50 protein-coding genes and 3 tRNA genes (1 of these 53 running past the window's edge) are annotated in these 57,671 nt (G+C 43.9%); 32 read left to right on the forward strand and 21 right to left on the reverse strand.

The window, feature by feature from the left end; genetic code table 11:
* Positions 1–124: 124 nt before the first annotated feature.
* Both ACP69U_RS10180 and ACP69U_RS10185 read right to left on the reverse strand, forming a co-directional pair.
* Entirely contained in the window at positions 125–1,087 is a 963-nt protein-coding gene (locus ACP69U_RS10180) for a hypothetical protein (RefSeq protein WP_201612381.1), read from the reverse strand.
* Between the two features lie 77 nt (positions 1,088–1,164).
* Positions 1,165–1,818, reverse strand: a complete 654-nt coding sequence (locus tag ACP69U_RS10185; protein WP_426138479.1) for a LysE family translocator — start codon at positions 1,816–1,818, stop codon at positions 1,165–1,167.
* Positions 1,819–2,103: 285 nt separating this feature from the next.
* Here ACP69U_RS10185 and ACP69U_RS10190 point away from each other — a divergent pair, with 285 nt between their 5' ends.
* The gene (locus ACP69U_RS10190) at positions 2,104–2,403 is read left to right on the forward strand and encodes a hypothetical protein (RefSeq protein ID WP_201605842.1); all 300 of its coding nucleotides are present in this window, start codon (positions 2,104–2,106) and stop codon (positions 2,401–2,403) included.
* Between the two features lie 160 nt (positions 2,404–2,563).
* On the opposite strand, the gene ACP69U_RS10195 is transcribed toward ACP69U_RS10190, so the two are convergent.
* The 4 genes from ACP69U_RS10195 to gltX form a co-directional block, all read right to left on the reverse strand.
* Positions 2,564–2,639, reverse strand: a tRNA-Glu gene (locus ACP69U_RS10195).
* A 147-nt stretch (positions 2,640–2,786) separates the two neighbouring features.
* Positions 2,787–2,862 (reverse strand) — tRNA-Ala (locus ACP69U_RS10200).
* Between the two features lie 122 nt (positions 2,863–2,984).
* Positions 2,985–3,362, reverse strand: a complete 378-nt coding sequence (locus ACP69U_RS10205) for a hypothetical protein (protein ID WP_426138480.1) — start codon at positions 3,360–3,362, stop codon at positions 2,985–2,987.
* Between the two features lie 144 nt (positions 3,363–3,506).
* Positions 3,507–5,036 carry a glutamate--tRNA ligase gene (gene gltX / locus ACP69U_RS10210; RefSeq protein WP_426138481.1) on the reverse strand — a complete coding sequence of 510 codons (1,530 nt, stop codon included), beginning with the start codon at positions 5,034–5,036 and terminating at the stop codon, positions 3,507–3,509.
* Positions 5,037–5,551: 515 nt separating this feature from the next.
* Here gltX and rsmH point away from each other — a divergent pair.
* From rsmH to ACP69U_RS10245, 7 genes are all read left to right on the forward strand, one after another.
* Positions 5,552–6,556 (forward strand): 16S rRNA (cytosine(1402)-N(4))-methyltransferase RsmH, encoded by a 1,005-nt coding sequence (gene rsmH, locus ACP69U_RS10215; protein ID WP_201605894.1) that lies wholly within the window; start codon positions 5,552–5,554, stop codon positions 6,554–6,556.
* A 245-nt stretch (positions 6,557–6,801) separates the two neighbouring features.
* Positions 6,802–7,299, forward strand: coding sequence for a cell division protein FtsL (gene ftsL, locus ACP69U_RS10220; RefSeq protein ID WP_201502867.1), 498 nt, complete (start codon positions 6,802–6,804; stop codon positions 7,297–7,299).
* Positions 7,296–9,404 (forward strand): peptidoglycan D,D-transpeptidase FtsI family protein, encoded by a 2,109-nt coding sequence (locus ACP69U_RS10225; protein ID WP_426138482.1) that lies wholly within the window; start codon positions 7,296–7,298, stop codon positions 9,402–9,404. Before ftsL ends, ACP69U_RS10225 begins: the two co-directional genes overlap by 4 nt.
* A 71-nt stretch (positions 9,405–9,475) precedes the next feature.
* On the forward strand, positions 9,476–11,185 hold the full coding sequence (locus ACP69U_RS10230; RefSeq protein WP_426138483.1) for a UDP-N-acetylmuramoyl-L-alanyl-D-glutamate--2,6-diaminopimelate ligase: 1,710 nt from the start codon (positions 9,476–9,478) through the stop codon (positions 11,183–11,185).
* A 283-nt stretch (positions 11,186–11,468) separates the two neighbouring features.
* Entirely contained in the window at positions 11,469–12,929 is a 1,461-nt protein-coding gene (locus tag ACP69U_RS10235; RefSeq protein ID WP_426138484.1) for a UDP-N-acetylmuramoyl-tripeptide--D-alanyl-D-alanine ligase, read from the forward strand.
* Positions 12,930–12,932: 3 nt separating this feature from the next.
* On the forward strand, positions 12,933–14,051 hold the full coding sequence (mraY, locus tag ACP69U_RS10240) for a phospho-N-acetylmuramoyl-pentapeptide-transferase (RefSeq protein ID WP_055125376.1): 1,119 nt from the start codon (positions 12,933–12,935) through the stop codon (positions 14,049–14,051).
* Between the two features lie 214 nt (positions 14,052–14,265).
* Positions 14,266–15,249 (forward strand): putative RNA methyltransferase, encoded by a 984-nt coding sequence (locus tag ACP69U_RS10245; RefSeq protein ID WP_426138485.1) that lies wholly within the window; start codon positions 14,266–14,268, stop codon positions 15,247–15,249.
* A gap of 67 nt (positions 15,250–15,316) precedes the next feature.
* Here the strand turns inward: ACP69U_RS10245 and ACP69U_RS10250 are convergent, their stop codons facing one another.
* From ACP69U_RS10250 to ACP69U_RS10260, 3 genes are all read right to left on the reverse strand, one after another.
* Positions 15,317–16,840, reverse strand: a complete 1,524-nt coding sequence (locus tag ACP69U_RS10250; protein ID WP_426138486.1) for a phospholipase D-like domain-containing protein — start codon at positions 16,838–16,840, stop codon at positions 15,317–15,319.
* 172 nt (positions 16,841–17,012) lie between these two features.
* Positions 17,013–17,807 (reverse strand): YdcF family protein, encoded by a 795-nt coding sequence (locus ACP69U_RS10255; protein WP_426138487.1) that lies wholly within the window; start codon positions 17,805–17,807, stop codon positions 17,013–17,015.
* Positions 17,808–17,916: 109 nt separating this feature from the next.
* On the reverse strand, positions 17,917–18,822 hold the full coding sequence (locus ACP69U_RS10260; RefSeq protein WP_201605851.1) for a LysR family transcriptional regulator: 906 nt from the start codon (positions 18,820–18,822) through the stop codon (positions 17,917–17,919).
* Between the two features lie 157 nt (positions 18,823–18,979).
* Here ACP69U_RS10260 and ACP69U_RS10265 point away from each other — a divergent pair, with 157 nt between their 5' ends.
* From ACP69U_RS10265 to ACP69U_RS10290, 6 genes are all read left to right on the forward strand, one after another.
* A complete protein-coding gene (locus tag ACP69U_RS10265) occupies positions 18,980–19,369 on the forward strand; it encodes a RidA family protein (RefSeq protein ID WP_045452370.1) in 390 nt (129 codons plus the stop codon).
* A 48-nt stretch (positions 19,370–19,417) separates the two neighbouring features.
* Positions 19,418–20,893 carry an aldehyde dehydrogenase family protein gene (locus ACP69U_RS10270; RefSeq protein WP_426138488.1) on the forward strand — a complete coding sequence of 492 codons (1,476 nt, stop codon included), beginning with the start codon at positions 19,418–19,420 and terminating at the stop codon, positions 20,891–20,893.
* A gap of 106 nt (positions 20,894–20,999) precedes the next feature.
* On the forward strand, positions 21,000–21,989 hold the full coding sequence (locus tag ACP69U_RS10275; protein ID WP_372815438.1) for a membrane dipeptidase: 990 nt from the start codon (positions 21,000–21,002) through the stop codon (positions 21,987–21,989).
* A 210-nt stretch (positions 21,990–22,199) separates the two neighbouring features.
* Complete coding sequence (locus tag ACP69U_RS10280) at positions 22,200–23,885, forward strand: BCCT family transporter (protein WP_426138489.1); 1,686 nt, start codon at positions 22,200–22,202, stop codon at positions 23,883–23,885.
* Positions 23,886–24,011: 126 nt separating this feature from the next.
* Positions 24,012–25,751, forward strand: a complete 1,740-nt coding sequence (locus ACP69U_RS10285; protein ID WP_426138490.1) for a hypothetical protein — start codon at positions 24,012–24,014, stop codon at positions 25,749–25,751.
* On the forward strand, positions 25,735–26,460 hold the full coding sequence (locus ACP69U_RS10290) for a DUF3726 domain-containing protein (protein WP_201555171.1): 726 nt from the start codon (positions 25,735–25,737) through the stop codon (positions 26,458–26,460). Before ACP69U_RS10285 ends, ACP69U_RS10290 begins: the two co-directional genes overlap by 17 nt.
* Before the next feature lie 169 nt (positions 26,461–26,629).
* Here ACP69U_RS10290 and ACP69U_RS10295 read toward each other — a convergent pair.
* Positions 26,630–26,720, reverse strand: a tRNA-Ser gene (locus ACP69U_RS10295).
* A gap of 128 nt (positions 26,721–26,848) precedes the next feature.
* Between ACP69U_RS10295 and ACP69U_RS10300 the strand changes: the two genes are divergently transcribed.
* The 3 genes from ACP69U_RS10300 to ACP69U_RS10310 all read left to right on the forward strand — a co-directional run bounded on the left by ACP69U_RS10300 (position 26,849) and on the right by ACP69U_RS10310 (position 28,731).
* Positions 26,849–27,742, forward strand: a complete 894-nt coding sequence (locus ACP69U_RS10300) for a DNA/RNA non-specific endonuclease (RefSeq protein WP_426138491.1) — start codon at positions 26,849–26,851, stop codon at positions 27,740–27,742.
* Between the two features lie 84 nt (positions 27,743–27,826).
* Complete coding sequence (locus ACP69U_RS10305) at positions 27,827–28,090, forward strand: hypothetical protein (RefSeq protein WP_045445842.1); 264 nt, start codon at positions 27,827–27,829, stop codon at positions 28,088–28,090.
* Between the two features lie 257 nt (positions 28,091–28,347).
* Positions 28,348–28,731 (forward strand): DUF2147 domain-containing protein, encoded by a 384-nt coding sequence (locus ACP69U_RS10310; protein ID WP_045445845.1) that lies wholly within the window; start codon positions 28,348–28,350, stop codon positions 28,729–28,731.
* 115 nt (positions 28,732–28,846) lie between these two features.
* Here ACP69U_RS10310 and ACP69U_RS10315 read toward each other — a convergent pair whose 3' ends face one another.
* The 4 genes from ACP69U_RS10315 to ACP69U_RS10330 form a co-directional block, all read right to left on the reverse strand.
* On the reverse strand, positions 28,847–30,109 hold the full coding sequence (locus ACP69U_RS10315) for an ammonium transporter (protein ID WP_045452414.1): 1,263 nt from the start codon (positions 30,107–30,109) through the stop codon (positions 28,847–28,849).
* Positions 30,110–30,184: 75 nt separating this feature from the next.
* Entirely contained in the window at positions 30,185–30,523 is a 339-nt protein-coding gene (locus ACP69U_RS10320) for a P-II family nitrogen regulator (RefSeq protein ID WP_010197981.1), read from the reverse strand.
* A 455-nt stretch (positions 30,524–30,978) separates the two neighbouring features.
* Positions 30,979–31,833 (reverse strand): universal stress protein, encoded by an 855-nt coding sequence (locus ACP69U_RS10325; protein WP_045445851.1) that lies wholly within the window; start codon positions 31,831–31,833, stop codon positions 30,979–30,981.
* 174 nt (positions 31,834–32,007) lie between these two features.
* On the reverse strand, positions 32,008–33,507 hold the full coding sequence (locus ACP69U_RS10330) for a SulP family inorganic anion transporter (protein ID WP_087813692.1): 1,500 nt from the start codon (positions 33,505–33,507) through the stop codon (positions 32,008–32,010).
* A 661-nt stretch (positions 33,508–34,168) separates the two neighbouring features.
* On the opposite strand from ACP69U_RS10330, the gene murD reads away from it, so the two are divergent.
* Together murD and ftsW are read left to right on the forward strand one after the other, a co-directional pair.
* Positions 34,169–35,605 carry a UDP-N-acetylmuramoyl-L-alanine--D-glutamate ligase gene (gene murD / locus ACP69U_RS10335; protein WP_426138492.1) on the forward strand — a complete coding sequence of 479 codons (1,437 nt, stop codon included), beginning with the start codon at positions 34,169–34,171 and terminating at the stop codon, positions 35,603–35,605.
* A gap of 317 nt (positions 35,606–35,922) precedes the next feature.
* The gene (gene ftsW / locus ACP69U_RS10340; protein WP_426138493.1) at positions 35,923–37,119 is read left to right on the forward strand and encodes a putative lipid II flippase FtsW; all 1,197 of its coding nucleotides are present in this window, start codon (positions 35,923–35,925) and stop codon (positions 37,117–37,119) included.
* Between the two features lie 92 nt (positions 37,120–37,211).
* Here ftsW and gluQRS read toward each other — a convergent pair whose 3' ends face one another.
* The 6 genes from gluQRS to ACP69U_RS10370 all read right to left on the reverse strand — a co-directional run bounded on the left by gluQRS (position 37,212) and on the right by ACP69U_RS10370 (position 42,821).
* Entirely contained in the window at positions 37,212–38,153 is a 942-nt protein-coding gene (gene gluQRS, locus ACP69U_RS10345) for a tRNA glutamyl-Q(34) synthetase GluQRS (protein ID WP_426138494.1), read from the reverse strand.
* A 247-nt stretch (positions 38,154–38,400) separates the two neighbouring features.
* Positions 38,401–38,838, reverse strand: coding sequence for an RNA polymerase-binding protein DksA (gene dksA, locus ACP69U_RS10350; protein ID WP_045445865.1), 438 nt, complete (start codon positions 38,836–38,838; stop codon positions 38,401–38,403).
* A gap of 493 nt (positions 38,839–39,331) precedes the next feature.
* Complete coding sequence (locus tag ACP69U_RS10355) at positions 39,332–40,177, reverse strand: metallophosphoesterase (protein WP_426138495.1); 846 nt, start codon at positions 40,175–40,177, stop codon at positions 39,332–39,334.
* 247 nt (positions 40,178–40,424) lie between these two features.
* A complete protein-coding gene (locus ACP69U_RS10360; RefSeq protein WP_055125361.1) occupies positions 40,425–41,243 on the reverse strand; it encodes a metal ABC transporter permease in 819 nt (272 codons plus the stop codon).
* 106 nt (positions 41,244–41,349) lie between these two features.
* The gene (locus ACP69U_RS10365) at positions 41,350–42,147 is read right to left on the reverse strand and encodes a metal ABC transporter ATP-binding protein (protein WP_198330020.1); all 798 of its coding nucleotides are present in this window, start codon (positions 42,145–42,147) and stop codon (positions 41,350–41,352) included.
* Positions 42,148–42,227: 80 nt separating this feature from the next.
* On the reverse strand, positions 42,228–42,821 hold the full coding sequence (locus ACP69U_RS10370) for a Fur family transcriptional regulator (protein ID WP_198330019.1): 594 nt from the start codon (positions 42,819–42,821) through the stop codon (positions 42,228–42,230).
* Positions 42,822–43,107: 286 nt separating this feature from the next.
* Here ACP69U_RS10370 and ACP69U_RS10375 point away from each other — a divergent pair, with 286 nt between their 5' ends.
* From ACP69U_RS10375 to ACP69U_RS10435, 13 genes are all read left to right on the forward strand, one after another.
* Positions 43,108–43,908 carry a metal ABC transporter solute-binding protein, Zn/Mn family gene (locus tag ACP69U_RS10375; protein ID WP_338101662.1) on the forward strand — a complete coding sequence of 267 codons (801 nt, stop codon included), beginning with the start codon at positions 43,108–43,110 and terminating at the stop codon, positions 43,906–43,908.
* Between the two features lie 291 nt (positions 43,909–44,199).
* The gene (locus tag ACP69U_RS10380) at positions 44,200–44,598 is read left to right on the forward strand and encodes an ATP synthase subunit I (protein ID WP_198330017.1); all 399 of its coding nucleotides are present in this window, start codon (positions 44,200–44,202) and stop codon (positions 44,596–44,598) included.
* 684 nt (positions 44,599–45,282) lie between these two features.
* Positions 45,283–46,149, forward strand: a complete 867-nt coding sequence (atpB, locus tag ACP69U_RS10385) for a F0F1 ATP synthase subunit A (RefSeq protein WP_055125357.1) — start codon at positions 45,283–45,285, stop codon at positions 46,147–46,149.
* Positions 46,150–46,182: 33 nt separating this feature from the next.
* Positions 46,183–46,431: a F0F1 ATP synthase subunit C gene (atpE, locus tag ACP69U_RS10390; protein ID WP_010197960.1), complete on the forward strand. Its 249-nt coding sequence runs from the start codon at positions 46,183–46,185 to the stop codon at positions 46,429–46,431.
* 117 nt (positions 46,432–46,548) lie between these two features.
* Entirely contained in the window at positions 46,549–47,019 is a 471-nt protein-coding gene (locus ACP69U_RS10395; protein ID WP_045452424.1) for a F0F1 ATP synthase subunit B, read from the forward strand.
* Positions 47,020–47,032: 13 nt separating this feature from the next.
* Complete coding sequence (locus ACP69U_RS10400; RefSeq protein WP_045445877.1) at positions 47,033–47,656, forward strand: F0F1 ATP synthase subunit delta; 624 nt, start codon at positions 47,033–47,035, stop codon at positions 47,654–47,656.
* 93 nt (positions 47,657–47,749) lie between these two features.
* Positions 47,750–49,294 carry a F0F1 ATP synthase subunit alpha gene (gene atpA, locus ACP69U_RS10405; RefSeq protein ID WP_055125356.1) on the forward strand — a complete coding sequence of 515 codons (1,545 nt, stop codon included), beginning with the start codon at positions 47,750–47,752 and terminating at the stop codon, positions 49,292–49,294.
* Between the two features lie 226 nt (positions 49,295–49,520).
* On the forward strand, positions 49,521–50,402 hold the full coding sequence (atpG, locus tag ACP69U_RS10410) for a F0F1 ATP synthase subunit gamma (RefSeq protein ID WP_045445883.1): 882 nt from the start codon (positions 49,521–49,523) through the stop codon (positions 50,400–50,402).
* Between the two features lie 50 nt (positions 50,403–50,452).
* Complete coding sequence (gene atpD, locus ACP69U_RS10415) at positions 50,453–51,886, forward strand: F0F1 ATP synthase subunit beta (protein ID WP_045452427.1); 1,434 nt, start codon at positions 50,453–50,455, stop codon at positions 51,884–51,886.
* A gap of 104 nt (positions 51,887–51,990) precedes the next feature.
* On the forward strand, positions 51,991–52,407 hold the full coding sequence (locus ACP69U_RS10420; protein WP_021812807.1) for a F0F1 ATP synthase subunit epsilon: 417 nt from the start codon (positions 51,991–51,993) through the stop codon (positions 52,405–52,407).
* Positions 52,408–53,064: 657 nt separating this feature from the next.
* Positions 53,065–53,781, forward strand: coding sequence for a response regulator (locus tag ACP69U_RS10425; RefSeq protein WP_045445894.1), 717 nt, complete (start codon positions 53,065–53,067; stop codon positions 53,779–53,781).
* A 314-nt stretch (positions 53,782–54,095) separates the two neighbouring features.
* Positions 54,096–55,784 carry an ATP-binding protein gene (locus tag ACP69U_RS10430; protein WP_045445985.1) on the forward strand — a complete coding sequence of 563 codons (1,689 nt, stop codon included), beginning with the start codon at positions 54,096–54,098 and terminating at the stop codon, positions 55,782–55,784.
* Positions 55,785–55,986: 202 nt separating this feature from the next.
* Positions 55,987–56,166, forward strand: a complete 180-nt coding sequence (locus ACP69U_RS10435) for a hypothetical protein (protein ID WP_045445897.1) — start codon at positions 55,987–55,989, stop codon at positions 56,164–56,166.
* Between the two features lie 76 nt (positions 56,167–56,242).
* Here ACP69U_RS10435 and ACP69U_RS10440 read toward each other — a convergent pair whose 3' ends face one another.
* Positions 56,243–57,671 carry the 3' portion of an ATP-binding protein gene (locus ACP69U_RS10440; protein ID WP_426138496.1) on the reverse strand. It continues 50 nt past the right edge of the window, so the window shows 1,429 of its 1,479 coding nt (coding positions 51–1,479); its start codon lies off the right edge, out of view; its stop codon occupies positions 56,243–56,245.

The following is a 57,671-nucleotide window of genomic DNA, read 5'->3' on the forward strand; positions in this document are numbered from 1 at the left end:
TAAGGATATTAACGATTTGATTATCAGTAAAGCGTGTCTTTTTCATAGGATTCTCCTGCTGGTATATTTTAGCAGTTAATCTCTATTTCTAAGTGTTCTTATTTATTGGGGGGATTACCGAAGCTTATTCTGCCATGAACTTTTCCCATTTATATTGGCAGTAACTACATTTACCTTCATTGTATTGATCCTCTAAGCTTAGGCCATCTCCGCATACTTCACATTCAGTGTATTCCATTTCATAGCCACATGCCACGCAACAGTCCTCTTCGTGAATAAAGGTGCCTTTTCCGCATTCGTGGCAGTCGTCATAAGGAGATTCGCCGCCATCCTTTATATTTAGATGTGCTTCTCCAGCTAAAGAGTCTGTAATATATTCTTCAAGTACGTCATAAAAGCTGAAGTCCTCCCCGCATGATTTACAATGCAGGTCAATCAGTGGATAAACATCTTCAGCATGTGGAGCTTGTATTAATGAAGAGTGACAATTATCACAACGAAGGTTTTTAAGAGCTATTTCAACTGAATGATATTTCCAATCGACTGCATCAAGACTTGCTTTACAAGAATTTTCTTCTGCTGAGTAAACATCATTTACCTCAAGTAAAGTTGTCCAGCAATCATCGCCCAGAATTTCTTGAGGATCTTCTTGCAAATGCTCTGATAGGAAGTCTCTAATCAGCAAAAAGGACTTGGCTATAATTTCTCTGATAGCATCAGGAGATTTGGATGTATAATAATGCTCTAAATCGTTTCTTAGTCTACTGATTTCATCAAACCTATCCCAATCTACTGTTGTAATGTTTAAACTTTTGAATCTTTCTTTTATGGACTGGACATCAACTGTCTTAGTACCTTTGCCTTCAAAAGATATTTCACCTTTCGCATTTTGCACAGGCCTAATATTCTGCTTTATCAGCAATTCTTTATTATCAGATGGAGATAATCGACAAAGCTTTTCTTTGTAAAGTAATAAAATCCCAGCTGCAATGTTTCTTACAGCAGACACACTACGTCTACCATCATCACTTCCAAAATCTTCAACTCCAATTTGAATTGAATCGATTGCATTCTGAATAATGCTCATCATTTCTCCTAACTAATCCGCGATGAAGTTAGTATAGCTTTATAAATCTATCTTTAGATACTCTGATTCGCATTTACTCAACCCTTCTCAGTCAACAGCCTAATTCCTAAGCCAATAAATACCACACCGCTTATCTTGTTTAAAATGGCTTCGATAGAGGGGTTTTTTCTCAGGTTTTCACTGAATTTTGACGCCAATAATGCTAAGCATAAGCACCATATAAAGCCAGTGACAGCAAAGGTCAGTCCTAAAATGACGAACGACACCATACTATAAGCATAACTGGCATCGATAAATTGAGGGAAGAACGCCAAAAAGAATAATGCAACTTTTGGATTAAAGGTATTGGTGAGCACACCTTGCTTATATATTTGCCAGTGATCTAAAGGCTGAACGGGCTTTGGCTTCTGGTCATCCTGCAAACTCGCGGCTATCAAAGGCGGTTGTTTACTTATGAGTATTTTGACGCCTAGATAGCACAAATAGCTGGCACCAATATATTTTACGAGCAAAAATGCCGTAGGGGAGTTAGCCAGCAACACGGACAATCCTAGCGAAGCCAGTAGCGTATGCACCAGAATGCCTGAAGTAATACCCAACACAGAATAAAACCCTGCCGTTTGCCCCTGCGAAATACTACGGGTAATGATGTACATGCTATCCGTGCCTGGGGTCAGGTTTAACAAGATAGCTGCCATGATAAACCCTAGATAGTTCTCAATACCGAACATGGTTAAAACTTCCTTGTGTTAAGCCTAAAAATTTGTACGTTATAAAGTATTTATACATTCTATAAAATCCTTATAGGATTGATGGTAGCGAGGATCTTACGGGTTGGCAATAGAATAAATCATTCAATAAATACTGATATTAAAAACTATTCAGCATGGTTATGGCTTCAGTCTTTATCGAAATCAATAAAACGTAAATATCTTATAAAATCGCAGATACCGCAATGTGAACTCTGATAAGATATCAGAGATTAATAAGACATTTGTTTACAATAAGGATTTGAGATGAAACGTTTGGCTTATACCATTGCTGTATCTGTTTTGGCCACGACTGTTGGGATAAATGCCGCGCATGCCGAGAGAGTTTGCAAAGTAACAGATCCGACGGGTACTCCATTAAATATTCGTGATGAACCTAATGGCAAGGTTATTAATCAGCTGCGTAATGATCGCGAGGTGTATGTCACAGATACCACTTACGATAATAAAAACCGTCCGTGGGTATATTTAGAAGGCTATTACAAGGGCGAATACAGGCATTGGGGCTGGGCGATTAGAGAGTTTGTCTCTTGTTATGATCGTTGATATATTAATTTCAGCTTATCCAAACCATAATGAACTGGATATAACAAAATCAACAGACATAAAAAAGCCCAGTCACCGTATGATGACTGGGCTTTTTTATTGTTCGCTTACTAGTCTAATCTGATGCTAAGCAAAAGTGCTAATAAGTGACGCCGAATAGTGGCGTCCCCAGGGGGATTCGAACCCCCGTTACCGCCGTGAAAGGGCGGTGTCCTAGGCCTCTAGACGATGGGGACGCATAGAGTGTTATAACCAATGGTTACAACGGTATTTCACAATATCAGATAGCTTAATAAATAAGCATTGCCTAGGTGCTGATATCGTCCTACTAGCGAGTATTTATGGTTACGTTTCAGTAGTACTGAGCGTTGCAATAAATAGTATGGTGGAGCTAAACGGAGTCGAACCGTTGACCCCTTGCATGCCATGCAAGTGCTCTACCAACTGAGCTATAGCCCCTCGCTAAGAGTGTGCGTATTTTATGTAAGAGCGGCAGTCTTGTCAACTACTATTTTAAAAATAATGCATAAATATTCGAAAAAAAGCGTTTAAAGCTATTTTATCTACTTAATAAGCCCAAATTAGCGTGGATTTTGCTTGATGGCAATCTCTTTAATGGCTTTATCGGTAAAGAATTCTTCTTCTGTACACCTAGAACTGCCATCTGAAAAAATAATGGCACAACATTCTGTGGGAATATATTGCCCTCCTTTTTGTTGTACTGTGCTGATTCCTTTAAAGCCAACGATGTCAGATTCTTTCAATCGATCGACATTATGATTGGTATAACCACAGTAAGTGGTGTATATCCACTTTAAATCTTCAAAGTCCTGACCCTTTGTCAGGGTAAGTTTTGCATCATAAAGCTCTTTTACGATGGCATCATAGTATTTCTGTGCTTCTTTGAGAGTGTTAAAGACATAATCTTTGCTTTCTATCGTGACGGTTTTGGCGGTCATGTTTGTTTCCAATTAAAAGATTTGATAAAGGATGTTTAATAGTTGAAGGGTAGTAGTACCTATTAATGACAAAAAAAGGGTCAGAATTGACCTGACCCTTTTTTCTTCAAAAACTTTCAACCAATTTATTACTCAGCTGCCAAACTATTCTACTGCCAAAAAATCTGGTAATTCTGCCGCTTGTTTCTCAAGTTTTTTCAGTTTCTTTTTACCCAAACCGCCAAGTACGTCAACTGCATGGCGCAAGCGAGTCAAGGTCATATCAGCGCCGATAATCGCCATAGAATTCATGACGGGCGTCGATGAGGTGCTACCAGCGATAGCGATAAAGAACGGTGCCATAAAATCACGCATCTTGATATCGAGGTGAGCCGCAAGACCTTTTAAGGTGGCGTAGATATTTTCTTCCGTCCACGTCGGTAAGGTCTCTAACTGCCAAAGCGCCAGTTGTAGCATCTCAGTAATTTGCTCAGGGGTGAGCGATTTATGGGTAAAGCTTTCGGCTGTGATAGCAGGTAAGTTTTGGAAATAGAAGCCACCCCAATTAACCGCATCAGACAACAGCTCAATACGAGGCTGAATCGCCGCTGCGATAGCCGTCAGCTTGTCACTGTTATTTGCCCAGTCAAGGATTTTATTTTTTAGCTCTTCAGGCGTTAATGCACGTAACCATTCTGCGTTGAGCCAGTTCAGTTTTTCGATATCGAAGATAGGGCCGCCAAGGGACACACGCTGAATATCAAAACTACCAATCATTTCTTCTAGAGTAAACTGTTCAGCTTCGTCAGGCATCGAGTAGCCCATACGACCGAGGTAGTTGAGCAACGCTTCAGGGAGCACACCAGCATCACGATAGTAAGTGATAGAGGTTGGGTTTTTACGCTTAGACAGTTTTGATTTATCTGGGTTACGCAGCAGTGGCATATGGCAAAGTACAGGCATCTCCCAACCAAAATACTCATAGAGCAGCTGATGCTTGGGCGCAGAGTTAAGCCACTCTTCACCGCGTAGCACATGGCTGATGTCCATCAAATGGTCATCGACAACGTTGGCTAAATGATAAGTCGGCATGCCGTCGGTTTTTAGCAGCACTTGCATGTCGACTTGTGTCCAAGGAATCTCAACCGTACCGCGTAACATGTCATGTACTTGACAGACGCCTTCGGTAGGCACACGCATACGAATGACATGCGGTTTGCCCTCACTGACCAATTGCGCAGTTTTCTCAGGTGCTAAATGGGCACAGCGACCGTCATAACGTGGCGTTTCACCATTGGCCATTTGCGCAGCTCGCATGGCATCGAGCTCTTCGCTGGTACAAAAGCAGCGGAATGCATGATCGTTTTCTATGAGCTGTTCGGCGTGCTTTTTATAAATATCACTACGCTCGCTCTGACGATAAGGCGCATGCGGGCCTCCAATATCTGGACCTTCCGCCCAGTCGAGACCGACCCAGCGCAGCGCATCCAAAATCATTTTTTCAGATTGTTCGGTTGAGCGCGTTTGATCCGTATCTTCGATACGTAAAATAAATTCGCCGCCGTGGGCTTTAGCAAAAGCTAAATTGAATAGGGCAATATAAGCGGTGCCGACATGCGGAAAGCCAGTAGGCGATGGCGCAATGCGGGTGCGGACAGGGCGCGTGCTGTTAGTTGAAGTCGATGATTGCATCATAAAATTCTCAGAATAGGCTAGTTAATGAATATGGCAGTGAAAAATGAAAAAAAATAGCAGTGAAAAATGCTAATGATAAATATGAATGACAAGTTTGAATAAAAAATACGGATGAAACAATAGCCGTCAATGTAGAAAAATAGCGTAAAATATAGCGCTAGTATAACAGAGAGATGGAATATTTTTAACGAAATGCCCGTCTAGCGCTTGACTACCCGTGTATCCTTGCGATAATAATGTTAGACAAGTCATAACTTGTTTATTTTCATCTGATTTTTCACTCTTACTGACCAAAATGGTCGTCATCTACTGAGTCGTTTGTGTCCATATTGAATAATAAGCCAAAAATTACGCCGAATACTAAGCAAGGTTCTAAAATAGATTCTTCTTTAGCCACTGTTAATGCTGCATCAGCGGCTGAGCTGTCTGTTGTGGAAAACGACTTTGTGGTAGAGAGTGACTCTACTAATCAGCCGACTCAAGAGCCTGTCACTGATAAAGCCAACTCTGATGAATTGAGCTTTGTTCATGATGCGGTGCTATTGCAAGAGACCGTCGCGGCAGTGCTGGGTGTCAAAGCGCTCCCAAAGCAAACAGACGATGCAGAACAAAGCAGTGACAACCAAAATAGCTTGCAGATGAGTGGCATCTACGTTGATGCAACCTTTGGGCGTGGTGGTCATAGCCGACTACTATTAAGTCAGTTGGCCGATGACGCAACCTTGATTGTTTTTGATAAAGATCCAACGGCGATTAGCGTCGCGCGTGAATTGGCAAAGACCGATAGTCGCGTGAAAGTGGTGCACGATAGTTTTGCGACGTTGACGGATAGTCTAGCGGCAATGGGTATCATGCAAGTTGATGGCTTAATGGCAGATTTGGGTATTTCATCGCCGCAAATTGATGATGGCAGTCGTGGTTTTAGTTTTATGCGCGACGGGGCGGTCGATATGCGTATGGATACCAGCCGTGGGCAGTCGGTCGCTGAGTGGCTTGAAAAAGTCGATGATGAAACCTTGGCCAATGTGCTTTATGATTTTGGCGAAGAGCGCCATAGTCGCCGCATCGCCCGTGCTATTAAGCAGATGGACAGTTATGACTCTACTTTGGCATTGGCTGAAGTGATTAAAGTGGCGCATCCTAATTGGCAGCGCGGTAAGCATCCAGCGACTCAGAGTTTTCAGGCGATGCGCATTTTTATTAACAATGAGCTTGGCGATGTTGACGACTTTTTAGAACAAAGTATTCCGATTTTGAAGGCAGGCGGGCAGCTGGCAGTGATTAGTTTTCACTCGTTAGAGGATCGCCGTATCAAGCAGTTTTTGCAGCGTCATAGTAAAGGGCAATATCCAGAGGATGAGAATTTGCCGATGCCGCCCAATCGTCCACGCTACTTTAGCAAGCCTAAACGCGTGGGTCCAAGCAAAGCTGAAACCAGTCAAAACCCACGCGCGCGTAGTGCGTGGTTGCGTATGGCGACTCGTACTGATACCGACTATCTACCCAGTGTCGAGCAATAACACAGGTAGCGTGATGTTATAGAGAGGGTGTTTGGCTGAGTTGCTGGTGATTGGTTGCCGTCAATTAAGTAGGATAGAAAGTCTGAATACTTACGCGGCTGTTAAAAATCTGTAAACATTATCTGCTAGGCTCGGCTGTTCCTTTTTCGTTTGGTTTTACTTTATTGATGGTTCTGTACAAAGCGTCTTACCGCTCTAAAACAGTTGCCAATTTTCATACTTGAAGTCCACTTTTTGAGAGCGTCATGGCAATATCTGACAAACCCGCAAACCGTCGCGCTGCAATGCCGCATAACACCGATATCGGCGAGCTATTTGTGCGCCGATTTAATGTGGTTAGTATCTATGTAGTGGTGCTATTGCTGTTAGCAGTGGCGATTGTGTGGAGCGGTATCAAAACAGCCGAAGGCGTTCAGCAATATCATCAGGATTATAAAACCTTGCAAGACATGAAAAAACAAGAGCGTAATCTGCAAGTCGAACATCAGCGTTTGCTCATTGAACAGCAGACTTTTAGTGCGACGCCGCAAATCGCTAGCCGTGCGGTGGCTGAACTGGGCATGTTTTCACCGACGCTAAAAGATAAGCTCATTATCCAACCGGGTGTTGCCACAGCACAGGTGCCAGTCGTCGATACTGACTCAGATGAGAATAAGTCTGACGTTATCGAACCACGAGCTGCTACGGATATATCGCCTGACGCTCTTATCACCGATGCCACGGTAGCGGAGGCAGGACAATGAGTGATAAAAAACCTAATGCCAATAGCGGTAAAACGACCTCAAAAAATGCGAATAAAAAGCCAACTAGCGGTAAGGTGACTAAGCCCTTACGTCCTGCCAGTGCAGCCAAATCGGGACAAACAGGCAGTACGGCTGCAAAAAAATCCTCTGGCAACCGTAAGGCTAAATTGTTTGATCGATTGAAAAAGAGTGAAGAGCAAGGTGCTTATACCAGTGTCAAAAACCTGAAAAATAAAAGAGGATTTTTGGGTAAAGCATCTGGCGCTTCCTCTCGCGGCGGTTTTGAGCAAGACAAAAACCGTTTCCGTACTATTTGGGTCATTGCATTGGTTGTCTTGGGTTTGCTGATAGCCCGTGCTTATTATTTACAAGTTGCCAATGCCCAGTTTTATCAAGACAAAGGTGATGAGCTCATCACTAGCGTACGCACGCAAAAATCCTATCGCGGTATGATTACCGATCGCAATAATTTGCCACTTGCAGTCAGTGCACCACTGGCGACGGTCTCCTTTAGTCCGCATGATTACGCGCGCGAATATTACGAGCTTAAGCGTATTATTATCACCAATCCTGAGAGTCCACAGCTGGTTGCGCGTATGCAAAAGCGTTTGGATAATATGGATCTGACCACGCTTGCAGCTGCTGCGAATATTTCGGTCACTGAGCTGAAAAAAGTTACTGCTATCGATGACAGTATTGATGTAACCGATGAAGCAGCAGTTAAAGCCGCACTGCCATCGGGTGCAGGCTCGCACTATTTGCCGCTACTGAATAAAGTAACGCCTGAGATTGCCCAAAGTGTCAGCACCCTTGATTTTCCTGGCGTCTATGAAAAAAACTTCTTCCAACGTTATTACCCGCAGCCACAACCAAACTCGCAGCTATTGGGTTTTATGGGTCAAAATGTCAGCGATCCTGAAGGTGGTTACGAAGGTCGTGCTGGTATCGAACGCCAATATGAGACTGAGCTGGCAGGTGATGATGGCAAAGTGTTGGTGCTAAAAGACGCCAAACAAAACAGTTTAAAAGAAATTAAACAGATTGAACCAGAAATACCAGGTAAAGATGTGGCGTTGACCATTGATTCGCGCTTGCAGTATTTGCTTTATAAAGAACTAGAGAAAGCAGGGCGTTTGCAAAAAGCGCGCTGGTCAACAGGCATGATTGTTGATGTGCAAACGGGTGAAGTGCTTGCCTTGTCAACATGGCCATCTTTTAATTCTAATAACCTGAATGAGATGACTGGTGAAAACCAACGTAACCGTGCGCTGCTCGATGTCTTTGAACCCGGTTCAGTCATGAAGCCATTCACCGTTGCAGCGGCTTTAGACTCAGGAAAATATACCGCCACTACCTTAATCGATACCAATCCTGGCTCTATTCGTGTCCGTGGTTATACCATTCGTGACCATAATAATTTAGGGCGGATCACGATGGCAACGCTATTACAGAAATCTAGTAACGTCGCCTCGACTAAGATTGCTTTGTCTTTACCAGCTGATGGCATTACCAATATGCAAAAGCAATTTGGTTTTGGTTCAAAGACACCGCTACAGTTCCCAGGGGAAGGCAGTGGGCTGGTTGTCACACCAAAAGAAAAAGAAACATCAAGACGTGCAACGGTTAGTTATGGTTATGGTCTACAGGTAACATTGGCTCAGGTCGCGCAGGCTTATTCGGCGCTGGCGGCAGGCGGTGTGATGCACCCATTGACCCTTATTAAAGATGACAAGCCGCAGCCAAGCAAGCGTATCATGGCACACGAGCAAGCGATGTCTATCGTACAAATGATGGAAAGTGTCACCGAACCGGGTGGTACGGCTAAAGGTGCTGCTATTGACGGTTATCGCGTCGCTGGTAAAACAGGGACGTCGCGCCGTATCAATCCAAAAGGTGGCTACTATACTGACCAATACCGTAACGTTTTTGCTGGTATTGCGCCCGCATCTAACCCTAGGCTGGTCGGCGTGATGCTCATCGAAGACCCGCGTGGTCAGATTTATGCTGGTTTAACAGTCGCGCCAGTCTTTCATAATGTCATGAAAGAGGCGCTGCGTTTATACAATGTACCCTTAGATAAGCCGTTAAAAACGGAAGATTTATAGGCTTAAACGTAAGTTTTTTTAATGTTCAGTTTTTAACTATTTGATGTGTTTTAACCGTATAGGATTTGCCAATGACCCTGTCACCCTCGTCGCCAAGCATCAGCCCAGTCACCTTGCAACAGCTGACTGAATCTAGTAGTAGCAATAGCAGGCATGGTGTAGGTATAGAGCAGGCATTGCAAAAACTATCGACTCAGACGACATCGATTGGGGCGGATTCAAAACCAATCAATTCGTTTCTTGATATTCCATTCCTGCAGTTTCGTTTAGACAGTCGTCAGCTAGAGCCGAACGATGTGTTTGTGTTATTAAAAAGCCACATACCAAACTGTCAAAAAAGTCGCGACTACCTCTATCAAGCCGCTGAAAATGCGGCTTTTATCCTATCAGAAATAGATCCCACGGCTTTGCTTAGCACGACTAGCATATCAAATCACGCCGATATCACTTTACTAAATGATAGTGCTTCTAAGGCGCAGCGGCAATTAGCAGCACTGCCTTGCCCTGTTTTATACGTGCCCAATATTCGTGATTTTTTAGGAACGCTCATTCAAGCGCGTTTGCAGTATCAGCAGCCCGTGACCTTGCCAACTGTGGTTGCGGTGACGGGCACTAATGGCAAAACGACTATCAGTCAATTGGTGGCGCAGTTGACGCAGCTGACTGGCATGAGCAGCGCAGTCATGGGCACGGCAGGGAATGGCAGGCTTGGTGTTCTGGTGCAAGCCAGCCATACCACGGGTGATGCCTTAGCGGTTCAGCAATTTTTATATCAAATGGGTACAGAGAATGCTGAGTTATTGGCATTGGAAGCCAGCTCACATGGTTTGGATCAGCAGCGTTTACAAGGTATGCCAGTGTCGGTGGCGATTTATAGCAATCTTAGCCGTGACCACTTAGATTATCATGCCGATATGACAGAGTATGCAGCAGCAAAAGCTAGACTGTTTGATAAAGCGCATTTTCCAGATTTGACTCATGCCATTATCAATATCGATGATGAACATGCCCAGATTATGCTCGACACCGCACATGCCAGTGATTTAACGGTCTGGACGTACAGTTTAGAACCATCAAAATCTGCGACCTTTGTTGCGGCTGAAATCAAACCAAGCTTACAAGGTGTCGAGATTACGCTACGTACAGATTTAGGCGATGGCGAAGTTAATCATTTAGGTATCGTCAGCCCATTACTCGGGCGCTTTAATGTTGCCAATTTGCTTGCCGCAATGGCAGCTGCCGTCGCTTTAGGCATTAGCCTTGAGCGTATTGCCGCAGTGGTGCCGCAGCTACAAGGTGCAGTTGGACGTATGCAGCGTGTGCCGTCTAATGATGGCTGCTTTATCGTTGATTATGCGCATACGCCAGATGCCTTAAGCCAAGTGCTTGCCAGCCTAAAGACCCATTGTAAGGGTCAGCTTTGGGCAGTGTTTGGCTGCGGTGGCGACCGTGATGCGGGCAAACGTCCTTTGATGGCGCAAGCAGGATTGGCAGGCGCGGATAAAGTCGTGTTAACGGCAGACAACCCACGCACCGAAGATCCCAATGCAATATTGCAAGATATGCAAGCAGGCATGACGAGTGAGCAATATCAGCGTACCTATATTGAGCCTGCTCGCCAAACCGCCATTGAATATGCGGTCAATCAAGCAGCGGCTGATGATATCGTCGTGATCGCTGGCAAGGGTCATGAGACTTATCAAGAAATTAACCATGTTCGTTATGATTTTGACGACAGTGTTATTTTGCAAAACGCCTTAAAACAAGCAAGGCGTGTATAGCACTTATAGATAAATAATAGCGCTTACAGTCAGTTTTTCATGCTATCTAAAAAGTATTAGGGCGTGTCCTTATTTTAAAAATGGTAATAAAAATGAGATAAATTGCCGTCAAACAAGGAAAGTAGCGCAAATAATATCGAGATATTAATAAGCTATTTGACGATGTTTGGCAAAATTTAGCCATTTTTATTCCATTTAGATAATAATCGATTGAATTGAGGACATGCCCTAGTCGTTAACTATAAAAAATAAATAAGTAGTCATCATATATAAGGTAATCATTATGACAGCCGACAACGATAACAGCATTCAGTCGCAAGGGCTGTATGTTTGGCAAGCAGACAACCTGCTCGCAGCAACCGCAACACTGGGTGGACATTGGCAACTGAGTGAAGATCAACCCGATTCAGAAAACACTTCAGTAAATGATGTCATGAGCACTCGTATCGCCACCGATACCCGTACGATAAAACCTGGTGATATATTTTTAGCGTTAACGGGTGATAATTTTGATGGTCACGATTATCTCGATACTGCCATCGCGCAAGGTGCGGTTGCGGCTATCGTCGCCCGCCCTATTGCTACGGCGGATGCAAATAGCATTCCGCAGTTAGTGGTGAGCGATACCCGTTTGGCGTTAGGACAATTGGCTGCGTATCGTCGTCAACAGCATCAAAATTTAACCGTCATTGCTATTACTGGCTCTAGCGGTAAGACCACCTGTAAAGAGATGCTCGGTAGTATCTTTGGCAGACTAGCACCGACATTGATTACCCGTGGTAACCTAAATAATGACTTGGGTGTGCCGATGATGTTGCTCGAATTATCCGACCATCATCGCTATGCTATTCTAGAGCTTGGCGCAAACCATATTGGCGAAATTGCTTATACTACCGAGATTGTAAAGCCAGATGTCGCGTGTATCTTAAATATTGGTACGGCGCATTTGGGTGAGTTTGGCAGCCGTGAAGGGATTTGCCAAACCAAGGCTGAGATTTACCATACCTTGAATGACAGCCAATTTGCGATCGTTCCTGATAAAGATGATTTTACCAATCAATTACGCCGTATCGCTGAAAAATATACGTCACACGTGATTGGCTTTGGTAATACTGATGTCAGTGCTAGCCATTTAGATGTCGAGCCTGAACGCAGTGAATTTAAGCTGCATATCGGCAATCAAATCCATGATATCAACTTGCCACTAGCGGGCGAGCACAATGTCAATAATGCTTTAGCCGCTGCTGCTTGTGCCCATGCACTAAATATCGATGTTAGTGATATCGTCGTCGGTCTTGAAAATGCACGTCCTGCTAAAGGGCGCTTGAACAGTCAATTACTGGGTATGCATCGCTTGATTGATGATACCTATAATGCCAATCCGCATTCGGTGCGAGCGGCAGCAAAAGTACTAGCGGCGCAAACGGGCACGCAAGTCATGGTGCTGGGCGATATCGCAGAACTGGGAGAGGCGGCGGTTAGCGAGCATCAAAGCTTGGGTCGTACGATCGCGACAACGGGCATCAATGTGCTGCTGTGTGTTGGTGAATACGCGCCTTTTACCGTGGCGGGTGCACAAGAGGTTTCTGACATCAATGCCCATGCGTTTACCGATAAAGACAGTTTATTGGCGTATTTGAAGCCGTATTTGCAAGCGCAGCAGGCGCAGCCTTGTACGGTGCTGTTTAAAGGTTCTCGTTCCATGCAAATGGAAACCCTTATCAATGCGCTAATCGAGGAGTAGGCGGTGTTAGTTTGGTTGTTTGGCTGGCTTGGCCAGTATTACACGCCGTTTTCTGCGGTTTCTTCGTTGACGCTGAGAGCGTTACTCGCGGTCATTACCGCCCTCGCATTTAGCATGTTTTTTGGTGGGCGTGTCATTCGACGTCTGCGTGCACTGAAATATGGTCAGGCGATTCGCAATGATGGTCCGCAATCGCATTTGGCGAAAACTGGTACGCCGACCATGGGTGGGGTTCTGATTTTAAGTGCGATTGGCGTGTCCACCTTACTATGGGCGCGTTTGAATAATCCGTACGTTTGGATTTTGCTCATTGTCATGATTATCTTTGGCGCGGTCGGCTGGGCAGATGATTGGCTAAAAATTAAGTATAAAGATCCCAAAGGCTTAATTGCTCGCAAGAAATATTTTTGGCTCTCTATGGGTGCTTTGTTCGTCGGTGTGTCTTTGTATTATATCGCCACCTTGCAGCCAGATATCGCGACCACGCGTGAGATGCAGGATTTGCTGCTACCGATTTTTAAAGATTGGATGATTCCTTTTTCGGCAGTGCCGTTTGGTATTGGCTTTATTATCTTTACCTACTTTGTGATTAATGGTGCTTCTAACGCCGTCAACTTAACCGATGGTTTGGATGGTTTAGCTATTTTGCCCGTGGTCTTGGTCGCGGCAGGTTTGGGCGCGATGGCTTATGTATCAGGTGATGTACGCTTTGCTGATTACTTGCATGTGCCTTATATTGCCTATAACTCCGAGGTTCTCATTGTCTGTGGTTCGATGATTGGTGCAGGGCTTGGTTTCTTATGGTTCAACGCCCATCCAGCCCAAGTATTTATGGGCGATGTGGGGGCGCTTGCTCTCGGGGCGATGCTTGGTACGATTGCCGTTATGACCCGTCAAGAAATCGCTTTTGCTATTATGGGTGGTCTATTTGTCGCCGAAGCACTGTCGGTCATGCTACAGGTTGGCTCGTATAAGCTGCGTAAAAAGCGCGTCTTTCGGATGGCACCATTGCATCATCACTTTGAAGAAATTGGCTGGAAAGAGACGCAAGTGGTGGCAAGGTTTTGGATTATTGCCATTATTCTCGTCATCCTTGGGCTCATGACCTTAAAACTGCGTTAATACAGCCATATCGCTCGAACATTAATATGAATATCATGTACGCAAAAGCCATCTCACTTTAGTTGAGGTGGCTTTTTTTTGGTTGCTAATGTTTGGTTGCTAATGGTTTGTTTTCTGCATTTTCTTTCCTGCATTGTTTATCGCGCCTTTTATCACGCAGTAAGCCTGAATTTTGTTAAAATGGCAGCCATATTGCGATGACGTTGAGATACTTGTGAGCTTATTTATTTGTCCCCTTTGCCAATCACCATTACAGCCTGCCGCAGATACGTGGCGCTGCGATGGCAGCTTGCACCCAAAACACACGGCTCATCCATTTGATGTGGCACGTCAGGGTTATGTTAATTTATTACCCGTGCAACAAAAAAAATCCAAAGCACCGGGCGATAGCCAGCAATCAATCGAGGCACGCAAACGGTTTTTAAACGCCGGACATTATCAGCCATTGCAGACGCTTATTTGCCAAAAAATGAGGGAATTGTTGGCGAAAAATGAGTCGGTCGTTGATTCAGTGGCTAAGTCAGAAATTGAGCCAATAACTAAAAAAGATAGCAAGGCAATCAATTGGTTGGATATTGGCTGCGGTGAAGGGTATTACACGCAGGCAATGGCACAGACAGGCATGGATACTCTTATCGCCGCAGATATCAGTAAACCTGCTGTGGTAGAGCTTGCAAAAGCCAGTAAGGTAGCAGGGCGTCTTTGGTATCAGCAAGTTAAAGACAGTGTTACTAATGCGACAGCCAAGTCGGCAGTCATCTATCCGCTTGTTACTAGCGCTGCCCATTTGCCGTTACGCGCGCATAGCATAGAGGGTATTAGCAGTATTTTTAGCCCTATCTTGCCAGACGCGTTCAATGAGGTATTGACTGCAGACGGTTATTTAATCATTGCCAAGCCAGATATCGGGCATCTAGCGACGATGCGCGAAGCGTTATTTGATAACGTCCGCGAGCATGATTCGGATAAGTTTTTGCATGAATTGGCTCCATACTTTACGCTGATGGGTACGGAGCATGTCAGTACCGAGATGACGTTGTCAGCCGCTGATTTGGCTGATTTGATGACTATGACGCCTTATGCTTATCGTGCGCTTAATGAAAAAAGACAGGCGCTACTAGCAGCGGTCGAAACAGAATCCTTTACGACGCAAGCTAAGTTTGTCGTTTATATTTTGCAGAAGACAGCAGCTGAATAGAATGGCTTAAGGTCATTAGCTCGTTTAGATATGATCAATTGAATTGAGGACACCCCCTAATAATGGGTTATAAGACAGGTCCCATCGTGGCGACAATGTTATTCCAGATTTTATAAGATAACGGCCAGTTTTCAACTTGCTCACGAGTGACCTCTTCAGAATCAGCGATATACTGGTATTGTCGCTCAACGATATCCGCTGTGAGCGTTTTATCGCTAAACACAATGTTGTTTTCATAGTTCAAATCAAAGCTACGCAAGTCTAAATTGGTTGAGCCAATCAGACTGATTTCGCCATCGATGGTCAAGGTTTTTGCGTGTAATAGACCGGGTTTATATTCGTAAATATTGACCCCCGCTTCAAGCAGCTGCCAGTAATAACTGTGGCTGGTAGCAGCCACGACTATTGAGTCGTTATTCTTTGGGAAAATCATGGTTACTTGTACACCACGATAAGCGGTCGCACACAAAATGCTAACGAGCGAATAATCAGGCACAAAATAAGGCGTTGAGATAATCAGGGTTCGCTTTGCCTGACCAATTAAGACACCTAAAAATTGCGGCGTGGTGCTGCGTCGTTGGGTAGGACCATCAGAAAAAACCTGTGCAGCAAAGCCTTTTGGCGGCAATGTGACTGGTAAAGGTGGCGGTGATGTTATTGGTAAAGGCTCATCAGTTTCTGGCTGTGGGGATTTTTGTTGCTTTAGTTGTGGGTCAATAAAATAAGGAAAGCTGTCAAGCGGCGTATCAGGATTTTCAGTCAGCCAATCACTGGCAAACAACATCTGATTCTGTGCCACCACTGGTCCTTCGACCCGCAGCATAATGTCTACCCACGGCGCAAATTTTGGCTTTACACGAAACTCAGGATCGGCGCAGTTGCGACTGCCACAGTAGCCGATTTTGCCGTCAATAACCGTAATCTTGCGGTGATTTCGCAAGTCAATCCGGCTAAACATGAGTACCTTTAAAAGATTACTAATTGGTAGGGCAACACTGACTTGTACGCCAGCTTCTATCATTTCCTGCCATATCTTTGAGCCGACCATTTTTCGTGAGCCCATACCGTCAACCATTGCTCGGCATATGACGCCGCGCCTTGCCGCTCGTATGAGCGCTTGAGCAGTATCGATTCCCATACCATCGATTAGCCAAATATAATACAGCACATGAATATGATCGGTCGCTGCATCAAAGTCAGCAATCATACGTTTGCGCGTCTCAGCAGCGTCTGCCATTAGCTCTGCGTGATTGCCCACCGTTGTATGATAGCCAGTTGCATTGGCAGAGTAGGCAAAGGCCGCTTGGTATTCAGGTTTGATAGCCTCCGACAAAGCGATGTCATCACCAAGTACTTCGGGACTATGTGCGCTTAATTTATCGATGATCTCTTTACGTTTGCGCGTAAAATCGCGTCCTAGATGCACCTCACCAAACATCCAATAAATTACAACCCCCAGATAAGGCAAAATGAACAATATGACGAGCCAAGCAAGCCGAGCGGGCGAGGTCAGATCATGGCGCGCAAGCACTCGCAAAGAGATCAGTATCAGTAGCATAAAATGAACAGTTAAAAAGATATCCAATAGCATAATGCGCTCCATCATTATTATTTTTATTTGCAGTATTTATCAGTGGTTCTTACTGATTATAACGCACTGTAAAATTACCACCGTTTTGATTGGTAAAAACAGTAATGCAGCAACGTTGGAGCTATGATACTTAGTAGTAAGCTTGTTCAAGCTGGTGAAATATACACCACCATCAATACTCTCCTAACAACCAGCCACTGACAAAGGCAAAATACTCGCGGAACCAAGCGTTATAACGAATGGATAAAGGCGTGGGACTGGCGACGGTGATCGGTTGTGTATAGCCCTGATGTCGCGCAATGCTGGCTGCGCGAATGCTATGAAAATCACTGGTAACGATGGCGATAGGATCAGTGATAGAGAGCCCTTTTTCTTCTAACAACGCTCGGCTGTTAGCGAGGTTTTCTTCCGTACTGGTACTTTTGCCTTCTTGTAAAATGCGTTCGAATGGCACGCCATGTGCCTCATGCAAATACGTGGCCATGATATCGGCTTCGCTACGTGTACGCTGAAAACCAATGCCACCACTGGTTATCACCAAAGCATCTGGTTGTGTCTCGATAAGGGGCACAGCGGTGTCCAAACGCCTGGCGAACGTCGGTGTCGGCTTACCTGCAACCGTGCCTGAGCCTAATATAATAATCGCTGCCACTGTCGGTGCAGGCTGCTGGCTAAGCGTAATCTGCTGTTGTAATGACCAAATAAATAGAGCGAAGCTCAACAACCAAAGTATAAATACAGCCCATAACCCATACCAAAGGCGGTTAAAGCCATAATGTTGGCTGCAAAACCTGCGTATTGCATGCCAAAACATCCCATGTATGACAAAAACCATGCCGAGTAAAAAAGGTACAACCGAGCCGAAGTTGACTTTACCGACGACCATCAATGCAACGCAATCGATGATAAGTATGATGCCGATAACAGATAAGAGGCCACGAATAACGGAAATTAAACCTTTAGACATAGTGAAAGACGCTTTTATTCAAGTGAATGGAGTTTCTGATAGTGGCTTATAAAAGTAGGCGGTAGTGAGGTATGTCTTAACCCATTTTCAACCTTTTTTTAACCTGTCTTTATAAAATATAGTGATTCTGGACATACTGAATGCACAGTTCATGAAACGCTTGTGCTGGCGGTGAAATCGTTTTATTTGCCAATTTAAAAATACCAATTTGTCTGTCTAAGGCAGGTTCAAGTAAGTCGAGCCATACCAATTCTGGCTCATTCGACGGAAAAGCGAGCTTGGGTAGGGTGGTGATGCCAAGATCATTGCGTAATAATGAAAATAAGGAAGTAATATTCTCGACCGTGTAACGCGCATTACGGTTGAGCACCTCGGCGGGTGTGTTTTCGAGCAGTCGACAGGTGCCATTATAAATAAAAGGCTGGGTCATCAGTTGTTGCCATTTAAGCCCTATTTTTTGTTGGTTTCTTGACGGTTTTACTGGTTGATTTAACGAGTTACTTTTTAAGCAGACCACGCCAATCGGGTCAGATATGAGCAAGGTGAAATCTATATTTGATTGATCGATACTGGTGCAGTTGCCCAATGCCAAATCGATTTCACCTGCCAGTAAACGATTGGCCACACCGACAGAGTTATCATCTATTAGTACAATCTCGACATCAGGATATCTCTTGGAGTACTCAACCAACACACTAGGCAAGAGTTTTGTCACCAGTGATGGCACGCTTGCAATCCTTATTTTGCCTTTATCGCCAGCGGCTGCTCCTTTTAAATCATCCTTTAGCGCTTGATAAATCGTCATAAACTGCTCGATTTTGGGTAAACAAGTCTCTCCAAAAGGCGTGAGTGTTGCTTTATTTCCTCCTTCAAATAAGCGCTGACCTAGTATTTTTTCCAATTCCTTTATCGAGGCAGACAACGCCGCTTGCGAGCGATTGGCGCGATCCGCCGCCGCCCGAAAGCCACCTTCCTCTACCACGCATAAAAAGTGATGTAATTGCTGTAATTTCATACGCTTACTCCTCACCACTATTAATATATAAGATATCGTCTATGATAGATTAAATCTATCATATTCTAAATTTAATTAGTTAGATTTATCATTAGTACTTGGGTAGGATACCTCTATAGCAATCGCTGCCCAATCATTGATCAAAGGATATGACGACATGACGACTCATTCAACCAAACAAGCCATCAGAACCTCACTTTATGCGTCTAAAGCCCCTTTAGAGTGGGCGATCACTAGCAACGGTACGTTGTACACCGCGCAGATTCCTATCGATGAAAATGGTGATGTGGTTGCAGGTGGTATCGAAGCGCAAACCCGCCAAACGCTAGACAATCTCAAGCACACACTAGAATGTGCCAATGTTGGTATGGATTCTGTGCTACAGGTCATGATCTATGTGACCGATCGTGACTATCTAAAAACCGTCAATCAAGTTTATGCTGAATACTTTGAAGCACCCTATCCAAATCGGGCAGCGCTCGTGATAGCAGGACTGGCTCGTGAAGAAATGCTGGTTGAGCTGGTTGTATATGCCGCTGTGCCTTAAAACTAATTTTAATACTCCATCTTTTAATACTTTATCAAGGAAGCTCTTATGTCAGCTCACACCGCCAAACAGATATTGCAGCAAGACCCAACCAAATCACTTTATATCAATGGTGAATGGCAGGCGGGCGTAAATACCGTTGCCAATATTAACCCATCTGATATCACTGACACTATCGGTGAGTTCGCACAGGCCAGTGGCGATCAAGTCAAAGACGCTATTGCTGCTGCTCGTCACGCTCAACCAAAATGGGAAGCGACTCCTTTAGAAAAAAAGCAGTCTATCCTACAAGCAATTGGCGATGAAATGATTGCTCGCTGTGATGAGCTAGGTACGCTGTTGTCTCTTGAAGAAGGTAAGCCTTTTGCGGAAGGTCGCGGAGAGATTTACCGCGCAGGTCAGTTCTTTCATTACTATGCCGCTGAAGTATTGCGCCAAATCGGTGATAACGCAGCCTCAGTACGTCCTGGTGTCAAGGTTGAAGTCACCCGCGAAGCAGTCGGTGTGGTCGCGATTATCTCACCTTGGAACTTTCCAACGGCCACCGCTGTATGGAAGATCGCGCCAGCTCTGGCCTTTGGTAACACGGTCATTTGGAAGCCTGCGAACTTAACACCTGCCAGCGCAGTGGCATTGGCTGAAATCATGCACCGTCAAGGCATGCCAGAAGGGACGTTTAACCTGCTACTGGGTGGCGGCTCGTCAGTCGGCGATGCACTCATCAATTCTACAGATATCGATGCCGTTAGCTTTACCGGTTCTGTACCAACAGGTCGCAAGGTCGCTGCTGCGACGGCACCGAACTTTATCCGTTGCCAGCTTGAGATGGGCAGCAAAAACGCCTTGGTCATCGCAGATGATGCCGATTTGCAAGTTGCTATCGATGCGGCAGTGGCTGGTGCGTTTGGCGGTTCGGGACAAAAATGTACCGCTTCTTCACGACTCATCGTAATGGACAGTATTCATGATGCCTTCGTCGAAGGTGTGGTCGCAAAAATGAAGACTTTAAAGGTCGGTCATGCGCTTGATGAAGGTATCTTTATGGGGCCTGTCGTCGATGACAAGCAGCTGGCATCAAACATGGGCTGGATCGAAAAAGCCAAGCAATCTGGTGCCAATTTAGCCTTTGGTGGTGAGCGTTTAGAGATGCCGCATGACGGCTACTATATGTCGCCGACGTTATTTACCGAGACGGACAACAGCTGGGATATCAACCAAGAAGAAGTATTTGCGCCGCTCGCTTGCGTCATGCGTGTCAAGGATTTGGACGAAGCGATTGCGATGACCAATGACACGCGTTTTGGTCTGACGGGCGGCATCATTACCCAGAGCTTGCGTAGCAGTGCGATGTTCAAAGAGCAAGTGCAAGCAGGTTGCGTGATGGTCAATCTAGCGACTGCGGGAACTGACTACCACGTGCCGTTTGGTGGTCGTAAACAGTCAAGCTTTGGCCCGCGTGAGCAAGGTCAATATGCCAAAGAGTTCTATACCATCGTCAAGACCGCTTATCAAAAAGCTTACTAGGCATGTCTTAACAAGCATACTCGCCGCTATCGAAGTGACACGGTGTGAAAAATCACTTAATAGCCAATGATAGCGGCCACTGATAAAAGTATTAAAGGGAATTGATATGTACCAAGACCATATCGTCATTGACGGATTACAGTATAGCCATTGGGATCGTGACTACTTTAAGATGCTACAAGCCAGTGATATCAATGCGGTACACGCCACCTTGGTCTATCACGAAGATGCCCGTCAGACCATGACTCGCTTTAGCGAGTGGCACACACGCTTTGAGCAAAACTCAGATCTTATCTTGCCAGTGTACTCAGTTGCTGATATCAAAACGGCAAAAGAGCAGGGCAAAGTCGGTATCTTCTTTGGCGCGCAAAACTGCTCACCAATCGATGATGAAATTGGCCTAATCAGCGTGATGCGCCGCTTGGGTCTATTGATTATGCAGCTGACTTACAATAACCAGAGCTTACTGGCGACAGGTTGTTATGAGCAGAATGACAGCGGTATCACACGTTTTGGTCAGCAAGCCATTGCTGAGATGAATCGTGTCGGTATGATTATCGATATGTCACACAGCGCTGAGCGTTCAACGCTTGAGGCGATAGAAATCTCATCGCGTCCGATATGTATCAGTCATGCCAATCCAACCACGGCTCATGACGCGCTACGCAATAAATCGGATACGGTTATTAGTGCATTAACTCAAGCAGGCGGGTTGCTAGGTTTCAGTTTATATCCGTTTCATTTGCCGAATGGTAGTGATTGTACGCTTGATGACTTCTGTACCATGATTGCCAATTGCGCTGATAAATATGGCGTCGAGCATTTATCCATTGGTAGTGACTTGTGTCTCAATCAACCACAAGCCGTGCTTGAATGGATGCGTAATGGTCGTTGGTCAAAAGCGATGGATTACGGTGAAGGCAATGCCAATAATTCAGGTTGGCCAGATACTTTGCTATGGTTCGCTGGTAAAGACGGTATGGAAAATATCTATAACGGTCTGCTCAAACACGGCTTTAATGAAAGCGATGCTGGAAAAGTCATCGGTCAAAACTGGTTTGATTTTCTTGAGAGTGGTTTAAAGCCTTTAGCTTAAAGGCTCATTCCTAAAGGATAATTCTAGCAAGTCATCGCTAAAAATCGTTATAAGACGACAGACGTTTTATAACGCATACCCATTTGAAATAGATAGCTTTAAAGTAAATAGCTTTGAAATCAATAATATAGTGAGGTTGTCTGGTTATATCCTCATTGCGATACCTCTGATTTAAAACGCAACATTAGCCTTAGCATATGGAGCCACATCATGGCCGATTTAAAGGGACTTAACCAAGGTGAGCAAGGACGCTCAAACGCTGCCAATAGCACAGCGGATAAGGTCAGCGCTGTACCAGCTGCTGCCGATATTGATGCGTTGGGGCTAAAAAACCCTGCCTTTTGGTATAGTGGCGGGTTTATTACGATTTTTGTGCTCATGGCGATTTTTGCAGAAGCACAGTTAGCAACGATTGTGGATGTTGGTTTTAAATGGTCGGCCAATATCTTTGGCCCTTTTTGGCAAATTCTGCTTCTCGCTACTTTCGTCATCGCTTTAGCGGTTGGAGCAGGTCGCACGGGTCGTGTGATTTTGGGCAACTTACCAAAGCCTGAAATGGACAATTTCAAATGGATGGCCATCCTGTTTTGTACATTATTGGCTGGAGGCGGGGTTTTTTGGGCGGCGGCAGAACCTATTGCTCATTTTGTGTCAGCGCCTCCTTTATACGGTGAGTCACCAGACTTGCAACAACGAGCATTTAACGCCTTATCACAATCTTTTATGCATTGGGGATTTTTGGCGTGGTCGATTGTCGGTAGTTTGACCGCGATTGTGGTCATGCATTTGCATTATGACAAAGGTTTGCCGCTGAAACCTCGTACACTTCTTTATCCTATGTTTGGTGAGCGCGTACTTACTGGTCAAACGGGCGCGATTATCGATGCTTGCTGTATCGTCGCCGTGGCTGCGGGTACGATTGGCCCTATTGGTTTTTTGGGTCTACAGACCAGCTATGCCCTCAACACCTTGTTTGGTATTCCTGATACTTTTGCCACCCAGCTTATCATTATCATATTCGCGATTGTGCTTTATACCTTATCAGCGATCAGTGGTCTTGCTCGAGGTATGCAATTGCTCAGCCGCTTCAATGTCATATTGGCCGTTGCGTTGATGGTCTTTATTTTGATATTTGGACCGACCAATTTTATCGTCAATGGTTATATTCAAGGTGTCGGCACGATGGTCGATAACTTTATTCCGATGGCCACTTTTCGCGGTGATGAAGGCTGGCTTGGCGGTTGGACCGTGTTCTTTTGGGGTTGGTTCTTGGGTTATGGCCCTATGATGGCCATCTTTATCGCTCGTATTTCACGTGGTCGTACCATTCGTCAATTGATTACCACGGTTTGTATCATTGCGCCGCTCGTTACCTGCTTTTGGTTCACCGTCGTTGGTGGTTCGGGTCTGGCGTTTGAGATTGCCAATCCGGGCAGTGTTAGTAGCGCGTTTGAAGGCTTTAACTTACCTGGTGCACTATTAGCCGTTACCCAGCAATTACCCTTTCCTTTAATGACCTCGATATTATTTCTAATTTTAACCACCGTTTTTATCGTCACGACAGGCGATTCGATGACCTATACCATCAGCGTCGTCATCAGCGGCGAGCGTGAGCCAAACGCCATGATTCGTACCTTTTGGGGCATCATGATGGGTGTGACAGCGATTGTTTTAATCTCGCTTGGTTCAGGGGGCGTGACAGCGTTGCAGTCCTTTATCGTGATTACCGCTGTGCCAGTCTCCTTTATTCTATTGCCGTCGTTATGGAATGGACCACAAATTGCCCAGCAAATGGCGCGAGAGCAAGATTTGTATCGACCTAATCAGGTAGAGGTAAGACATAAAATCAGCGAAGAAAAGCTTGCTAAGGAAAAGCTTACTCAAAAAACTGATTGACTACCAAACGGTCAAGGTCAAAACAACGATCCTAAAAACGGCTGAATACTTATTTACCGATAGATATCATCATTGGCATTATTAACGAAGCTGCTGGCTCAATATATTAGGTAAGGTAGTGAAATTATGAATATGATTCATGCAAATAATGAAAGCATTAACGTCAAGCCACCTCAACTTAGTACTGAATTTCGTACTCGTGACGTGATTATGAATGCAGAAAGGTTGGGCGCGATGCACCAAACTCGCATTAGCTTTGTGCGCACGTTACTGCGTAAGATTGATAGAGAGCAATGGATGCTCAGTACCCATTTGTGGGATTTGGATGAGCAAGGCTATGGCACGGTTATTTATCGCCTCAATACTCCAGAGCATCTGTATCATCTGGTGGTGTTTTGTAATGAGCTGGCTGATGAAGAGCGTAATGATAGGGTGATTGCCCAAAAATGGGATGTGACCTTTGGTCTGGTCTTTGGTGAGATAAGTGAGGAATTACTGGGTAATCTACAAGCCAATGTACCGCTGCAAGAAGCAGGTCGCAACTCTAATATGGTGATGGTGCTGGCACGAGCAAATAAAAGCGTACGGGTCTTTGATCATATCGTCAGCTCACTCGCCGTTGGTCAGCAACCAGATTTGGATATACTTGCGCAAGTGGGTTATATATTGCGCACTACTGCCGTCTATGGCAATGGTAAGTTTGGTATTTATGACTTCAAACCGTTAGATCACAGTGCAGATTTTGATCAATCCTTTCGCGCGCAGATGTGTGCCGTGTATTTGCTGCGTGAGTTTAGCTTAGATTGGGTCGATTATTTGGCGAAGCAAAAAGGTGGTAGCAACGCCGCTGCGCTGCATCCAGAGATTAAGCGTTACTTGGGAGTTGGTAACGCCACCGGTCTAGGCATGGCACCGTATCTAATCAACCATCCCTGTGTCGTCGATCAATGGCTAACTACCCGTGAAGAAGCGTTGCAAGTAACACTGATCTGCCAGATTGAACCCAAAAAAACCGTATATTTTGCCAGTTTAATTAAACGTGCTATTCAGCATTTTAGCGAGATTGTCACTATCAATGAGTCGCAAATCAAACTCAATGAAGCGGTCGTTGCAGAGTTAGCCGTATTACAAAATACTTTGATGGCAACCATTAATCACTACAGTACATGGGCGGAGTTCTTACAAGCTCACCATCATCTAAGCCTTGAGAGCCAAGAGGTGATTATCTCTTGCTTGATGGAACTCTATCCTGAGCGTGTCGATGAGTTTCAAGAAAAAATAAATGCCGATGAAACGCTATCGTTACCGAAAGGCAAGGTGATCCAAGATTTAATCGATGTATTAGAGCTACATTATCAGTGGGCGATTAATATTGATTTTAGCCAGCCCGATAATAGCTATTGGTTTTGGTATCGTTCGGTGGATAAAGAAGAGCCAAGGATGGGCGTGCGCGGGCAAGAACCGGGTGCTGATCGTGAGCTTGCATTAGACATCGCACGGCAAGCGAATAAGCTGTATCTCGCGTTGAAACCCACCGATCCAAAGCAGCTCATTTCAGAGTTCATCTTAAATCAGCCAAAATATCGCTCGATTGCGCGCCGCGTTTGGACGATGGGAAATAAGCCACTGGGCGATATTCAGATGAATGTCTTGCATAAAACCGCATTACCCATGCACCTGTTACGGTGTAAATTATCGATGTTTGGGGCAACCAAGTTCGATCCCAGATCAGATCGCTGGGTGCGGATCACCTTGTTTCAAGGTGCGCCTTTGTTTGCAGAAGTGCATAGTGATGAATGGCTGTTTCCTTTATTACCCGATTTATCGAAAGAGCAGCGAGGTTTGACTCATGATCGTATCGCATAATGAAATCGTGACGATAGTACACAAAGCCTTTACTGGGATGCACCGAGAAGTAGGCGAAGCGGATGTGATTGCTACTATGGTTGCTGAGTTACAGATGGCGGGCTTGGACGGTATCAGACACTTTAACAATGCCAGTCCGTATATCTTAACTGAGCACGATACGCCAATCGATATCGTCCATCAACAAGACGGCGCTATTCGTTTAGATTTGCATGGTAGCAGCTTGGCTTGTCACTTGCCGACTATCATTGACTATGCTCTGGAAAAAATGGGTGATTTGGCGCATTTTCATATTTATTTACAGAACTGTCATAACCGCTGGTTGGCTTATAGCGAGCTGGTGGGGCTGGCTGCCAAAGGCTTTGCTTGTCTGGCTAAATGGGACAATGGCTCTGTGCCCAAGCATACATTATTTACGTTAAATCAAGGTTTTGTGTATCCTGATTTATACTTTTTTGACCAAGCACAAGCCAATTACAATACCAATGATATGATTATTGAAATTGCGACCCAAAATTTTGATATTGAACAGGACATACAGCATTTCAATCATAAAATATCGACAGATGAGCTATTTGAAACCCATCAGCGCGCATGGAAAGAAGGCATCTATGTCGACGATGAGCAGTGGGCGATACTCAAAAAAACGGCTGCGGCGATGTTGGTAGAAAATAGCGAAACATCAAGTAAAGGTGCGGGAGGGGCGTAAGCGAGAGGAATGTAATAAATAAAAGGTTACAAAATGACATAGGCAAATAGATTAAGCCAAAAAGAGGTTTGTAATTAAAAATTTCAGAAAGTATTTTGGATTAAAAGGTATTTCGGAGTTGTTTGAACAGATGGGAAAAGCTAGAGGCTTTGATTAAGCAGAATAAGATTGGCGGTGAAGGAGGGATTCGAACCCTCGATACGCTATTAACGCATACACACTTTCCAGGCGTGCGGTTTCAGCCACTCACCCACTTCACCGTTTTTAGACGGCTTAGTATAGCGGATACTGTCTAGAATGTCACGACTTGCACCTTATCTTTCTTTATTTACAAACGCCTGCTACGATAGCGTATACGTAATGACAAGTATAGATGGTTGAAAGTTGAATGATAAGTTTCGGTAGGCTCAATGCCCGTTTGAAAAACAGTATTACAATGACCGTGATGGCGGTGGTCGTAAGCATAACTTCAGCGCATGCTGATGACTTTACTCAGTGTAGCGAGTCTTTTTATGGCGGTGTCTATCCTGAGTTTATTAATACCAAGCTAAGCAACAAAACCCAAGCTTTATGCATGGATGGTTTTGCCGTTATGTATTCTGGCGTATCGCGTACACCGCTTTGGTCGGCAGAATATTTGGATCGCAAGCGTTTACAACAAGCCAAAGAAATCGATCGTGAAGACAGCTTTCATGAAGAAAGTAGGTTACCAAAATCCGCACGTGCTTCATTGTCCGACTATTCAGGCTCTGGCTATGATCGCGGGCATTTAGCGCCCAATGCTGATATGGCGAATCGCAGTCAACAATATGATAGCTTTAGCCTTGCCAATATCGCCCCGCAGTCACCGCGCAACAATCGCTATATCTGGCGTAATATTGAATCAGCCACTCGCTATTTGACCCAGCAATATGGAGAGGTTTATAGCATTACAGGAGTAGCCTTTACTGGCAAAACAACCAAGCAATTGGCAGATCGTGTGCTGGTGCCCAGTCATTTTTTTAAAGCCGTCTACATACCAGCGATTAATCAAGCAGGGGTCTATTATGCACCCAATGATGAGTCGGAGCGCATAGAGGTTATTAGTGTTGATGAACTCTCGACTAGAATTGGTATCGATGTGCTGCCCGTCTTGGATGCCAAAACCAAAACACAGGCGTTTGATCTGCCATTAAAGGCGGGTGAAAGCTCCGAGTTGCCCGATGAGCCAACAGAAGAGCCGGCTTGGATGCTGTTTGTTTGGGCGATTCTTGAGTGGGTAATCGTCCAATTGCAAGCATAATGCCTCTGTGACACGAGTCTATATATAATAAAAGGCACAAAAAATCCAAAAATTACGCAAGGTATTAATAAAAAGGAGAATCACATGATTGATCCATTTGCCAATGACCACCAAAGCATGCAAATTGGTGAGCTTATCATCGAAAACCAAACAGATAAAATTATTATATATGGCGATATTGATTTGACTCTTGATGCTACTGGATATGAGCAAGCACAACAGTTGCATGAACTAACAAGCAAGATTATTCAGGCATTTGAAAATAATTCTATTTACAATAATAGTCAGCATAAGTCAAAAGAAAAAGATGACCGGTTAGATAAAAATATTGACAATCCTTTTTTGTAACTATTTGATATAGTTCAATTTTTATAGAAATAATAAACTATAAAAAAATTACTAGGCAAAAGCTTAAAATTGCTTATAATGAGTCAAGACATCGCTTATGTCGTATAAAATTTTGATGAGCAGTTTTTTTAGATGCGCTAAACACTCCCAAAGAGTAGAAAGTCGCATGGCTGTTAATAGGGATTTTAGCGAAGGATAAGCCTAGGAGATCAGAAACATAACGTTTCGAGTAATCATTGTATGAAGGGAATCAGTCTATGAAATTATTTACCAAAACCACTCTAGCTGTTGCAGGTATCAGTTTAGCAAGCATGGCATTCGCCGCTGATCCTTTGGCCAATACCACGTGGCAGACATTTGATGAAGGTAAGCCAAAAGGTACCGTAAAGATTACTGAGTCAAATGGTGTACTAACAGGTACGCTTATCGCTACTAACTCAGCCAAAGGCAAAAAGCACGTTGGTACGACCATTATTAAAGGTTTAAAGTCTGATGGTGGTGGCAAATATAGTGGTGGTACGATTACTGATCCTGAAAAGGGCAAAGACTATCGTATGACCGCAAACTTGAGTGGTAACACCTTAAATCTAAAAGGTTATATCGGTCCATTCTCACGCAGTCAAACGTGGAAAAAGAAATAAGCCGAGAGCTTATTTTTAGTATTAGACTTAATAGTTATAAATAGATAAAAATCCCGCAATACCTTTTGGTAATGCGGGATTTTTAGTACATATATTTTAATATTGGCTTCAGAGCTTATCTCACAAATTCTGGATATGCTTCCATACCACACTCTGCTATATCCGCACCTTCATACTCATCTTCTTCAGAGATACGAAGACCAATCACTAATTTGATAACCGCCCAAGTGATTAAGCTGGCGATGAATACCCAAGTAAAGATAGTGGCTGCACCAGCAATCTGACCTACGAACGATGCTGCTGGATTGGTAATTGGTACGATAAGCAGACCGAACAGACCGACTACACCATGAACTGAGATAGCACCCACTGGATCATCTATTTTTATTTTATCCAATGCTAAGATAGATAGCACAACGATAACGCCAGCGATCAAACCAAACAGTGTTGCTTGTAATGCAGATGGGGTTGAGGGTTCTGCTGTGATAGCGACTAATCCTGCGAGTGCACCATTTAAGAGCATGGTTAAGTCAGCTTTGCCAAAGATGATGCGTGCTATTATTAAAGCACCAATTGCACCGCCTGCCGCTGCTGCATTGGTATTCAAAAACACCATAGCAACCGAGTTAGCACTGGCAATATCACCCAGTTTTAGCACCGAGCCGCCATTGAAACCGAACCAACCCATCCAGAGAATAAGTGTTCCAAGCGCTGCCAGTGGTAAGTTAGCACCTGGAATGGCGCGTATTTCACCATTAGGGCCATACTTGCCTTTACGTGCACCTAATAATAATACCCCTGCTAATGCAGCCGCAGCACCCGCCATATGGACGATACCAGAACCTGCAAAATCAGAAAAACCCATGTCGCCTAAATTGAACATACCAAATACATCATTGCCACCCCACGTCCAGCTACCCTCTAATGGATAAATGACACCAGTCATCACCACAGCAAATAATAAGAACGACCACAGCTTCATGCGCTCAGCCACCGCTCCTGAAACGATTGACATACAGGTTGCAACAAATACCACTTGGAAGAAAAAATCAGACGCAGCGGAGTAAACAGAATCACCGTCAAAGCCGTTTTCAGCGGAGGCTGCTAGGGCATCTGCTACCAGCGTTTCATTACCCGCGATACCGCTTAAGAATAGGTTGCCACCATACATAATGGCATAGCCGCATATCATGTACATGGTACAAGCGGTGGCAAAAAGTGCGATATTTTTGGTTAAAATCTCAACGGTGTTTTTTGAGCGGACGAGTCCAGCTTCTAACATGGTGAAGCCTGCTGCCATCCACATGACTAGCGCCCCGCACATTAAAAAGTAAAACGTATCAAGTGCGTACTGGAGCTCGAAGATTTGATTTTGCATGTTAATTCCCCCTTGAATTGATGCAATACAGCTATCGGTATGATCTATAAATCTGTGTCTATATGGCCTTGCGCGTTAGATAGCGTCAGGGCCTGTCTCGCCCGTACGAATACGAATAACTTGCTCGAGTGCAGTGACAAAGATTTTGCCGTCACCAATCTTGCCCGTGCTAGCGATGCGAGTGATCGCTTCGATAGCAGGTTCGACCATCTCATCAATAACAGCCACTTCGACTTTTACTTTAGGTAAGAAGTCCACCACGTATTCTGCGCCGCGATAGAGTTCTGTGTGACCTTTTTGGCGACCGAAACCTTTGACTTCAGTAACAGTGACACCTTTAACACCGATGTCAGAAAGCGCTTCACGTACATCATCGAGCTTAAACGGTTTTAAGATCGCAGTGATTAGCTTCATAAAATATTCCTTATTTGTGTGATGCCGCAGGTTGATCGAAGCATTGTGGTGCATCGTATCGCTGCCATGCTTACTATTAGTCATTCAAGAACTGTGCCAATTTACTCAAGGGGGATAGGTAAGATTGGATTTGTTTGTTCAAAAACAGCTATAGTTATGGCAAAAAATACTGGTTATGCTGCAATGGTATAAGCCACCGTTATGAGCATAGAGAATGCGAATTAACCTTTAGCGTTGAACTGACGAAAACTTTATTATAACCAACTTTTTAGGTGCTTGGGGAGACCATCCATCTATTTCCTGTGATGATTTGCTAACCTAGTTTGGAATATGAAACGAATCACTTGAGGAGAAAGTAGGGAAAATCGTGTGATAACGTAAGCGGCAGAGCTTAACATTTATGTATAGGCTCTGCGCTCAAAGAGAGAGGGGTGGCTGTGTAGATCGGCTAAAGCCTATACCTTTGGGAAGAGTAGGTAGGGGGTTTTGGTGCTACCAAGCAGTTTTTTTGTGTCGCTACCTTTTAGAAGTTCACGCAGACGAGATTGGCCAAAGGCACCGGTCATCAGCATACCGATATCATTTTCATTTTGATAATAATTCAAAGCCGAAGTGACATCGCGGCAGTCCAGCAAGGCTTTTTTAGACTTGATGCCTGCTTGTTTGAGCCGCGCATAAGCTTCACGTAGCGCATCGCAATTTTCAGAGTTTTCTTTACCGACCATCACGATATGAACGGTTAATGCGCGCACCAGTGAAGTTTTACAGAGCCAATTGAGCAATTTATGTGAAGTAGGACTGTTGTCAAAAGCAAATAACGCGGTCGTAGGGGGCAAAAATGGTGCATGAGTCACCAAAATGGGGCAGTGGCTGACTCTAATTAACTGGCTCAATGTCGATTTGCAGGTGACATTGTGACCTATAACGATCAATTGTGCTTTGTCATCGACGTAATCGATACTTTCATTGAGGTGTTCATGGCGATGCAAAGTATAAGTTTTTAGTTTTTGTCGCTGCTGCTCGCAATAGGTGGTGGCTTGATGGAGCAAAAGCTTGCCTTGAGCTTTTAGCTCACAATTACTCAAGTGCTCCTTGGTGGTGAACTGCTCAAGCAGCATGTTTTCATCATCGATATTTAGGCAGCCTGAATAATTCACAGCCGCTTTTTGTTGTAGGCTCGGTACAGAATGCAACAGTCCAACAGGTGCTTGTAGACGAGTCGCGGCCCACATGCTAGCTTCTAACACTGCTTGCACGTGGTCTGGGCAGTCCAAGCAGGCAATCACACTATCTGGTTTCAAATTACTCATAAGACCACCACATTATTCCAATATTAAAAAAACAGAATAAAAAGACAGCTGCTTGGCTCAAGGGTGGGGCGATAATGCTTATGCCCAACCCTTTGCACCAATGCAGCTGTTTATTCAACTGTCTATTTATGAGCGGTTAATCAATATTAGCTCAATAAATAGACGTGGCTTTGTTTAATCCAATAAGCCAATATCTCGGCGATCGTGGATAGAGAAGCGATCAATCAGTGTTCGGCTCGCATTATTGAGTCCCACCACTTTGACATCAATGCCCTCACGTTGCAAGCGCATGACCAGTTTGTCCAAGGTGTCTACGGCACTGACATCCCAAAAATGCGCTTGGCTGACATCAATTTGAATACTGTCCAAAGCTTCTTTGGTATCGAAGCTGTTTAAGAACTGAGTCGTAGAAGCAAAGAATACTTGTCCTTGCACATAATAATAACGGGTATTAGTACTCTCATCATATTCGCTAAATACCGTTAAGAATTGACCAATTTTATTGGCAAACGCCAGCGCCGATAGCAGCACGCCCACGCCCACACCATAAGCTAGGTTGTGCGTAAATACTGTGGTCAAAACAGTCGCTAACATGACAATATTAAATGACATCGGATGCGTTTTAAATTCGCGAATAGACTGCCAGTTAAAAGTACCAATAGAGACCATAATCATCACAGCGACCAGTGCCGCCATTGGAATTTGACTGACCCATTCACTTAAGAACACTACCATAATGAGCAGTACGATACCTGCCATCAAAGTGGACAGACGCGTACGTCCTCCAGATTTGACGTTGATCATAGATTGACCAATCATGGCACAGCCTGCCATGCCACCGAAGAAACCTGATACGACGTTGGCAATCCCTTGACCGCGACACTCGCGGTTTTTATCGCTTGGCGTATCTGTCAAATCATCGACGATAGTCGCTGTCATCATCGATTCTAATAAACCAACGATGGCAAGTGCGATAGAGTAAGGCGCGATGATCAGTAAAGTATTTAGGTTCAAGGGAATGTCAGGTAATAAGAACATTGGTAATGAATCAGGCAAATCGCCCATACTGCCGACATTACGAATATCGAGATTCATGTACATCGCGACAGCAGTCAAACCAACGATACAGATCAGCGGTGATGGAATCACGCGACCGATTTTAGGAATCAGCGGAAACAAGTAGATAATCGCTAAGCCCGCCGCTGTCATGATATAAACCGTCATGCCAACGCGTTCAGTCATCGGGTTAAGCTCAGGCAGCTGGGCAGCAAAGATCAATATCGCGAGCGCATTGACGAAGCCAATGACTACCGAGCGCGACACAAAGCGCATCAAATTACCGAGCTTTAGGATACCCATTACAATCTGAATCCCACCGCACAATAAGGTGGCAGCTAGCAAATACTGCAAACCATGCTCGGCGACTAAGTCAACCATCACCAGTGCCATTGCCCCAGTTGCTGCCGAAATCATGCCTGGACGACCACCGACAAAACTGATCACGACCGCGATACAAAATGAGGCATACAAGCCGACTTTTGGATCAACACCTGCGATAATAGAAAAGGCAATGGCTTCAGGAATCAGCGCTAAGGCAACGACCAAACCGGATAAAACATCGCCGCGAACATTGGAAAACCACTCGTCACGTAAGTTATCAATAAAAGATGTCATAAGTAAACTGCATAGGGTTAGAGGCAAAAAAGTAATCATTACTCATTCATAAAATGATCGCGTCGCTATAAAAGTAGCTATTCATCTTTCTTTTACGGCAACATGTGCTGTGTCATATTGCGGTATTGAGTTATTAAAGGTCAGTAATAAGTAGGTCTACTGATTTACTTACTGGTATCACTAATACGCTCACCAATAATTGATACGATGATAAATTCAGTGAGACTACCTAAAAAAATAGTTAAAATAAGGTGCTTAAAGCAGGGCATTTATAAGAGCACCTACAATAACGAATAGCGTCAGCAATGATATGCTGCGGTAGAGGGTAATAAATAATTTATCAAATAAAAATAGCCGCTCGACATGACCCGTCTATAGTAGTAACTTTGCCAAACAGAAGTGACAATAGCGTGCTAACTGTGACAACATGCTAAACTAAAATGCTTGGGTAAATACCCAGTCACTTACAGATTAAGGCAACTATTATAGCATTAGCCACTTAATATAAAAACAGGCGCATAATAGCACATCGTCATAAAAAACCAGTACCGAAATCTGAACGATACCGTTATGATGCGTCTCATCTTGACGGCATCATTTTGCTTCTTTATAGACTAGGTTTGTTTGATGCCATTTTGCTCGTCCAACAGAAGGAATAAATATGACCACCAACGCTGCAACAGACGCCTTACTTCACAAAGGCAGTGGTCTACAAGTCGTGGTCGGTTTGGGACAATCTGGATTATCAGTTGCGCGCTATTTGGCCAATCAAGGCTATCAGGTTGCTGTTACTGATGCTCAGGTAACACCTAGCTTAGCAGATCAACTACCCGCTGAGATTAGTATTCGCCAATTTGGTGCGATTGACGCCGAGCTCTTGCAGCAAGCGGCACGTATTATTATAAGCCCCGGTATCTCTCTTGCTACCGAAGCTGTCGCCGCTGCCCGCCAAGCGAATATTCCAGTGGTCAGCGATATTCAGCTATTTTGTGAGGCTTGTACCGTACCGATAGTGGCGATTACTGGCTCTAATGCTAAGAGCACCGTGACCACCTTGGTCGGGCAAATGGCCGCGGATGCTGGTGTCAATGTTGGTGTCGGCGGTAATATTGGCGTGCCAGCGCTGACCTTGCTTGATAATACTGATATGGAACTGGCGGTACTTGAGCTGTCGAGCTTTCAGTTAGAGACAGTGACCAATTTGGGCGCGCAAGTGGCGACGGTTCTAAATATGTCACCTGACCATCTAGATCGCCACGGCGATATGCTGGGCTACCATCAAGCCAAGCATCGTATCTTTCAGGGTGCTAAGTCCGTGGTTATCAATCGCGAAGACGCATTGACGCGTCCGCTCGTGGCTGATAATTTGCCCAGAGTGAGTACCGGTATACATGCTCCTGATAAAGGTCAATATGGTCTTATTACTACTCCTGAAGGCCAGATTTATCTTGCCCACGGTACAGAAAAACTACTGTCGGCAGATAAACTGTTGATTAAAGGTCGTCATAATCTGCTCAATGCACAGGCAGCCTTAGCGTTAGGCGAACTTGCTGGTTTGCCATTGGGCAGTATGTTGAATACCTTACAGCAGTTTACTGGACTTGAGCATCGTTGCCAGTATGTGGCAAATGCTGCAGACATTGATTATTTTAATGATTCAAAAGGCACCAATATCGGCTCAACGATGGCAGCTATCGAAGGGCTGGGCGCAGTCTATGCACCAAAGGATGGTAAACTACTATTGATTTTGGGTGGACAAGGTAAGGGTCAACAGTTTGGTGAATTGACGCCGTTTATCAATCAGTATGTTAGCCAAGTACTGTTTATTGGTGAAGATGCGCCGCTGATTGAACAGCATCTGCGCGCGGCTAAGATAAGCGCCGATGTGGCATTACATCAATGCCAAACTTTAGAAAATGCCTTTACAACCATTCAACAAGTCACGACAAGCAGCCTATCGCAAGTGCAAGCGGTGCTATTGTCACCTGCTTGTGCCAGCTTTGATCAATATAGTGGCTACGCAGCTCGCGGTGAGCATTTCAGTCAGTTGGTTGGTCAATTAGCAACTGAGTCGTCAGATATGATGACTGCGGAATAAAAGGTTTGGTGATTTAAGCATTTGCATGATAAGTGCTTAGCGAATCTCAGCATTTAATAAAGAACTCATGTATTTAATAAAGAATAAGGGCAATGCAATAGGATTGCCCTGAATTGACTTTTATGATGCGCGCGCATTTTCTGTATAAATGATTGTTTTGCTTATAGATTGCTGCTACTGTCAATCATAGCCAGTCAGCAACATGAATGGTCAGCTTATTTGCTTAGTAATCTGTCTGGTACTGTCTATTTTCTATTTTTTAAACGGTGGCGTTTAATAGACGCCGTGTTTTTTCGTTCGTTAGTGTATATAAAATTATGGCGCTCTCTTCTCTTTTTCGTTCCTCGTCCCAACCGAAGCAAGCATCTGGCTCAGATGGTATTCTTTCTATGCCGTCAGCACGCGCCATTCTCCTATCGAGTGTTGGCTGTATGTTGGTGCTCAGTTTATTGATGGTGGCTTCCGCTTCTATTCCTTTTGCCCTCAGTCGCGGCATGACAGAGCTGCACTTTTTCAAAAACCAGCTGCTGTATATGATGATCGGTTTGACGGTCGCTACGGTTTCTTATTACAGCGTGTCTTTGCGAACACTATATAAGACTGAAACCCAATTTATCCTATTGGGTATCACTGGCATGCTGCTAGTGGCAACCCTCTTTAGTACGCCTATTAACGGCTCCAAGCGTTGGCTGAACCTAGGGGTATTTAATTTTCAGGTGGCAGAGTTGGCCAAGTTGGTGATGATTGTCTTTGTCTCTGATTTTGTGGTGCGTCGCTCTTTTGAAGTTCGTAACGGCTTAGACGGTTTTTTGCGGATTATGTTGGTGGTGGCACTCATCACCATGCTGCTATTGTCACAGCCAGATTTTGGTTCTTTTGTCGTTATTTTAGGTACTATCTTTGCGATTTTTTATATCGCTGGTGCGCCTTACAAGCACTTTTTAGCACTGGGCGCGGCTGCCATCGGTGGTGCGGTATTGATGGTGACGACAGCGCAGTACCGATTGGTACGTGTGATGTCATTTATGGATCCGTTTGATGATGTGCAAGACACCGATTATCAGCTGGCACGCAGTTTGATTGCCTTTGGTCGTGGACAATTTACAGGCGTTGGTTATGGTGAGAGCGTACAGAAACTATCGCATTTGCCTGAGGCACATACTGATTTTCTACTAGCCATTACAGGGGAAGAGTTAGGCTTTGTTGGGGTTACTATGGTACTGGTGCTCGAAGCGCTGATTATCGGTAGCGCGATGCGTATCAGTTATAACGCGCTCAAGCGTCGGCAGATGCGTATGAGTTATACCGCCTTTGGTATCGGTGTGGTGTTTATTGCACAAACAATTATCAATGCGGCGATGAATATGGGCGCGATTCCAACCAAAGGACTGACTATGCCATTCTTCAGTTATGGTGGCTCATCAATGTTGATTAGCTTGGTGATGGTTGCGTTATTGCTAAAAATTTATAAAGAAAGCCCTGAAGTCGAAAAAAGCCAATGCCGTTATTATTGATAGGTTGAGCATTAGTCATAGGCTCGATGCATCATGACTGGCATTATCCAAAAAAGCGTCGCTAAATAGTGGCGCTTTTTGCTAGCTGACTTTTATCCATTGGGCATATTTAACTGTTGCTTGCCTTGTAGCGGCGTACTGTCCCATTGAGCAATGGCTTGCTTTAACATACGAGTAGGTGTGTCTCTATCGACGGCTGGTTGCTGTAATAGTTGTAAAGCATCGGCGATAAGTTTACTTGGATCTCGTGTATCAATGGGTTGCGCTAGGTTTTGCTTGGAGAGTTTTTGTCCATCAGCATGACATATCAGTGGCAAGTGATACCAGTGATCGATGGCAGGCAAGCGTGCGGCATCCATGATGCTGATTTGCGCTGTCGTCATGGGTAGGATATCTAGACCGCGCATAATATGTGTCACCTGTTGCAGTCCATCATCAAGGCTGGCAGCCAAAATATAATTGATCATACCATCTTGGCGACGCACCACCATATCACCCAATGTCTGCTGAGGATTGTCCCACTGCAATCCTTGAATACCGTCGTTAAAACCAATCTTATAATTCGGTAGCTGTATGCGTAGCTTATGTTGCTCTCTATCAAGGTCAGCGCTGACACAGCAGCGTGGATAGCGCTTCCTGTTTGGTTGCAATGGGTTAGCATCATGAGATGGGCTCAGCTCTTCTTGCGCCCAGTATTGCTCCAAATCTTTACGCGAGCACTGACAACCATAAGTGAGTGGATGCAGGGCTGAGTGTAGATAGTCATTATAAATATCAATACGCTCAGATTGATAAATGATATCACTGTCCCAGTACAATCCAAGCGCTTCCAAATCAATCAAGATTTGCTCAGTAAATTGCTGATCACAGCGTTCGGTATCAGTGTCTTCAATACGCAGTAGCCATTTACCACCAATGGATTTTATATGGCAAAAGCTGGCAAGCGCGGTCGTCAATGAGCCAAGATGCAGTTCACCAGTCGGTGAGGGAGCAAAACGACCAATCGGCTGTACTGGTATGATTGGAGTGGGCATAGGAATAAGGTTAGTTTTCAAAGTAGGAAATTGTCGGTAAAAAAGGTAGAAGATAGAATAATAAATATATCCGTAAAAAGATATTTGTGAAATGAGTCTGTTTTGTTAGCAAATCAATATAAGCAAGCTTAAAGCTCTGTATCAGCCATGATTCATTGACTAAAAACCAGCCAGCTAAAACGCAATAAGCGACCATATTTTGGTCGCTTATGCTTACATCCTACTATTGAGATGAGTCGTAACTCTTTTAAGCGCCTTGATTTTGGCGTTCTTTAATCTCAGACAGTGTTTTACAATCGATACACTGGGTAGCCGTTGGGCGCGCTTCGAGACGACGCAGACCAATCTCTACGCCACAAGTTTCACAAAATCCATAATCATCATTTTCAATTTCTGACATAGATTTGTCAATTTTGCGAATGAGCTTACGTTCACGGTCACGCGTACGCAATGCGAGGGCAAACTCTTCTTCTTGGGTGGCGCGATCATTGATATCTGGCATAGCACTGGACTCGTCTTGGATATAAGTCTTGGTGCGATCCGCTTCGCCAATCAGTTGGCTCTTCCAATCCAATAATATAGCCTTAAAGTGCTCTAACTGCGCATCAGACATGTACTCTTCGTCTTTGGCAGGCACATAAGGAGTAAACTTAGCTTCACTTGGATTCGTGGTCAGGGTGCTCATATGGGTATCCTACTTTTTTCAAATTAATTCAATAAAACGACGTATCAAAAGACAAGACGCTATCAATGTCATAAACGCTATAATTTGTCCCTTTATAAAACGTTTTACCACTTGGTAACACAAGTAATACAGCGGATCTAATAGTACAGTTATCTTGATATGCTCAAAGCAATCTATCAAGGGTCAGGTATATGGTTATGCATATTTTTATTTAAATAGCGTTGTCTTAATAATGCGACAAATCACTGACTGTGAAGACTTAGCTGTGATCGATTTAGCCATCCTAGCTATTATAATTCTACCTAATACCAGATACTAGGCAGTCCTCATTTCGTTTTATACGTTGTATCATTGTTTCTGACAATAATGAAGTCATTTTTCATCATCATGTCGTTTTTACCGTGCCAGTCATTGTATTCTGAACTCAGAAATATCAGTCAATAGCTTGGGGTATAAGGGCTCACATCAATATTGGTGTCAATAAATCTGGGCGTCAAGTATCCAGTCTTTCTACCCAGCTTGCAACCTTTCCATTGTTGGCTAATTGCAACCAACGGTAACCGGGCGGGACGCTTTTATCATAGGAGAAATCATTCTCATAAGGCTTGAACTGGTAGCAAGTAGATGGCGTACTATAGACCGTGACTCCTTGACGATGGCGGACCTGCTCTTGGTGCGTATGACCACTGATAATGACCTTGAGATGGTCAAATCCTAACAGATGCTGCCAAAAGGCTTCACTATTCTCTGCCATATGTGTGTCAATCCAGTCAGAGTCTACGGGAATGACGTGATGATGTAGAGCAATCAGCGCAGGCTTATCACAAGCATCGAGTCTCTCGCATACCCAGTCAATATCGGTAGGCGTTATCTCGCCCGCGACTTTGCCCGTGATGGATGAGTCTAATAACAACAGCTGCCAGCGATCAGTCTCAATGACATGCCGGCTTAGCAAGCGCGGGTCGGCAGGTTGAGCAATCAGTTCGCGCTCAAAGAATGGTAAGTCACTGCCTATCTCATCCGTCACATCATGATTGCCCGCAATACAAGCAAAAGGAATATTGGTGGCTTGCAATACCTCAAAAATATGATCGTAAATAGCGGGTTTCACTTCATTGACTAAGTCGCCAGTCACGATAATCAAATCGCAGCGAATGTCGCTACTCAATGCTTGCTGTAGTACTGTTTCAAAGCACTGCTGACAGACAGTGGCTTCGCTATTGTTAGTATCGCTATCAACACTAGAAGAAACGGGCGTTGATAAATGCAAATCTGTGATTTGTAGTATGTTTACCTGTTCATCTGGTGTGCTAATGTTATTAACAGGATAGCTTAGCATTGGGTCAGTCCCTCATCGAATCGAAACAAGTGATGCTGTTAAAACGAATGATAAATAAATGTCCTGCATCGAGTAGACTAATGAATTTTGGTCTGACCAATATGTTTTTTGGCTTGACGCCGCTAGTATGTCGATGGTATTAGGGCAAGTTTATAACATAAAGTCAATGAAAGCTCTATCATATTGATGAAATAAAGTTGGATAAGAGGATAAAAAAACCAGCGGCTTTATGTGAACCATAATCTGTCTAACGGCGCGCTGACCAAATTTTTGCAGTGCTGAGCTTTGAGAAAATCAGCGCGATAAAAAATAAAATGGCTAATATTAATACGATAGCAAGTCCTGTCTGAATATCTAGCCAGATGCTTCCCCAAACGCCTAGCGTCACCCCAAGCTGTGCGATCAGTAGCGATATAACGACCATTTGTTTTGGCGATGATGACCACAAACGTGCCGTTAATGCTGGTAATACCAATAGACCGCTGATTAGTAAACTACCAACCGCTTGCAGGGCAATCGCACAAAATCCCGCCAATACGCCCATAAAGAACAGCCGCTGGCGTGTCGGATTAACACCTTGAATACGCGCCAGTGCTTCATGAGTGGCAAGCTTAATTTGTGCAGGCCATATATACATGAGTAGACCGAGCCCTACCAGCACGCTACCGGCAAGTAAGGGCAAGTCTGCCCAATCAAGCTCTAGCAAATTACCAAACAAAAACCCCAGTACGTTTGCTTGTTGGTCAGTCAACTGGGTCAAAGCCAATAAGCCTAAGCATAACAATGACACCGCCACGACGGCCAAAACCGCATCGACAGGCAGGCGCTCATCATCGATTAATACCAGCCCTAGCACCACCATGACGCTGACCAAGGCAATGCCAATGCCCATAGGTAATTGCCACCATACTGCTAAAGCCACGCCAAGCAAGGTACCATGTGCTAAAGCATCAGCAAAAAAGGCCATGCGTCGCCACAAGACTAAGCAACCTAAAGGCGCTGATAGTAGCGCTAAAATACTGCCAGCGATCCAAGCGGGGGCAATGATGGCTAACCAAGCAGTCATAATGAATATCCGTAAAAGTTTTTATAAAGCTCAACGCTCGATATGTGTTTGATGTATTAAGCTTCGATATATTTTATATTTGTGAATGTGCAACGCGCCTTAATGATTATAATTCGCTTGGGGCGTGATGCTCACAGGCATGTGGTTGATGCACATAAGGCTGCTCATAATGATGCCCAAATAGCTTTTGAAACTCACTACTAACGGCAAGCTCGCTTGGTTGTCCCTCACAGCAAATGTGCTTATTAAGACAAATCACGCGTCGACTGCCCTTCATGACCCAATGCAGATCATGCGATACCACCAACATGGCACAACGTAAAAACTCTGGCAGCTCATCAATAAATTGATAGAGCCAAACCTCAGTATCAGGGTCCAGTCCTTGCATCGGCTCATCTAAAATCAATAAGTTGGGTTTGTCTAACAATGCGCGCGCGAGCAAGACTCTTTGTGTCTCACCACCCGACAGGTGCAGCATTTGTCGCGATAATAAGTGCGTCAATGACAAGTTATCGAAGATAAATTGACGCTGCTCAGACGTTAAGCGCCTTTTATCCGCTTGTGCCAATAAATCGCAGACTCGTAATGGCAATATCGGCGGTACAGCAAAGCGCTGCGGTACATAGCCAAGCTGTAACTTTTGATGAGAGTTAATGTGCCCTTTAGTTGGCTCAATCAATCCCAAAATAAGTTTAACCAACGTTGACTTACCAGCGCCATTAGGTCCAATAAGACTGACTGTTTCATTAACCGCAATGTCAATATCAATATGTGAGAGTAAGCGTTGATGCCCAATGTCGTAGCTGACATCGCTTAGGCTCAGCAGTTTACTCGCAGTGTTAATGGTGTTGCCATCAACAGCGGAAAAGTTCGGTTGATTAGACGGTGAGGTAGACAGGCTCATAGTATGACAACCAATAAGTGAATAAGTAATACAAATAAAAAACGGATGACAAAGACTTACGCTTCAGTGGTTAGGGTGTGTTACTGGCACGCTTGGCAACGACCACTCAGCTCAATCACACTGCGTTCCACAATAAAGCCAACGTCTTGCTCAGCAAAACTCATCATTTCCTGTACGGGCACACTGCTACATTCTTGTACACGCTGACATTGACCACAGATTAAAAATGCTGCGGTATGCTGGGCGCGTGGGTGACAGCAGGGCACATAAGCATTGATAGAGGTCAATTGATGTATCAAGCCTTCACTCAATAAAAACTCCAGACTGCGATAGACAGTGGGTGGCGCGACATTTTTTGGCGCTTGTTTTTTAGAGCTAATTTCTTTAGATGCCGCTTTCGTTGGGCGCTGTTGCGAGCTAAGCGCTTCGCTGCTGTCATCATTGTTATTGGGCTCTGATAAGCGCATTTGCTGCAATTGCGTGATCAAATCATATGCACCGATGGGTTTATTGGCTGCCAATACCAATTGATATATTTGCTGGCGCAATGGGGTAAAGCGTGCACCGTTCAGGCGACATTGTTCTTTTGCTGCCATTAGGCGCTCGGTCACGTCATGCGGCGTAAAGTCCTGCACATCATGTAAATGTTCGCAGACTGATAAACTGGTGGACATGGTGCAAGCTCCTACAAAATAAAATGGCACTGTTATTATAGTAATTTATAATGTTATAGTATAACATACTAAAAATAAGAGCAGATAAGTGATCTTGGCTTATTTATTGATACCTTAATGATCACTCAGATACAACGGCGATAACGTCTAAATGTTTCCACTTATATTTTATCTTTCATACATTAAAGAATCTATTATGAACTCAGTTTTCAAATATTTTTTAAGCTCAACCATTATACTACAGCGATGGCTCATTACGGGCATAGTTGCATTAGGCCTCTTTACTGTGAGTGCACAAGCGGCAACAGTCAGCGTGAGTAACTACCCACTGTTTTTATTGAGTCAAGCAGTGACTGAAGGTTCACCGCCCGCCAAGCAGTTATTGCAGGCCGGGGAGGTAGGTCATCATGGCAGTATCAGCCCAGGCGATATTAAAGCCATTCAGGACAGTAAATTTGTCGTGTGGTTTGGTGAGCCACTAGAAAATAACTTGGCGGCAAGCCTTAATACCGCACCCAATGCGATTGCCTTATTTGAATTTGATGCCTTTAATCGTCATCCGCTACGTGACGTCCAAGGCAAGCCTATTGCTGGCACCTTGGATCCACATATATGGTTAGATCCTGAAAATGCCAAAGCCATGACTCGTGCCCTTGCTGTCATCCACAGTCATGCTAATCCGCAATATAAAGCACTTTATCACGCCAATGCACAAAAATTTGCTCAGCGAATGGATAGGGGAGTGGCATCTTTCGTAAAACAAGCTAAAGGCAAGCAGCAAACCCAGCCTTATTGGGCCTATCATGATGCTTATCAATACATCGAATCCAGCACAAACCTAAAGCTTGTTGGCAGTTTAAGCACTGATCACCATCTAGCACCACGAGCAAGCCAAATACGCTGGCTAAATGAGAAGCGTCCAGCCAAGCAAATGTGTCTGGTTAGCCCAAGTCAACCAGCCAAAGGTCTACTCGCTAAGTTACAGCCTGTAAAAACCACTGTGCAACCTGAAGATATGAGCAATAGTAAAGACTTTGTGAGTGGTTGGCAGACAATGGCACAGCAAATCTATCAATGTATATCGTAGGATAACTGATTAACCATAGTGGCTTACAACGCTTGAGAAGCCATTATGTAGTCATACTTTGGGTGTTATCCATTGGTCAGTAACTATGATGTCTATGAGTGATTCAGCTAGGTCACTGATAAAAGGTATATTTTTCTTGCTTAACGGTGGTATGCCCCTTATAATAAGTGGCGTTTTATTTTGGTTAAAAGGTAACACCTGTAGAGTGAGCCGTTCACGGATAAAAGTGTCGCGACGATGTTATATTGCCACCTTATCCCAATGCTGTAAGGCTATAGGATTGCATTACCGATGACCAAGCCTGCCAAACGCACACAAAAAGATAAAATTGGCATCTATATCAAACGCCAAGCGTGGATATTATTTGTCCTTATTATTATTGCTTGGGCTTTAGATACCAGTTGGCTACATAGTGAGCTTACTGTTGCAAAAAGCGCCGCTATTGGTGCGCTACTCAGCTTTGCTACCCAAGCTGTATTTGCTTTTTTTATCTTTTGGTACACTGGATATCGCGCGCGCCAACATATTGTTAGCCAGCTATATCGAGGTCAAATGGCCAAATGGCTATTGACTGTGTTTGGTTTCGCACTAATTTTTATTACCGTACAACCCCTATCTGCGCCTGCGCTGTTTATCGGTTTTATGGTAATGCAAATTAGTCACAGTTGGATGTTGTGGCATATACGCTAGCATTAATAGACGATGACTATATCAATAGTTGAGTGCTTAATAGTGCTAGGCAAGTCACCCTGCCGTCCAGCTTCTCTATGACTGATTTCATAAGAAAGTCAAAACATACAAAACTGTCTAAAGACAGCGCCAATGATTATAAAGACTGTGATATGAGCGTTTAAATGAGTATAGCGTGTGATAATGGAGTCGATAGCCAATTATTAGCTATCAGTATTGCCTCTAATTAAATTCTTACAATTTAATTAATCACGCAAAGCTATGTTAGTAAACGTTAATAGTAGCTAACTTATTCATACAGTGCATAAAAAAGTCATAATTGACTTTACACGAATACAACGCTGCATTAATATAGGCAGCTAAATATTTTGCTTATGAACGCTGTATTAAGCGTCGATCGTGGAAACGCGGCAGTAAGTAAACACAGATATAATAATTTCGCGTACATATACAAGGGCTATTACTGAATCATCATAAGCCCTTTTTTGATAGCTAAAATTTATCTTAAGTTATCAAGTTGCGTACTAGTAATAGAACTATGGGTTGGATGTTATTGATTACATGAGCGCTTTAGCATGGTTCATCGGCTTGCTAGCAGGTCAAATAGGATCGTTAAAACCTCATCAGATGACAACCATATTTTTGGTAGTTGATTAAATCGTTGATTAATAAGAAGCTGACATTATGGCAGGCGAGCAAACAACAACAGACTATATCTCTCACCACTTAACGAACTGGACGTACGGCTATCTGCCGGGCGAAGGCTGGAAAGTTGCCTATACTGCTGAAGAAGCTAGTGCAATGGGCTTTAAAGCCATCCACCTTGATTCTATGCTTTGGTCAATTGGTCTAGGCATTGTTTTCTGCGCCATCTTCTGGATGGTCGCTAGAAAAGTCACTTCAGGCGTGCCGGGTAAAACTCAGGCCGCGGTTGAGATGATCGTTGAGTTCGTTGATAACAACGTTCGTGATTCGTATAGTGGTACCTCAAAGCTGATTGCGCCTTTGGCGTTGACTATCTTTGTATGGATATTCTTAATGAACTTGATGGATTTACTACCCGTCGATTTTATTCCTATGATTGCTGGCCAAATCGGCGCAATGATGGGACATGATCCACATCATGTGTTCTTTAAGATCGTTCCAACGACGGATCCTAATATTACGCTTGGCATGTCTTTTTCTGTCTTTATACTGATTCTGTTTTATAGTATCAAAGAAAAAGGTTTGGGCGGCTTTGTTGGCGAGCTAACACTGCATCCGTTTAGTGCCAAAAACCCTATCGTACAAATTATTTTAATACCCATCAACTTTATCTTAGAGTTTGTTACTTTGATAGCAAAACCTATCTCTTTAGGTCTGCGTCTATTCGGTAACATGTATGCTGGTGAGTTGATTTTCATACTGATTGCTCTAATGCCGTTTTGGATTCAATGGGCGTTATCAGTACCGTGGGCTATTTTCCACATCTTAATTATTACACTTCAAGCGTTCGTATTTATGATGCTGACGATAGTTTATATGTCACTTGCATCATCAACTGAACATTAATTAGACATTCAATAGGTAAATGAGGATACATCCATGGATCCAGTATTAGGTGGTTACACAGTTATCGCAGTAGCACTACTTATCGGTTTAGGTGCACTAGGTACAGGTATTGGTTTTGCTATTCTAGGTGGTAAATTTCTAGAAGGCGTTGCGCGTCAGCCAGAACTTGGTTCACAGCTGCAAACTCGTATGTTCATCGTAGCAGGTCTTCTTGATGCTATTCCGATGATCGGTGTTGGTATTGCTATGCTATTGTTGTTCGCTAACCCTCTAGCAGGTTAATCAGAAAGCTCAGTTGTAAATGTTTGGTAGTCAAAGTTTGTATCTTAACCATAGCCAAAGTTTGGCTATCAAATATGATCAATGAAACTGATTTTTCATTAACAAAGAGGTGATCACGTGAATATCAATTCTACCCTCATCGGTCAAGCCATTGCTTTTGCAATCTTTGTGATGTTCTGCATGAAATTCGTGTGGCCACCACTTATTGGTGCCATCAATGAGCGTCAGCGTAAAATTGCTGAAGGCCTGAATGCCGCAGAAAAAGCAAAAGCAGATTTGGCGACCGCTGAGCAAGACGTCCAGCAGGAGCTTGATCTTGCAAAGACCAAAGCTGCTGCTTTAATCGAGCAAGCGAACAAGAGTGCCAACCAGCTTGTCGAAGATGCAAAAATGCAGGCTCAAGTGGAAGGCGAGCGCATTCGTCAACAAGCGCAAGCGTCTATCGACCAAGAAATCAATCAAGCGCGTGAATCATTACGTGCCCAAGTTGCTGAACTGGCTGTACTTGGTGCAGAAAAGATTTTGCAAGACAAAGTCGATGTGCAAAAACATGCCAGTATGTTAGACCAACTGGCGGCAAAGCTGTAACTGTGAGGATATAATGGCTGACTTATCAACCTTAGCACGACCCTACGCTAAAGCCGCGTTTGACTATGCCAACGAAAACGGGGCCGTAAACGAGTGGGAAAATTTCTTGTTTGTCGCCAGTGCAATTGTCAATGACAAAGCGTTCCGTACATGGCTAGAAAATCCAGCCGTTACGGCTGAGCATAAGTCAGCTGCTTTGGTTGATCTTTATGACTCACAAGTGGCTGGTGATAGTGACTCTGCTTTTAAACAGCTACTAGGCGAGAGCAAAGGCTCTCGTTATGGTAATAGTATTAGCTATCCTAAAGTGTCACCAGCGCTCAATAATTTTATTAAGCAGTTGGCGCAGCAAGAGCGTCTGGCGCTGCTTCCTGAAGTTTATGAGCATTATCGCCGCCACAAGGCAATAAGCTTAAAGCAGCTTGATGCTTACGTGACCTCTGCCTATCCATTGACTGACGCTCAGCGTGAAATGCTTCAAACGCGCCTTGCTGCATCGTTAAATGCTAGTGTGGTGATTCATGAGTCGGTCGATCCAAGTCTATTGGCAGGCGCTACCATCAAAGTCGGTGACAAAATCATTGATGATTCGATGCGCGGCAAGTTACAACAGTTAAAAACACAGCTAACGGCCTAATGCCATTTACCAGCGCAGTCATCTATGATTTGCGTGAAAGTAAGAGCATTTAAGTCAGTGGGCGGGTTATCATAAATTAAAGGAAACAAGGCAATGCAACAATTGAATCCAGCGGAAATCAGTAACCTGATTAAGCAGCGTATTCAAGACCTTGATGCGGGTGCAACTGCAAAGAATGAAGGCACGATTGTCAAAGTATCTGACGGTATCGTGCAGATTCATGGTCTTGAAGATGCCATGTACGGCGAAATGATTGAGTTTGAAGGCGAAATCTATGGAATGGCGCTTAACTTAGAGCGTGATTCTGTCGGCGCGGTAGTACTTGGTGATTACCTAAAGCTGCAAGAAGGTCAAAAAGCCTATTGTACTGGTCGTATTCTTGAAGTACCAGTAGGTCCTGAGCTGCTAGGCCGTGTTGTTGACGCCTTGGGAAATCCTATTGATGGCAAAGGTCCTATCGATGCCAAAATGACTGATAAAGTCGAAAAAATCGCCCCAGGCGTTATTGATCGTCAGTCAGTAGATCAACCAGTAATGACGGGTTATAAAGCCGTTGATACTATGATTCCAATTGGTCGTGGTCAGCGTGAGCTTATCATTGGTGACCGTCAGACGGGTAAAACCGCGATGGCTATCGATGCGATCATCGCGCAGAAATCATCTGGTATCAAGTGTGTATACGTCGCAATCGGTCAGAAACGTTCTACCATTGCAAACGTCGTACGCAAGCTTGAGCAAACTGGTGCATTAGCATATACCACGGTTGTGGTTGCATCAGCATCAGAGCCAGCAGCACTACAGTATATTGCACCGTATTCAGGTTGTACGATGGGCGAATACTTCCGTGACCGCGGTGAAGACGCACTGATTGTATTTGATGACTTATCAAAACAAGCCGTTGCTTATCGTCAAATTTCACTATTGCTACGTCGTCCGCCAGGTCGTGAAGCGTATCCTGGTGATGTATTCTATTTACATTCACGTTTACTTGAGCGTGCATCACGCGTAAACGCGGCGTACGTAGAAAAGTTCACTAATGGTGAAGTAGTTGGTAAAACCGGTTCTTTAACCGCACTGCCAATTATTGAAACCCAAGCTGGTGACGTATCTGCATTCGTACCAACCAACGTGATTTCAATCACCGATGGTCAGATTTTCTTAGAATCAAGCCTATTCAACTCAGGTATCCGTCCAGCAGTTAACGCTGGTATCTCGGTATCTCGTGTGGGCGGGGCAGCTCAGACTAAGATCATCAAAAAGCTATCTGGTGGTATCCGTACTGCACTAGCTCAGTATCGTGAATTGGCTGCCTTTGCTCAGTTTGCCTCAGATCTTGATGACGCGACTCGCGAACAGCTTGATCATGGTGAGCGTGTGACTGAATTGATGAAGCAGAAGCAGTATCAGCCAATGTCAATCTCTGAGCAAGCTGCAGTTATCTATGCATCGAATGAAGGCTTTTTAGCGGACGTTCCTGTCGAAAAAATCGGTTCTTTTGAAGAAGCTTACTTACGCTATATGCATGATGAGCAAAGTGAATTGATGCGTGAGATTGATGATACTGCGAATTATAATGATGATATCGCAGGTCGTTTGAAGTCATCTTTAGAGACCTTTAAACAAAATCACAGTTATTAATTTAACGGGTTAAGCCGAATTGGTTATGGCTGTCTTTGATGGCTAATAAAGTGGCGCATTGTCTTGTATTTTTTTATTAAGACAGTAGCGCCACTGTTCTAACCATTGACGGTATTAGATCGCGTCATGCACAAAATATATAACATTAATTTATTAGATTGATGTTATATACTAAATAATTGTCGCATGCGCCAATGCTTTTTAACCCTCTTATATTGGAATCATTATGGCAAGCTTAAAAGAGATACGTGCCAAAGTCACCAGTATTAAAAGCACCCAAAAAATTACTCGTGCTATGCAAATGGTTGCGGCAAGTAAAATGCGCCGTGCCCAAGAGCGCATGGAAGTGGGTCGCCCGTATGCTGATAGTATGCGCCGGGTTATTTCACATTTGGTGCATGCCTCATCAGACTATAAACACCCGTATATGGTCTCGCGTCCAGTCAATAAGGTTGGCTATATTGTCATTACCTCTGATCGCGGTCTGGCGGGTGGTTTGAATATTAACTTATTCAAAGCTTTATCTAAGAGTATCCAGCAGTATCAAGATCAATCTGTACAAACTGAGTTTGCAGTCATTGGCGCTAAAGGTGTGAGTTTTTTCAAAAACTTTGGTGGTAAAGTGACCTCGGCAGTAACCGATTATGGTGATAAGCCAACGTTTGAGCAGATAAACGCACCGGTTCAAGCGATGCTTGACGATTATACTAACGGTAAAATAGACCGCATCTATGTGGTTTATAATAAGTTTGTTAATGCGATGACCCAAAAGCCGACTGTCAATCAGTTGGTACCTTTACCAGACAGTGCGTTTGGTGAAGAAGAGAGCGGCATTCAAACAGAACTGAGCTGGGATTATATCTACGAGCCTGATATCAAAACATTGATTGATGAGTTGCTTGGCCGCTATATTGAGTCGATTGTGTATCAAGCGGTAATGGAAAACATTGCCTCTGAGCAGTCCTCACGTATGGTTGCGATGAAAGCGGCGACAGATAATGCTGGTGACCTAATTAACGATTTACAGTTGGTTTATAACAAGCTGCGTCAAGCGGCGATTACCCGAGAAATCTCGGAAATCGTTGGCGGTGCTGCTGCTGTTTCATAATTGAAACCCCTTATGAAACCCACTATATACAGAAGTTCAAGGAGAACGCAATGAGTAGCGGTCGTATTGTACAGATTATTGGCGCGGTTCTTGACGTTGAGTTCAACCGTAGTGAAGTTCCTCAGATTTATGATGCCTTGCAAGTAGATGGTACTGAAACCACCCTAGAAGTACAGCAACAACTAGGTGATGGCATCGTCCGTACTATCGCAATGGGTTCAACTGAAGGCCTAAAGCGTAACTTAACAGTCACTAACACTGGTGCGCCTATTGCTGTGCCTGTTGGTATTGGTACGCTTGGCCGTATCATGGATGTTCTTGGTCGTCCTATCGATGAAGAAGGTCCTGTAGAAGCTGACGAAAAATGGTCTATCCACCGTGAAGCGCCAAGCTACGCGGATCAGTCAAACAGCACTGAGCTGTTAGAAACTGGTATTAAAGTTATCGATCTACTTTGCCCGTTTGCTAAAGGTGGTAAAGTTGGTCTGTTTGGTGGTGCTGGTGTTGGTAAAACCGTTAACATGATGGAGCTGATCAACAACATCGCTCTAAAACATGAAGGTTTGTCAGTATTTGCTGGTGTTGGTGAGCGTACTCGTGAAGGTAACGATTTCTATCACGAAATGCAAGAAGCTGGCGTTGTAAACACTGAAGACTTTAGTAAATCTAAAGTTGCCATGGTATACGGCCAGATGAATGAGCCACCGGGTAACCGCTTGCGTGTTGCGTTGTCTGGTTTGACCATGGCTGAATACTTCCGTGATACGAAAGATCCTGCCACTGGCAAAGGTCGTGACGTATTGCTGTTTGTTGATAACATCTACCGTTATACACTAGCCGGTACTGAAGTATCAGCACTACTTGGTCGTATGCCATCTGCGGTTGGTTATCAGCCAACACTTGCTGAAGAGATGGGTATGCTACAAGAGCGTATTACCTCAACTCAGTCTGGCTCTATCACCTCAGTTCAAGCAGTATATGTCCCTGCGGATGATTTGACGGATCCATCACCAGCAACGACGTTTGCGCATTTGGATGCCACGGTTGTATTGAGTCGTGATATTGCTTCACAAGGTATCTATCCTGCGGTTGATCCGCTAGATTCAACCTCGCGTCAGCTAGATCCATTAGTCATTGGCGAAGAGCATTACAACGTTGCTCGTGGCGTGCAAGAAATTTTACAGCGCTATCGTGAGCTAAAAGACATCATCGCTATCTTGGGTATGGATGAGTTATCAGAAGAAGATAAACTAGTCGTTTATCGTTCGCGTAAGATTCAGCGCTTCTTGTCACAGCCATTCCACGTTGCTGAAGTCTTTACTGGCGCACCTGGTAAATATGTACCACTACGCGATACCATTGCTAGCTTTAAAGCAATCATCGCGGGTGAATACGATGACCTACCAGAGCAAGCGTTCTATATGGCTGGTGGCATCGACGAAGTTGTTGCTAAAGCAGAAAAAATGAAATCTACTGCAGCGTAAGTTGTGTTAGCATTTGCTAAAGGGCAGATAGACCATAAGAAGTCTATTTGCCAGTTAGTAACGCCTCGCAGTTTTGATTGTGTTTTGATCGTAAGGAGTTAAGTATGGCAACGTTACAATGTCGCGTCGTAAGTGCTCGTGAAGAGTTGTATTCAGGCGAAATTAGCATGTTAATAGCTACTGGTACCGAAGGCGAGATTGGTGTATTGCCAGGTCACACACCGCTTATTACTTTGTTAAAACCGGGTGCGATGCGAGTGCAAACACCAAACGGTGAAGAAGAAGTGATTTATGTATCAGGCGGTGTTTTAGAAGTACAGCCGAAGATGGTTACCGTATTGGCTGATACAGCGATGCGTGCACATAACCTTGATGAAAGCAAAATTGTCGAAGCACGTAAAAAGGCTGAGCAGATGCTGGTTAATCAATCGGATACTGTACAAACTAATGCAGCTTTAGCATCATTAGCAGAGTCTGTGGCACAGCTACAGACTATCCGTAAGTACAAAAACCGCGCTTAATTTTTTGTGGAAAATTTTAGAGTTTCTTTTTGACTCTTACCACAGACACAAAAAAACAGTCCATCATGGGCTGTTTTTTTATGTTTATTGTTTAATATTCTATACTTGTTGATCGAGGATAAATACACGATTTATGATGCAATTTTGAGCTCAACAGCCAGTTTTGTTAGATATAATTGTTAACTAACTATGCATTTGATAAACATATATCTACTAATTATGTATCGAATGATAATAGGCAGGACGGGAATAGTAGATGAAAAAGTCACTGGCAGCAAAGGTAATATGTCGCTATATTAGACGTAACAGGAATACAAGTATCGGTATCAATCAAGTATCCTATCACTGTGCGCTGTATTAAGATTGACTACTTATAGAAATTCAGGTGAGGAAAGGGTCGTAAAAAAACATTTCACTTGCTATTATTTGTATAAAGCTCATAATTTTTGGACGTAAACTAAAGTTTTAATGGGTGTAGTTTATAGGTTTTGTTAACGACTATAAGCTATAGTATAGGAAGCTGTATGTTTAATAGTATACTGTGCTACCAAGTTTGTAACAGCTATACCAACATCAATTGTGCCACTTAATGGTGCTATTAATTTTACCGCTCTTACTTTTACTGCTTTTAAATGAGATGTATTAGAGGATATAACAATGACAACGAATGAAGAAGACAACACCCCCCGAATTTTGATTGTTGAGGATGATGAGCGTCTGGCCATGTTGACTCAAGATTACTTGGTCAAAAATGGTTTAGAAGTCGCTATCGAAACCGATGGTAATCGTGCTATTCGTCGCATCGTCAGTGAACAGCCAGATTTGGTCGTACTTGATGTCATGCTTCCTGGTAGCGATGGACTGACGGTATGTCGTGAAGTACGCCCGCACTATCAGAATCCTATTTTGATGCTGACTGCGCGTACTGAAGATATGGATCAGGTACTGGGTCTTGAGATGGGTGCTGATGATTATGTCGCTAAACCTGCTCAGCCACGTGTCTTGTTAGCACGTATTCGTGCGTTATTACGTCGCTCAGAAAATGCCCCATCAGAAGATGTACCACAGCGTCTAGAATTTGGTGAACTGGTCATCGACAATGGCGGTCGTTCAGTGAATTTAGGTGATGAGTTGGTTGATTTCACCAGCGCTGAATATGACTTATTATGGTTGCTTGCTTCTAATGCGGGTCGAATTCTTTCGCGTGAAGATATCTTTGAGCGTCTACGTGGTATTGAATATGACGGTCAAGATCGCTCAATTGACGTTCGTATCTCACGCATTCGTCCAAAAATCGGTGATGATCCAGAAAATCCAAAACGTATCAAAACCGTTCGTAGTAAAGGGTATTTGTTTGTTAAAGAAGGCAACTAAGTCAATTTTGCTCCGGCAACGGCTTATTGCTCATTAGCGTGACCAAAGAAACCAGCAACTAGGCTGGTTTTTTTGTGGCTAAATTTTAATTTTTGAACTTAAATACAGCGTTATGTGGTTTAATTAAGCAATTATTGTGGGTGCTGCCTAAATATACATGAGGCAAATGGATTTTAGGTGATGCTCAGTTATAAATTAAAATACAGCAGCCAGAATGGTTTTTTATTCAACAGTGTTAGATATCATTTATCACGCAGCGCTTGTTTGCTGAATGATGTCGGCAGTTTTTATTCATTAAGTTGGTTACGGCACGTATGTCATTAGTCTCTTCTTTAAAACACAGTATCTTTGTTCGTATTTATGCTGGGCTACTCATAGTCTGTTTGTGTGTGGCATTGTTTGCTCAACTGTTGATGGATACCATCAACAAAGAGCGCGTCCAATCCTACCGTGAAAACATGGCAACAGGGGCTTTTCATCTGGTGAGTGAAGGTATTGCTCATCAGGAAAGTGAAGAGCAGCGTGAATATTGGTTGTCTGATGCCAGTAGTTTATTTGGCTCAGAATTCAAAGTTTTGCCTATTGATGAAGTAGACTTTAATGCCAGTGAACTGCGGCGTTTTGAAAATGGCAATACGGTTGTTCGTTATACCGAGCAACCTGTCTATGCCGATGTGTATTATCGTCTACCAGACAATCAAAGCGTTTTGACCGCCAGAATATCGCAAGTGACTGAGCAGCAAGTACGGGCAATCGCTGTGTTTTTATTGGATGATTTGTCTTACTATGTGACGTTATCTGATAAGCGTGCCCGTTTGGCTGAGCTGGAAAAAAAGTTTTCCTTTCCTTTAGAGTTTAAAGCCGTCAATACACTGGATTTGGATACCGATCAGCTTGCACGATTACGCCGAGATGAAGTGGTTATTTCCTTACAAGATACCAATAGCAGCAAAAGTAATTCGGCTATTAGAGTAGTGGTGCCTTCTGAAATCAATGACATGGCGATATTGATTGGTCCGGTGCCATTATTCAATTGGTTTCCACTTAATCTGATTATTAGTATGATTCTTATCAGCATGTTTTTAATCAGCTTAGGCGTGTATGCGTTGATTTTTCCACTTGAGCGTAAATTGCAGTTGATTCAGGTTGGCGTCAATGAGGTGAGTAAAGGTAATCTTGAAAGTCAAGTTCAAGTAATTGGGCAGGATGAAATTGCCCGTTTAGCTGCGACTTTTAATGCCATGACCTCGCATATCAAGCGCCTTATTGAGTCGCAGCGAGAATTAACGCGAGCGGTATCACATGAGCTTCGTACACCGGTGGCTCGTATCCGTTTTGCCGTTGATATGCTGGCTGATACGGATGACGAAGACTCGCGTTTTATGCAGCGTGATTTTATTGATGAAGATATCGAAGCGCTTAATGGTTTGATTGATGAGATTTTGACTTATGCCAAGTTAGAGGAAGGCTCACCAAAGCTGGATTTAGAACCAGTCAATCTTAGAGAGCTATTGGAGCAGATTGAGCGTGAAACCAATGCCTTGGGTAAGCCTATCAAAATAGTGACCAAGCTGCCGAATGCTAAAGTAACCGCTGTCGCAGATAGGCGTTATTTACACCGTGTGATTCAAAATCTTGCGGGCAATGCCTTACGTTATGCAGAGACCACGATTATCATTAGTGCTGGTGTCAGAAAGGGCAATGCTTTTGTTAGTGTTGAGGACGATGGTCATGGTATTCCAGAAGCAGATCGCGAAAAGGTCTTTATTCCATTTTCACGTTTAGATGACAGTCGTACACGCGCCTCAGGCGGCTATGGTTTAGGCTTGTCTATCGTATCGCGCATTGCCTTTTGGTTTAATGGCAGTATGAAAGTCGATGAGAGCCGAGAGCTTGGCGGTGCACGATTTGTCATGACGTGGCCTATCAAACCACTGACACAAATTTTGGCTGCTGATGAACTGACGCAAGAAAAAAGCGAGCGTGGTTTTGAAGATAAATAATGCCACTGCACAGGATTGTCGTTATTTTTTAGTATAAAAATAGCGGCATCAATTAAGCAGTGTGTGACAAATAAACTTGCTCAATTTCTAAGCAGTGTTCTCAATTTCATGTTTAGAATGAATACACACCTTAGATAGAATTGTCGGTTAATTTTTATTATTAACGGTTTAAAGATAGCTTTAAATCAGAGGAGGGCAAAGGATGCCATATTTATTTGGTGGTTTGGTGGTACTAAATGCAATAACGTTGGGCTACTATTTATTCTTGCAGCAGCCATCGACGACGCAAACGTTAACAGCAGCGCAAGAAAATATTACTCAGCCATTAGCGTTTACGAATAGCGCCAAATATATTCCACCTATCATTGGAAACAAAGACTAGTTGTTATACAACTAAATAGTCGCAGCGAATTGTTTTGAGCATTTATTAGCTTTAGTGATGAACAGTTCAGCGGCTATCAGTCTTCTTTGTTCCATGTATTGTCATTAGAGACAGGCGTTTTTTCTGTATCGGCTGCCATGGTTGTATCTCCAGCAACCTTGGAAAGTAGGGGAATACGAACACACACTTGTAAACCTCCGTCGGGATGATTAATGGCTTCTACCGTCCCATGATGCAATCTGGCAATACGATCGACAATCGCTAGACCTAAACCACTGCCTTGTGTGGTACGTGCTGTCTCTCCGCGTTCAAAAGGCTGCATAATACGTTCTAACTGATCTTCTGCAACGCCATCACCACAGTCACGCACACATATCAGCAATTGTTCTTGCGCCTCTCTATTGACGACATTTTCACTGACGACATCGCTATCTTCCTCTTCAATGGTTTCTATAAAAGTTGGCACAACAGTCGCTGACAGGTAAATGGGCGGTTTGCCATAACGCTTGGCATTATTGACCAGATTGATCACAAGGCGTTTGATAGACATGGGGCGCACAGGAACCACTTTGTGACACTCTGATTGATAGATGAACTCCATTGGTGCAAATTGCACCATAATCTCATTAAAGATGGTATCCAAATTGGTTAGGCTGACTGGCTCATCGGAGCCATCTTTCATAAACGAGATAAACTGCTCTAAAATGGCATCCATGTCTTCAATATCATAAATTAATCCCTCTCGAAAAAAGTCATCAGGTAGCATCTCAGCAGTCAAACGCATACGAGTTAAAGGTGTTCGCAGATCATGCGAGATACCAGCAAGCATAATCGTACGCTCTTTTTGTGCTTGATTTAACGTCGTGAATAGACGATTGAATGCCATGTTGACCTGACGTATCTCCGTAGGTCCTTTTTGTGTTGGCAACGTAGTGGCATGACCGAGCCGAATATAGTTGGTCGCAGCACGCTGTAAATATCGTAGCGGACGATTTAATTGCCGCGCCAGTAGAATAATGGTCAGCAGCGATAAAATAGGCAATCCAATAAGAAACAGCACCAATAATGCTGGACTATATTGCGAATAATAAACCACGGGTTCACGAATCCAAAAGCTGTCATCACGGCTGTCTTGCACCCAAAGCTGCGGTGTCGGTTTGAATTTAAAATAAACCTCGACAGGTCGACCCAATTGCGCACCGATTTCGCGTTGTAATACATCAGTGAAGACGCCGACAAATGCCTTATCAGACACTGCTGGAAAATCATTAGGGTTATTCACTACCACGACATGCGAGTGTTGATAAATCCATTGGCGTACTTCAGGACGATTTTTCCAGTCTTTGTTGACACTATTCATCAACTGCAGCTCGCTCGTCAAATAACGCGCATGGTTTTTAAGCTCGGGTAAATATAGACTGCGCCAAAAAAACAGAATCGACAAGCTGACACTGATAAGAACAATGAAAGAGACCATCAAGGTTGTCAGCCAAGTGTTGGAGTAA

Origin of the sequence: Psychrobacter sp. TWR1-1-1 (assembly GCF_049895865.1) — a bacterium.
Lineage (GTDB): Bacteria > Pseudomonadota > Gammaproteobacteria > Pseudomonadales > Moraxellaceae > Psychrobacter > Psychrobacter immobilis_A.

What these genes read in the sequence shown, in the direction of transcription:
- ACP69U_RS10180 (WP_201612381.1), bottom strand. Translation starts at nt 1,087, where the DNA reads ATGAGCATTATTCAGAATGCAATCGATTCAATTCAAATTGGAGTTGAA.
- ACP69U_RS10185 (WP_426138479.1), bottom strand. Translation starts at nt 1,818, where the DNA reads ATGTTCGGTATTGAGAACTATCTAGGGTTTATCATGGCAGCTATCTTG.
- ACP69U_RS10190 (WP_201605842.1), top strand. Translation starts at nt 2,104, where the DNA reads ATGAAACGTTTGGCTTATACCATTGCTGTATCTGTTTTGGCCACGACT.
- ACP69U_RS10205 (WP_426138480.1), bottom strand. Translation starts at nt 3,362, where the DNA reads ATGACCGCCAAAACCGTCACGATAGAAAGCAAAGATTATGTCTTTAAC.
- gltX (WP_426138481.1), bottom strand. Translation starts at nt 5,036, where the DNA reads ATGATGCAATCATCGACTTCAACTAACAGCACGCGCCCTGTCCGCACC.
- ftsL (WP_201502867.1), top strand. Translation starts at nt 6,802, where the DNA reads ATGGCAATATCTGACAAACCCGCAAACCGTCGCGCTGCAATGCCGCAT.
- ACP69U_RS10225 (WP_426138482.1), top strand. Translation starts at nt 7,296, where the DNA reads ATGAGTGATAAAAAACCTAATGCCAATAGCGGTAAAACGACCTCAAAA.
- ACP69U_RS10230 (WP_426138483.1), top strand. Translation starts at nt 9,476, where the DNA reads ATGACCCTGTCACCCTCGTCGCCAAGCATCAGCCCAGTCACCTTGCAA.
- ACP69U_RS10235 (WP_426138484.1), top strand. Translation starts at nt 11,469, where the DNA reads ATGACAGCCGACAACGATAACAGCATTCAGTCGCAAGGGCTGTATGTT.
- ACP69U_RS10250 (WP_426138486.1), bottom strand. Translation starts at nt 16,840, where the DNA reads ATGCTATTGGATATCTTTTTAACTGTTCATTTTATGCTACTGATACTG.
- ACP69U_RS10255 (WP_426138487.1), bottom strand. Translation starts at nt 17,807, where the DNA reads ATGTCTAAAGGTTTAATTTCCGTTATTCGTGGCCTCTTATCTGTTATC.
- ACP69U_RS10260 (WP_201605851.1), bottom strand. Translation starts at nt 18,822, where the DNA reads ATGAAATTACAGCAATTACATCACTTTTTATGCGTGGTAGAGGAAGGT.
- ACP69U_RS10265 (WP_045452370.1), top strand. Translation starts at nt 18,980, where the DNA reads ATGACGACTCATTCAACCAAACAAGCCATCAGAACCTCACTTTATGCG.
- ACP69U_RS10270 (WP_426138488.1), top strand. Translation starts at nt 19,418, where the DNA reads ATGTCAGCTCACACCGCCAAACAGATATTGCAGCAAGACCCAACCAAA.
- ACP69U_RS10275 (WP_372815438.1), top strand. Translation starts at nt 21,000, where the DNA reads ATGTACCAAGACCATATCGTCATTGACGGATTACAGTATAGCCATTGG.
- ACP69U_RS10280 (WP_426138489.1), top strand. Translation starts at nt 22,200, where the DNA reads ATGGCCGATTTAAAGGGACTTAACCAAGGTGAGCAAGGACGCTCAAAC.
- ACP69U_RS10285 (WP_426138490.1), top strand. Translation starts at nt 24,012, where the DNA reads ATGAATATGATTCATGCAAATAATGAAAGCATTAACGTCAAGCCACCT.
- ACP69U_RS10290 (WP_201555171.1), top strand. Translation starts at nt 25,735, where the DNA reads ATGATCGTATCGCATAATGAAATCGTGACGATAGTACACAAAGCCTTT.
- ACP69U_RS10300 (WP_426138491.1), top strand. Translation starts at nt 26,849, where the DNA reads ATGATAAGTTTCGGTAGGCTCAATGCCCGTTTGAAAAACAGTATTACA.
- ACP69U_RS10305 (WP_045445842.1), top strand. Translation starts at nt 27,827, where the DNA reads ATGATTGATCCATTTGCCAATGACCACCAAAGCATGCAAATTGGTGAG.
- ACP69U_RS10310 (WP_045445845.1), top strand. Translation starts at nt 28,348, where the DNA reads ATGAAATTATTTACCAAAACCACTCTAGCTGTTGCAGGTATCAGTTTA.
- ACP69U_RS10315 (WP_045452414.1), bottom strand. Translation starts at nt 30,109, where the DNA reads ATGCAAAATCAAATCTTCGAGCTCCAGTACGCACTTGATACGTTTTAC.
- ACP69U_RS10320 (WP_010197981.1), bottom strand. Translation starts at nt 30,523, where the DNA reads ATGAAGCTAATCACTGCGATCTTAAAACCGTTTAAGCTCGATGATGTA.
- ACP69U_RS10325 (WP_045445851.1), bottom strand. Translation starts at nt 31,833, where the DNA reads ATGAGTAATTTGAAACCAGATAGTGTGATTGCCTGCTTGGACTGCCCA.
- ACP69U_RS10330 (WP_087813692.1), bottom strand. Translation starts at nt 33,507, where the DNA reads ATGACATCTTTTATTGATAACTTACGTGACGAGTGGTTTTCCAATGTT.
- murD (WP_426138492.1), top strand. Translation starts at nt 34,169, where the DNA reads ATGACCACCAACGCTGCAACAGACGCCTTACTTCACAAAGGCAGTGGT.
- ftsW (WP_426138493.1), top strand. Translation starts at nt 35,923, where the DNA reads ATGGCGCTCTCTTCTCTTTTTCGTTCCTCGTCCCAACCGAAGCAAGCA.
- gluQRS (WP_426138494.1), bottom strand. Translation starts at nt 38,153, where the DNA reads ATGCCCACTCCAATCATACCAGTACAGCCGATTGGTCGTTTTGCTCCC.
- dksA (WP_045445865.1), bottom strand. Translation starts at nt 38,838, where the DNA reads ATGAGCACCCTGACCACGAATCCAAGTGAAGCTAAGTTTACTCCTTAT.
- ACP69U_RS10355 (WP_426138495.1), bottom strand. Translation starts at nt 40,177, where the DNA reads ATGCTAAGCTATCCTGTTAATAACATTAGCACACCAGATGAACAGGTA.
- ACP69U_RS10360 (WP_055125361.1), bottom strand. Translation starts at nt 41,243, where the DNA reads ATGACTGCTTGGTTAGCCATCATTGCCCCCGCTTGGATCGCTGGCAGT.
- ACP69U_RS10365 (WP_198330020.1), bottom strand. Translation starts at nt 42,147, where the DNA reads ATGAGCCTGTCTACCTCACCGTCTAATCAACCGAACTTTTCCGCTGTT.
- ACP69U_RS10370 (WP_198330019.1), bottom strand. Translation starts at nt 42,821, where the DNA reads ATGTCCACCAGTTTATCAGTCTGCGAACATTTACATGATGTGCAGGAC.
- ACP69U_RS10380 (WP_198330017.1), top strand. Translation starts at nt 44,200, where the DNA reads ATGACCAAGCCTGCCAAACGCACACAAAAAGATAAAATTGGCATCTAT.
- atpB (WP_055125357.1), top strand. Translation starts at nt 45,283, where the DNA reads ATGGCAGGCGAGCAAACAACAACAGACTATATCTCTCACCACTTAACG.
- atpE (WP_010197960.1), top strand. Translation starts at nt 46,183, where the DNA reads ATGGATCCAGTATTAGGTGGTTACACAGTTATCGCAGTAGCACTACTT.
- ACP69U_RS10400 (WP_045445877.1), top strand. Translation starts at nt 47,033, where the DNA reads ATGGCTGACTTATCAACCTTAGCACGACCCTACGCTAAAGCCGCGTTT.
- atpA (WP_055125356.1), top strand. Translation starts at nt 47,750, where the DNA reads ATGCAACAATTGAATCCAGCGGAAATCAGTAACCTGATTAAGCAGCGT.
- atpG (WP_045445883.1), top strand. Translation starts at nt 49,521, where the DNA reads ATGGCAAGCTTAAAAGAGATACGTGCCAAAGTCACCAGTATTAAAAGC.
- atpD (WP_045452427.1), top strand. Translation starts at nt 50,453, where the DNA reads ATGAGTAGCGGTCGTATTGTACAGATTATTGGCGCGGTTCTTGACGTT.
- ACP69U_RS10420 (WP_021812807.1), top strand. Translation starts at nt 51,991, where the DNA reads ATGGCAACGTTACAATGTCGCGTCGTAAGTGCTCGTGAAGAGTTGTAT.
- ACP69U_RS10425 (WP_045445894.1), top strand. Translation starts at nt 53,065, where the DNA reads ATGACAACGAATGAAGAAGACAACACCCCCCGAATTTTGATTGTTGAG.
- ACP69U_RS10430 (WP_045445985.1), top strand. Translation starts at nt 54,096, where the DNA reads ATGTCATTAGTCTCTTCTTTAAAACACAGTATCTTTGTTCGTATTTAT.
- ACP69U_RS10435 (WP_045445897.1), top strand. Translation starts at nt 55,987, where the DNA reads ATGCCATATTTATTTGGTGGTTTGGTGGTACTAAATGCAATAACGTTG.